The following is a 49,503-nucleotide window of genomic DNA, read 5'->3' on the forward strand; positions in this document are numbered from 1 at the left end:
TGGTGTGAAATCAGCTCTATTACATAGCAGACCCGTGATAGAAGGGTTTACCACTGTTGAGAGTGTTAATTTTTGCCATTCAGCCCCGTTCCAATACACATATCCCGGTGTATCTAAACCGCCATTTCCGGTATTGTACACTAAAAGCCCTGTGGTGGGATTTAAAACAGTAGTTATATCTGTTTTTGATGCTAAGCTGATTTTTGGGAATAAAACTCCTTTGTCTGTACTTTCAATCTGAAGTATAGCAGATGGATGAGGACTTATTGTACCAATCCCAACACCTTTTTGAGCATATGTGAAGTTTATCGCATGAATGCAAAAGAATAGTAAAATGAGTTTTTTACTGTTCATGATTTGTTTTTTGTTAATTCAATACCCAATTTTTTGCAGCTATGATACAAATGTTGTCTTTTGTATTATAGCAGTTCTTCATCAATTATAACAAAAAGTAGAAAAAAAAGATTTACAGAATACAGAGAAAAGACAGGTAGGATATGATCTGAATATTCTTATGCTAAATGAGTATATTTATATCTGAAGACGTGATATAGGTATAGTCATAGTATAATTCGTATGTATATCTATAAATCGAATTTGTTATTATGCTACTTTTATTTGGTAAAGATAGCTTTTAAAGGACGAGGAAATGTGGGATTAATTCGTTTTAAGGTTTTATGTACCAAATTAACAGTTGTAGTGTTTTTTATTTTAAGATTTGGAAATTATTTATTTATCATATCTTATAAAACATAAAACAGCCTATCCTATTCTCTCCACCCAAAAATGGGTAAAGAAAGCACTTTAGGGCTATTTGGACTTAAATATAAAATATGTCGCCAGCATTCCTTTTATTTGTGTGATTGAAATTATTTATATAGGATACTTTTTTCTTATAGCGATTCCAGGAAATTATCGAAGTAACGGGTAATATGCTCATGTAGGTGTACACGGTCGTGCCCCGTCATATTATGCCCATGCCCCGGGTAAATAAACAAATCGGGGTGGGTGCCATTTTTGATAGCTGATTTCATAAATTGAAGATTATGTTGCAATACAACAGTAGGGTCTTCGTCTCCGTGAATAAGTAAAAGTCTGCCCTTCAAGTCTCCTGCACGATCGACCATACTGGTTTTAGAATAGCCTTCAGGGTTCTCTTTAGGAGAGTCCATATAACGCTCTCCGTACATTATTTCATAATATTTCCAGTCTGTAACAGGACCTCCGGCTACACCCACTTTAAATGTTTCGGGATGGCGAAGCATTAGGTTTAAAGTCATAAATCCTCCATAGCTCCAGCCATGAACACCTATTCTGTCAGAGTCAACATAAGGTAATGATTTAAGGAAATTGACTCCGGTCATTTGATCCTCAGTTTCTATTATTCCCAATTGGCGGTGTGTGATGTTTTCAAAATCTATTCCTCTGTTTGATGTTCCCCTGTTGTCGATTGTAAATACTACATATCCTTTTTCAGCCATATAAATATCCCATCCGCGGGCTTGTCCCATCCATGAATTATCTACCAGTTGTGAGTGAGGACCTCCATATACATATATCACGGTTGGATATTTCTTTGCAGGATCATAATTAAGCGGCTTTATCAAGCGATAATACAGATCGGTTTTATCATCATTTGCTTTTATAAATCCTATCTCTATTTCGGGCATGTTTATTTTACTGTATGGGTCTTTGGCTTCGAAGAAAGTATAGCTTTTATTGGTTTTTGTTTCTGTAATGGAAACTTTTCCCGGATTATGTTGTGATGTGTAACGATCTGCAATATATTTTCCGGATGAACTTAACTGAGCAGAATGTGCTCCTTCCTCTTTCGACAATTGAGTTCTTTTTCCGTTTTTCAGATTGAGTTGATATATATGCTTCTCTATCGGAGATATTTCTGTTGAGATATAATAGAGGTTGTTTCCCGCTTCGTCGAAACCTAAAATTTCAATAATATCCCAGTTTCCGGTCGTTAGTTGTTTCTTTAGATTTCCATTTAGATCATATTGATACAAATGATTGTGCCCATCTTTCTTACTCTGCCATATAAAAGACTGGGGATCACTCTTTAGAAATAGTACCGGATTTTCGGGTTCCACATATTTCGGATGTGTTTCGGTGAATAATGTAGCGTCCAGTTTTCCGGATGCTACTTCATATCGGTTCAATTTACAAGTATCTTGTCCTCTGTTTAATTCTGCCAGATAGATGTATTTTTCATCGGGGCTCCATGCAATATTTGTAAGGTATTTTTCTTTGGGTGTCCCTGTTTTTAAGAATACGGTTTGTTGTGTTTCGGGATTGAAAATTCCAACTGTTACATGATGGCTTTTCATTCCTGCCATCGGGTACTTGATATTTTTTAATTCTGCGACCCGTTCCGAAATATTTACCAGAGGATAGTCGGTTACCATTGTTTCGTCCATTCTGTAAAATGCAAGTTGTTTTCCTGAAGGAGACCAGAAGGTTCCTTTCTTTATACCAAATTCATTGCGATGAACCGACTGTCCGTTTACGATACCTTTGTCAGTATCGGTAGTAACAGCTACTTCCTGCCCGGATGGTGATATTATATATAGATTATTATCCTTAGTATAGGCAAAAGTTTTACTTTTCTCGGAAAAATCCTGATTGGTTCCATCTTTAGACAAAGTATAATCAGTTATAACTTTATTCGATTCGAAATTATATAGATAAGTTTCATCTCCATTGGTGAGCATCACTATCTTTTCGTCTGCATATGGGAAACTTACCGAAAGTAAAGATTTTATGGTTTTCTTATTACTGGCTTCCAAACCTGCATTAATAGTCTTTTTGTCAATTATCAAGTTGTCTGTTTGTTCTTTAGATTTTGCAACAGACAGTATGGAATCTCCTTTGATATATGTGAGGTTATCTCCCCACCATTGTAGCTTCTGGGGAAATGATATTCTATATTTAGCGTACGAATTACCTCCCGGAATAAGATCTTCTAATCCGAGCTGAATGGATGTGTCTTGTGCCATTGAAATAAACGATGATAAAGTAAAAATAGAAAGGAAACAGGTTTTCAGGATCTTCATAGTTATACTATTTAAATAAGAAAGTAAAGATACTTATTCTGATTAGAATGCTAAGCATGAAGAAAAGAACTTTTTTGATGAACAAATTTGATAAATTATTGTTAAAAATAATGAAAATATGCAAGAATGGATTAAACGTAAATACTATCTTTGTGTCAGATTTGCTATAAATAGCATTTTATATAAATTAGGTATAATATTTGTACATGTCAATTGTACTAAAAAATCAAGAAATTGAAAACTTTGAAAATCTCTACCGTGATGATAAGAGGACTGATTATATTCAGTCTGATTATATTCAGCGTAATAAGTTGCACCAATACTTCGGATACGAATTTTACGGTCGAAGGCAAACTGGAAAATCTTTCAGTCTCTGAAATTTATGCTGTAAAAGAACTGACCAAGGATTCGATATCCATTGATACTATTACTGTAGACAAAGGAGGAAAGTTCACATATAAAGGAAAGGTAGAGTCTCAGGCTTTAGTTTCTCTATTTATGGGAGAAGGCTTAAAACCTCTCCGTTTCTTTCTTGAACCCGATTATAAGGTTAGTATTACAGGTGATGCCTTAGAAGGAGACCTTGTGGAGATAAGAGGTGGTAGAGTCAATAATGATCTGGCTGAATTCAAGAAAAAGAATGCTAATATATTACAGTCGCGATATAGAGTATTGGCAAAAAATGAAAATCTGGATGTATCAGAATTAAAGAATATTAATTATCAATTGGCACGCTGTGTTCGTGAATGTGTGGAAAGCGATCCTGCCAAAATATCGGCAGTGATTTTGATGAATGATTTTTCAATCAATAATATTTCACTCGATTTGTTAGGTAACGATATTGAATTATTGAAGGGCGAAGCTGCCAATTTTTACCTGACCACTTCCTTAAAGGAATATTATGACAGAGTCAAAATCTCAATGGTGGGTTCTGTTGCTCCCGATTTTACCCTGCAGAGTACACGTGGAAAATCGGTAAGCTTAAAAGATTTTAAAGGGAAACCTGTTTTGTTGATCTTTGATCTCAAAGACGCTCCGGCTAATGAGGCTTACTTCACTTTGATGAAAGAGACTCAGGCGAAATTAAAAGATAAGGTTCAGTTTGTAGCCATTGTAATTGATGAAGATGATAAGTCGCCCGACCCTAAAATTATAGAAATTGCTAATTCGTTAGATTGGACAGTACTATTAGATGGTCGTAAATGGAATTCGCAAACTGTAAAAAAATATAATGTGACAGAAGTCCCTTATATGATTCTTATTTCTAAAGATGGAATAATTGAGGATAGAGATGTATCCTTTGAGGCTTTGTTAGAGTTATATAAGAATAAATAAAGAGAAGAGTTATTTTATCTATCTGTTGGCAGTTAACCGTTAACCATCAGCAGTTATCAAAGTATAGTTAGAAACTGCTTTACCCGAATTAATCGCTATTAACACAACGAACAATTATCAATGAAAAGTAAACAAAAAAACAAGAGTAGAGAAAGCCTGTAAAAAGTGTCACTTTTGTTACTTTTGTCACTTTTTAATTTTCTGATGGCTGGTATTCAGCTGATTGTGTAAATTTAAAAAGTAACACTCAATAGTCACTTTCGTCACTTTATAGATTGCTTTTTGTCACTTTTGTAACGAATGTCACCTTATTAGAAGTTTGATGCGTTTACTCTTGGGATTTAACTAAATCTCTCTTTTTTTCTTTTATATTTGCCATTGCAGATACAAGTTCGGATGAAGGTTTCATCTCTCTTTTTTTATTACTTATAACACAAAAGGATGCTAGTAAAAGTTTTTGGCGCAGCCGTACAAGGAATTAACGCAACACAAATAACAATAGAAGTTAACTGTTCGAAAGGTATTAAATTTATGCTGGTCGGACTTCCTGATGCTTCAGTAAAAGAAAGCCATGAGCGTATTATCTCGGCTTTACAAGTCAATGGATATAAGTTTCCACGCCAACAAATTGTTATCAATATGTCTCCTGCCGATATTAAAAAAGAAGGATCAGCATATGATCTTCCTCTAGCTGTGGGAATAATGTCTGCTTCAGATAGTTTAAAAACGGATAAATTAGAAGACTATATGATGATGGGAGAATTATCTCTCGACGGATCTATTCTTCCCATTAAAGGGGCTTTGTCTATCGCGATTAAAGCGAGAGAGCTTGGATTTAAAGGCTTGATAGTTCCTAAAAAAAATGCTAAAGAAGCAGGAGTGGTTAATAACTTAGAGGTGTATGGAGTCGAAAATATAGCTGAGGTGGTCGATTTCTTTAATGGCGATTTAGAATTGGAGCGTGTTATAATAGATACAAGAGCTGAGTTTCTTAATAATCAGCAGAATTTTGAATTTAATTTTTCAGATGTCAAAGGGCAGGAAAATGTAAAGCGGGCAATAGAAGTAGCCGCTGCCGGTGGGCATAATATCATAATGATAGGTCCTCCCGGAGCAGGTAAATCTATGATGGCAAAGCGTATTCCTTCTATTCTTCCTCCTTTTACGCTGCATGAAGCCTTGGAGACAACCAAAATACACAGTGTGGCAGGAAAGATAGGAGGCGATACGTCGCTGATGTGTATACGCCCTTTTCGCTCTCCACACCATACTATTTCTGATGTAGCAATGGTGGGTGGAGGAATTTATCCTCAACCCGGAGAAATTAGCCTGGCTCACAATGGAGTGCTTTTTTTGGATGAATTACCCGAATTTAACAGGAGTGTGCTTGAAGTCTTAAGGCAACCTTTAGAAGATCGTTCTATATCAATCTCGCGATCGAAGTTCGCTGTAGAATATCCGGCTAGTTTTATGTTGGTGTCATCTATGAATCCATGTCCCTGCGGGTATTTTAATCATCCTGAAAAGCAGTGTGTTTGTTCTCAAGGAATTGTACAAAGATATCTGAATAAAATATCGGGGCCTCTGTTAGACCGAATCGATATTCAGATTGAAATCGTGCCTGTCCCTTTCGAAAAGATCTCTAATTCGGGAATGGCAGAAGATAGTTCTGAAATAAGACAAAGAGTTATAAAAGCCAGAGAGATTCAGGATGAACGATTTAAAGATCATCCTGCGATTCATAGTAATGCTCAGATGACCTCCAAGTTGATGCGTAAATATGCAACGCCCGATCAGGAAGGGCTACAGCTGTTGAAGGCAGCAATGGATCGATTCAATCTTTCGGCAAGAGCCTATGATCGGATTCTTAAAGTTTCGAGGACTATTGCCGATCTCGATAGTTCGGAGAAAGTCCTGTCTAAACATTTGGCAGAAGCAATTAACTATAGAAATCTCGATAGGGAAAATTGGGCAACTAAATAATTTTTGATTTGACGTATATCTATTTTTCTATTTCATCGGAATAACTCTGTTAAATATAGAAAAAATATCTATATTTGTGTAGATATTGGTTGGAGGTATTTTTGTTTAGCATATATTGTTCTTTTGCAGTACGTGTGAGAACTTAAGGTGCCTTTTTTTGTTTTAAATTATTTATTAATTCTTTTGCTAAAATTATTGATATGAAATTTACGAGCTTGTGTAATTCGATCTTTGATCAGACTATTAAAGATTATCATACAACAGATAATGTTGATACAGCTATATCTAACCCTTATGAACTGAAAACGATAGAATACTATCTGTATTTAAAAAATTGGATAGATACAGTTCAATGGCATTTTGAAGATATAATAAGAGATCCTAACATTGATCCGGTGGCTGCGCTGGAACTTAAGCGTCGTATCGATAAATCAAATCAGGATCGTACCGATTTAGTGGAATTAATAGACAGCTATTTTCTTGATAAATATAAAGATATACAGCCCAAAGCAGATGCTAAGATAAATACCGAAAGTCCGGCTTGGGCAGTAGATCGTTTATCGATATTAGCGTTGAAATTATATCACATGCAACAAGAAGTGGATCGTAAAGAAGTGGATGCTGAGCATCATGAGCAGTGTTCAAAGAAACTTGCCATCCTTCTTGAACAACGCAAGGATCTTTCTACAGCAATTAATGAATTGCTTGAAGATATTGAAGCAGGATCGAAGTATATGAAAGTATACAAACAGATGAAGATGTATAATGATCCTGATTTAAACCCAGTTCTTTACGAAAAGAAAAATAAGTAAATTCAGTTATAACGAATAATTGTTGTTTTATTTAATAACAACAAGAAAAAGGTCTTAGACGTTAATATATTTAAATCTACAATGGCGAGAGTTTTAATTACTCGAATATCTTCGTTTGGCGATGTTGCAATGCTGGTTCCTGTCGTGTTTTCTGTGGCAGCACGATATCCTCAGGACCGTTTTGTAGTGTTGACCCGTAAAGCTTTTGCCCCGTTATTCGAAAATTTGGGATTCAACATAAATGCAGTAACAATTGATGTAAAGAAGCAGCACAAGGGATTTTGGGGAATATTCAGATTGCTGCGGAGTGTTACCCGGTATAAATACACTCATGTAGCAGATGTTCATGATGTGCTGAGAACAAAGATTATTCGCTTTTACATGTCTGTTTTAGGTAAGCATGTAGCTCATATAGATAAAGGGCGTGCCGAGAAGAGGCAAATGATTGAGAGCAAGAAAGTAAATCCGCCTTTAATGCCTACTATAGAGCGTTATATGGAAGTTTTTGAAGATCTCGGATTTCCGGCGGAAATGGTTTTTACAAACTATTTTGAACTAAAAGAGCGTTCTTTATATCCTCTAAGAACTATCGTTAAAGAAAAGAAAGGGCGTTGGATTGGTGTTGCTCCTTTCTCGAAGCATGCTGAAAAAGTATATCCTCTTGATAAAATGGAGAATGTTGTCGCAAAGCTTTCTCAGCAACTTGATACTACTCTCTTTTTATTTGGATCAGGACCTGAAGAGCGTGCTCTTATGGAAAAATGGGCAGACACGTATTCTAATATAATCACTGTATCAGGTAAGCTAAATCTGGAGAATGAGATTCTTTTAATGTCTTATCTGGATATAATGATTTCTATGGATTCTGCTAATATGCATCTGGCATCGTTGGTTGAGGTTCCTGTTGTGTCAATCTGGGGTGCAACGCATCCAAATTTAGGTTTCTATGGTTTTGGACAAGATCCTGATAATGCCATACAAGCAGATATAGAGTGCAATCCTTGCTCTGTGTTTGGCGAAATACCCTGTTACAGGAAAGATATTGCTTGTTTGAATAGTATTACTGAAGAAATGATACTTAAAAAGGTAGATCGAGTTCTTTATAAGAAAAAACATATAGATCAGACAGACGAAGTTGAACAATGAAAATAGCTATTCTATCACCATTCTATCCTTACAGGGGAGGAATTGCTTCCTTTAGCAACCGACTCTATCAAGAGCTGGAAGAGACGGAAAGTATAGAAGTATCGGCGTTTTCTTTTTCTTTATTATATCCATCCTTTCTTTTTCCCGGAAAAACCCAATACGTAGAGGGAGAAGATTTCGCTTCGTCTATTCAATCGGAACGAATCCTTAATAGTGTAAATCCTTTCTCGTGGCTATCTACAGCTGAGGCTATAAACAAATATAATCCGGATGTTGTAATTATTGCTTATTGGATGCCATTTGTCGCACCTGCTTTGGGAACAGTATGCCATTTGTTGGATAATAAGATAAAGATTGTTTCTCTTATTCATAATGCAATACCTCACGAAAAGCGTTTTTTTGATAAAGTATTCGCAAAATATTTCTTCAAGAAATGCGACAGTTTCATTGTATTGAGTGAGCCTGTTAAAGATGATTTAGGAAATCTTATTTCTCAGCCTAAAGTTATGGTAACTCCGCATCCTATTTATGACCACTATAAGGAGCGAATAGACAAATCGGAAGCATGCAAACTCTTACATGTAGATGCAGATAAAAAGAACCTCCTTTTCTTCGGACTTATCCGTGACTATAAAGGTCTGGATTTGTTGATAGAATCGATGTCTTATTTAGATGACAGCTATCAGCTAATCATAGCAGGAGAGTGTTATGGTGATTTTCAAAAATATCAGCAACTAATAGATCAATCACCTTTTAAGGAGAATATTAAGGTTTTCGAACAGTATATTCCCGATGATATGGTGACTACATTATTTTCTGCTGCCGATGTGTTAGTCCTGCCTTATCGGGATGCTACACAAAGTGGTGTTGTTGCTGTTGCTTATCAGATGGAACTGCCGATGATAGCTACTAATGTAGGTGCATTGGGTGAAACTATTTTATCTTCTGCTACCGGTATTGTAGTTGAAGTCTCTCCAAAAGCTATTTCGGAGGGTATTAAGTCCTATTTCGAAAATGGTAAACAAGCCTATTTAAATAATGTACGGACTGAGAAAAAACGTTTGTCATGGTCAAAATTTGTAGAACATTTAGTTAAATTTAATTTTGACTTGGATTAAGGTTTTGATCAGATATTTTGACCGCTTTTTAATATGATTTTTTCAGTTTAAAAATATAATATTCTGTTAAGTAGGCTATTGTGTCTGATTTTAGATTCATATCAGACAAAGAGCCGAAAGAACTGTTCTCATGGAAGAACTCTTCAAAACGAGCCTTTTCATAATATCTCCAATAACCGTAATGACCCACATGAGGATATAAATTATGTCCTTCTTCCCTTCCACGATAATTGATATAATAGAAAGCTCGGTTCATCACAAAAGTAGAGTCATCTGTTATTCTTCCGAAATATTCAAAGGTGTTATTTTGATCTTTTCTGATGGTATCTTCACTTATGCGTATTTTTATAGCGTGGGTAGATCGATTATCTTTTAGGAAGATGCTGTCATTTTGTTTGTTGATGATCAATGTGTCATATGAAGCAATACCCAGTAGAGAATACTCTCCCCAAAAGTTTTTTGCAAAACCTTCTTCTACATTAATTTTCTCACCTTTTGGTCCGGCATATACATTAAAATCTTCGATAAAATGTTTGCCGCTGTAAACATATTTAAATACAGAGGGATCTTGTTTTGTTTCAGGTTCAGCCGGAAAATCGTCACTATTGCACGAGGATAATAGTCCGCAGATTCCTAACCATATAATTAAAAGGTTAATGTTTTTCATATGTTTATATATTATTTGCCTGATACAATTTTCTTGATATCACTTAATTTATTCAAAGCTTCCATAGGTGTAAGGTTATTTACATCTAATGAGTGAATCTCATCACGAACCTGACTGAGTACAGGGTCGTCCAACTGGAAGAAACTAAGTTGATAGCCTTCTCTTTTCTCATTAATTTCGGCAATAGGTTTAGCAATACCTTGCTTGCGATTATCGATCTCCAGCTGCTTAAGAATAGTATCTGCACGTTTCACAATACTTTGAGGCATACCTGCCATTTTTGCCACATGTATACCGAAGCTGTGCTCGCTGCCTCCTTTTACTAACTTACGGAGGAATATTATCTTATTGTCGGCTTCTTTTACCGATACATTAAAATTCTTGATTCTTTTAAACGATTTAGCCATCTCATTCAACTCGTGGTAGTGAGTTGCAAATAAAGTCTTGGCTCTGGCCTTAGGATGCTCATGTATGTATTCCACAATAGCCCAAGCAATAGATATACCGTCGTAAGTACTTGTCCCACGCCCTAATTCATCAAATAAAACCAAACTGCGATCCGATAAGTTATTTAGAATATCCGATGCTTCGTTCATTTCCACCATAAAGGTCGATTCGCCTAACGAAATATTATCGGAAGCTCCTACACGAGTGAAAATCTTATCTACAATACCTATCTGAGCCGATTCGGCAGGCACATAACTTCCTGCCTGAGCCATTAATGTAATTAAGGCAGTCTGGCGTAGTAAAGCCGACTTACCCGCCATGTTGGGTCCTGTGATGATAATAATCTGTTGAGAATTACTATCCAGAAATACATCATTTGCAATATATGACTCGCCAAGAGGTAATTGTTTTTCGATTACGGGGTGCCTTCCGTTCTTTATATTGAGGACATCAGAGTCCTCTATATTAGGACGGATGTATTTGTTTTCCTGTGCTGTTTTTGCAAACGAAAGCAAGCAGTCGGTACGGGCAATCAGATTTGCATTTACCTGAATAGTCGGTATATATTCGATCAGGCTTGCTACGAGATTATTATAGATGGTAGTTTCAAGAGCAAAGATTTTTTCTTCCGCACCAAGTATCTGTTCTTCGTACTCTTTTAATTCCTGAGTGATATATCGCTCTGCATTTACAAGTGTTTGCTTACGAATCCACTCAGCAGGCACTTTGTCTTTGTGCGAATTACGAACCTCGATATAATAACCAAAAACATTATTAAAGCTGATTTTTAGCGATGTAATACCTGTAGCTTCTATCTCCCGTTGCTGTATCTGTAAAAGATAGTCTTTGCCGGAATAGGCAATAGCTCGTAGTTTATCCAGTTCTTCGTTTACTCCTTTGTTGATTACATTTCCTTTGTTGAGAAGTGCAGGAGGATCGTTTTGTATCTCTTTATCTATCTTATCACTAATGATGGGGCAGGGATTAAGCCGCTCACCTATTTCCTTTAAACTGGGCTCATCGGAAGCCAGAAACAAATCCCTGATAGGCTGAATAGCTTTCAAAGCGACTTTAAGTTGAACTACCTCGCGAGGAGTAACACGTCCTACCGCTACCTTGGATATAATACGTTCCAAGTCGCCGATAAGAGCAAGCTTTTCTTCGAGTATTTGTTTTAAACCGGGATCACGGAAAAAATATTCAATAACCGCTAAACGGTCATTTATTGGTTTTACTTCTTTCAGAGGGAAAACCAGCCAACGGCGAAGCATACGTGCACCCATTGGAGATATCGTTTTATCGACAATATCAAGCAACGATTTTCCACCCTCATTCATCGTTGAGATAACCTCCAGGCTGCGTACTGTAAACTTATCAAGACGGACGTATCTGTCCTCTTCTATCCTCGATAGAGAAGATATATGGCTTATCTGCGTGTGATGAGTTGAATCCAGATAATGAAGTACGGTTCCGGCAGAGATTATTCCGTCCGACAGATGTTCAACACCAAACCCTTTGAGGTTTTTAGTTTCGAAGTGTTTTAACAGACGGTCTTTTGCAGCGTCTTGTGTAAAAATCCAGTCATCCAATTCGAATGTAAAGAAGCGGGCACCGAAATATTCTTCGAACAGTTTCTTTTTGCTGCGCTCGATTAACACTTCTTTAGGTGAAAAATTAGCAAGTAACTTGTCGATATATTCTTTTGTACCTTCTGCAATCAAAAATTCTCCTGTAGATATATCAAGAAACGAAATCCCGAAGTTCTTCTTTGCAAAATGGATGGCACAAAGGAAATTATTCTCTTTATGGTTAAGTATATGATCGTTAATTGATACCCCCGGAGTAACCAGTTCAGTAACACCTCTTTTTACCAGTTTGGTAGTTTGTTTCGGGTCTTCAAGCTGATCGCATATAGCAACACGTCTCCCGGCACGAACAAGTTTCGGTAAATAAGTATCTAATGCATGATGAGGGAAACCTGCCAACTCTACAAACTGGGCAGCTCCATTGGCTCTTCGGGTGAGAGTAATACCTACAATCTCGGCAGTATCGATAGCATCTTGTGAGAATGTTTCGTAAAAATCACCCACCCGAAATAAAAGTATTGCATCAGGATGTTTACTCTTGATCTCAAAATATTGTTTCATTAAGGGCGTTTCGGCTATTTTTTTCGACACAATTGTATAGTTTTTGTTATTTAGAACTATTCTATTTACTTGAATAAACAAAGTTAAAAAAAATCTGTAGATTATAGAAGCGTTCCTCTAAAGTAATAGGGCAAACACATCCAATTTCTAATCAGGTGACATCCGTTACAAAGGTTACGTAAAGTAATCAATAAAGTGACAAAAGTGGCTATTGAGTGTTACTTTTCTGTTTTTAATAACTTGCTGTATATCAATATTAAGTAATTGAAAAGGTGACAAAAGTAACAAAAGTAACACTTTTTACCGCCTTATTTTTCTTATCCATTCTTGTTACTTTAGTGATTGCATTAAGGTCTCATACATACTCCTTCCCGGAAGGAAAGGGGTTGGGGTGAGGTCTTAATATATCCTTACATGGATAGATAAAATAATTCAATTACTGATTAAAATTTCTTTTTAGAGAGTGATTCCTCTTTTGTATAAATATATGGCTTTTGTCTTTTAATTCAAATCAATAATCAAAATTAAAAGCCTTTAAAAGAGTTTTAGTGTAGAAAAAAATTAGATTTATTTAAGTTTTATTTTTGTCTTGTTTTTGCTTTATTTTCCTTTAATCGCTTACATACAATCTTTTATGAATAAAAACACTAATGTGTCAAGTAAACGCAAATTGAGAAAAAAAATACATTATTCACAAATGGAGATGAGAATTATATGATATTATTTCATAACATTGTGCCAGATAAACTCAAAAGAGATATTTATGGAACTTTTATTTAAAGAAATAAAGCAAATTATCACTCCGGAATTTATTGCAGAATCGTCTCGTCGATTTGCAATGGATGAAACTAAATTGACAAATTTATCTGACTCTATTGTGGCAGGTACATTGGCAGGTCTTTTGGCGAATGGAGATAATTCAGCATCAGAAGAGATATTGATCAGTTTTGTATCTCGGTTCAATGATATTGAAGAGATAAAAATTTCTCCTATAGAAGATCAAATAGATTCTAAGACAATAGATGCAGTAATCGCATGGGAAAATAAAGCTTTCATGGGAAAACGATTGGAATTTGTTTCTCTGTTAGCTCAAACGTCAGGTGTCGGTGAAGTTTATGTAGATAAACTGATGCTGAGTATTAGTTATGTTGCCGCTTTATATTTGGGTAGAAAGCTGATGACTAAAGAGTATACCACAACGGGGCTCTTAGGGCAGATGCACGCCGAGCGTAATTTTTACTTGGGATATGTTCCTTTTGGTTTGACTTCATTGCTTGGATTACCCTCTTTATTGGCACTCGGGCAGAATCTTACGTCTGACGCTAAAGTGGTTAGCGATACTGTGTACTATGAGATTATGCATGCTAACACGCCTGTGCAGGAAAATAAGAACAGTTGGAGGAAGTGGTTTTTTTCAAAAGCGGCTTTGTAAATACACTATTCATGCGAATGAGTAATTGAATTATACAAAACGTTCTTTTAATATATTTATAAGCTACGCACAATCAAAGATTATTTACGTCCGTCAGACTTTCCGACCTTGCCGGTTGCACGGGGTACCCGATGTGGGAAGAAAGCGTAAAAACAAAAAGAAATCGGAGTTTAACGCTTTTTTTTGTTTTCGCTTTCAAGCACGAATCGGGTCGGGCAAAGAGGCACAGTCTTGATCTTTTGTTTCGTTTTGCATCAAGGCAAAATGAAAGACAAACCTCGGCAGAGGTGCGTCAGTAAAAAAGAAAAGAGCGGTTATTACTGACAATTCAACTACTGATTGGCATTATATATTATACAAGATAAACCCCAATAGAAATCAATCTATTGGGGTTTATTCTATATAAATTTATGAGTTATATCAAGCAGGGACTTTCTCCTCTTTGCAAATATTCTGCATAACTAATCCTGCCAAAGTAAAGCCGAATATAGCAGTAGCATGTGCTAAAGTTCCATTGATCTGAGCTTTGGTGCTGCACCATTCGTGGTTAGCCAGATCGGGATTCCCCGGAGCCATTTTTGATTTTGGGCATAAACATTTCTCGGTTCCGCAAGATTCGTTTGCACCTCTGTTCTCCAAAACCTCTTCGCTATATACACAAAGAAATTTACGGGAAGGTTTTTCGCTTTTCTTGAATTTACGGCGTAGAGCTGCTGCCAAAGGACACCCTTTTACCTGCCAGAATTCAGCTACCTTTATTTTAGTAGGATCCATTTTCAAGGCAGCACCCATTGACGATAGTAGCACGGCTTTTGTTTTTGTAGCAGTACGTATCAAGTCCATCTTATTGGTAAGGCTGTCTATTGCATCAATGATATAGTCGTACTCTTCAAGATGAAACGATTCCGAAGTTTCAGGGCTGTATATTTGTTGAAGAGCATTGATCTCGGCTTTCGGGTTTATCTCCAATAAACGCTCTTTTAGAACATCCACTTTTACCTGACCTACTGTTTTGGTCGTAGCCAGTAATTGTCTGTTTATATTGGTAATACAAACACGATCGGAGTCAACAATAGTTATATTTCTGATTCCTGAGCGTACCAAGCTTTCGGCACACCAACTGCCGACACCTCCTACACCGAATATAATAATTCGTTGCGAAGCTATTTTATCCATAAGCGTATCACCCAACAAGAGTTCCGTACGCTTGAATATCCCTTTTTCTATACCCATTAAGTAACATTAAATATTTAATACGATTTTTTTCGGCATAACTGTCTTTAGTTGTTATGCACGGTCAAAGCAATAAAGAGGTCTGCGGCCTTAGTCTTTCTGACCGTAAGCTAAATCTCCTGCATCTCCCAATCCCGGAACAATGTATGCCTGCTCGTTAAGAAAAGGATCTATATCGGCTGCCCAGATGGTTGTAGTTGCATCCGGAAATTTTGCTTTGCAATAATCAATTGCCTCTTGACTGGCAATAACTGTTGCTATATGCACATGTTTAGGTGAGCCTTTAGTGAGAAGTGCATGATATGATAGTTCCATACTTCCACCTGTTGCAAGCATCGGATCGGTAAGTATAAGTACCTTATCATCCAAACGAGGCGAAGCAATATATTCTATACTGACATGAAAGCTTTCGTGATTTTCGCGATATTTACGATATGCCGAAACAAAAGAGTTTTCCGCATTATCGAAATAATTAAGGAATCCGTGATGAAAACCTAGTCCGGCACGCAAAATTGTACCCAATACAATTTTATCCTGATATAAATTGGCCGGAGCACTACCCAAAGGTGTTTGTACCTCTTGAGTCTCATAAGACAGATTTTTGCTTATTTCGTAAGCGATGATTTCTCCGATACGCTCCAGGTTACGGCGAAAGCGCATACTGTCTTGTTGTATGTTTACATCTCGAATTTCGCTGACAAAACGATTCAGAATCGAATTTTGCTCAGACAAGTTTATTACTTTCATTTCTCTGATTTTGGCGACAAAGATATATCGAAAAAATGAAAATATGTTTCCGGGAAACTTTTTTTAAGGGTATATGCCTAATTTATTGTTGAGGTAAGTAAATGAAAGTATTTAATGATATACTTTCGAATTATAACAGACTATTGCTGTTATGCTTACCAAAGCAATAAAAAGGTCTTAGACCTTAAGTTGCCTATTCAAAAATAGTTGGACTTATTTACTCTATATTTTCGGTAATATCGTAAGCCTGTTTTACCCTGTCGGCTATACCGATGCCATTGCGAAGATTACCTGCAATGATTAAACCGGGATACTTAGCCTCTATTTTTTCAACGGTTTCGAATCTTTTTCCGCTTGACTTTTCGTACTGTGGGATAGCGTAAGGATGGCGGAATATCTTTATAAATTGAATAGCAGAAGTTGGAATTTTAAATAAACTATCCAGATCTTCCTTTACAATCTGTTCTATATTTGAATCGTCTAAATCGAATATTTCCGGATTTCTGATACCTCCCATGTAAATAGCCAATGTAGCGTATCCTTCAGGGGCACGATTCTCAAAACAAAATGAGGGGAATAAGACTCCCAGTATTCTTTGTTTTTCCTTTTCGGGAATCAATCCTCCGAATGAGATGTATTTATTGTCGATAGCTTCTTTATCTACACCCACCGCTACTTGTATAACTCTGGCATAAGTGAGAGTTGAAATGTCTAGCATATCGGCTTTCTCTACAAAGGGTAGTATCTCGGGTAGGGCATGAGCTCCGACTGTCGATATGGCTTTGTCTGTAGTTAATGAGGTTAGGTCTCCGTCTTTGACGAAACTAACTTCGTATTGATTTCCGTTCGGTATTATTTGTATTCTTTCGGCAGAGCAGATGATATTTTCTTCTCCGATTTTCTCAACCAGCTTTTCTACAAGTGAACTAAAACCACCTTGTCCTGAGAATACTTTCCGCGAGGCTTTCTTATCCCTATCGGTCTTTACTTCTTTGCTTTTCTTATAGGCTCCACCAATGAAGCTGCCATATTTCTGCTCCAAATTATAGAGTTTGGGTAAAGCATATTTAGTAACCAGTTTAGTAGGATCTCCTGCGTATATTCCTGATATGAAGGGATTAACTGCATAATCGACAAAAGACCGACCAATTCGTCTGGAGGCTAGTGATGCAACCGATTCTTCGGGGTCGGTTCCTTTCTTGCGGAAAGGCTCAAAAGCAATTTTAATTTTGTCAGAGAACGAAAACAGAGGTGTTTTCAGAAAACTCACAGCGCCGCAAGGTAGAGGATGCCATGTATTATTTTTTAAGATCAAACGTTTTTCGGCATCACTATTGGCAGTCTCAGGTTGTATTCCCAGAAGCTCAAAAAGTTCAGCAATTTCAGGATTACCAATTACTCCTGTGTTAGGACCTTCTTCGAATACAAAGCCGTTTTCGTTGTGCGAACGGATAGCTCCTCCGGCACGCTTTTCTTTTTCGAGGATAAGGATATTGAGTCCTTTTCTTTTCAGATAAAAAGCAGTACTAAGTCCGGTAAGTCCCGCACCAATTATGATTGCATCGTATTTCATTCGATAGTTTCTTTGATCTTTACGTAACGTTAAATCTTTACCGGACATTCGCCACAGTAGTGATTTTAGGCTGTTATGCCAACCTGAGTAATAAAAAGCTCTCAGACCTTCAAAACAATATGATTGTTAAAAGCGTTAGTAAAAGTAATCAAATAAAGAGAATGGAGCAATCACCAGATATAGTGATTGCCGATCATTTGTCTTTTTGATACATTCCGATGTTTTAAAGATCAATTTTCCTCCTACTTATTAGTCTCGATTTAAGGGAAAATAAGAAAGAAAATTTAACTTTGTGTGATTGTGTTTAAGCCAATTGAAAAATTGCAGTTTAATCTAAGCAGCGTTAAATATTTAATGCGATAATTTATCAGCATAACTATCTCTGATTTTTATGCCCGACCAAAGTAATAAAAAGGTCTGCGACCTTAAAGAAAAAGAAAGTATATAAAACATGAAAAAAATCTTATTCCTCCAATATCCAAAATGCAGTACTTGCCAGAAAGCCGCAAAATGGCTCAAAGAAAATAATATAGATGTAGAAAGCAGGCATATAGCAGAAAATAATCCTACAGTAGACGAACTGACTAGTTGGATAGAAAGGAGTAAACTTCCTGTTACTAAATTTTTTAATACTTCGGGAAATGTTTATAAAGAACAAAATCTGAAAGAAAAGGTCAAAACAGAATCTGATGAAGAACTAGTTAAAATTCTGGCAACTAACGGGATGGTTGTAAAACGCCCTCTTATTGTTGCAGATGATTTTGTGCTTGTCGGGTTTAAAGAAGATGAGTGGGTTACCCAATTGAAATAAGGCTGTTTTGCGGTATCACTCGGTTATAACAAACTTTGGTGAGATGTATTTACCAAAGAAAAATTAGGTCTGAGACCTTAAAATATGGATAAAGAACACAAAGAGACGGAAACGAATAAACCTCCTAAAAGAAAGAATTATATAAAGAAAACGTTTAAGGTTTTGACTTATATAATACTGAGCTTTATTGCGTTAATCATAATCTTATACGGTGTTCTATCTATCCCTGCGGTACAGCGTAAATTGGTCGATTTTGCTCTTGGAGAGTTACGGACAATTTTAAAAACCGAGGTTCGGATAGATGGGGTTAGTTTAAGGCTTTTCAATCATGTAAACCTAAAAGGTGTATATGTAGAAGATCAGGCAAAGGATACCCTCATTTATGCAGGAAATCTGGATGTGCATATAAGCCCGTGGTCTTTATTGAGAAATAAATTATTGATCAATGAAATAGAGCTGGAAGATGTTACTGCTAATTTGTCTCAGCAAACGTCCCGGTCCGATTTCAACTTTCAGTTTATAATAGATGCGTTCTCGAGTAGTGACACTACTGCTGTTGATACTACAAAAAGCAGTTTAATTATAGATATTGTGGATGTTACCCTTAAGAATGCAAGGCTTAGGTACGACATTCTTTCGGATACTATCACGCCCGGTGTATTCAACTCGTCACATATAAACATCTCGGATCTGAATGCTAATCTGAAACTACCTTCTATAGATCCCGAGAATCTTAATATCACATTGGTATCGCTGGCTCTTAAAGAGCAAACAGGTTTGGAAATTAAAGAATTAAAAGCACATCTTACTTCTGATAAAACAATCTATTATTTGGCGGACGCTTCACTGAATCTTCCGAATTCGGTCTTGAAAATTCCTTCCGCACATTATAATATGTCGACTAATGATGTCGCTCTTATTACAGAACAGTCGAAGCTATCTCCTTTGGATTTAGTCCCTTTTATGCCCGGTCTGAAATATCTTCAACATGATATTATGCTGGAAACTTCTATAAAAGGAAAACTACCTTTGGTGAATATTGAAAATCTGCTTTTAAGTTATGGAGACGAAACGAATATAAAAGCGAATGGTTCCATTTCAAATTACGAACGATACGATTTGGCAGACTTAAGTCTGGATATAACCAATTTTCTTATTACACCTGATGCTATAGTTGACTTTGCCAAATTGGGTGATTCTACTTTTGTAGCTCCCGATATGCTGAAAACTCTCGGTAATATAAGGCTTAACGGAAATCTTAACGGAAAATTAAGCAATCTCAATATAAAAGCAGAGGCATGGGCAAGGCAAGGCTCTATTCAGATGCTTGCAACCGGCTCGGTTGATACTACTTTCCAGAACTATAATGTCAGGGCAAGATTACAGACTCAGAACTTTAATCTGGGTTCGTTATTGGCAAATCCCGAACTTGGACGTTTATCTATGAACCTCAATCTGAATGCCTCACAAACTCCCAGACAAGCTTTGCGTGCCGATGTAAGAGGGCAGGTTAATGGTTTACAATATCACAGGCAGAATTACAGTAACATTCCATTTACAGCCTATTATAATTCGGCAAAGATGGGAGCGTGGATTAAGGCCGATCTTCCTGCCGGAAAATTGGAGGCTAAAGCCGATATGACCCAAACCAAGATTCCTACAATTGATATTGATATGAGTGTTGAAAAGCTTCAGGTCGATCGGTTTATAGACAGCCTGCAATGGAAAAACCCTTTGCTGTCGTTTCATCTGAAAGGTAATATTATAGGACTAGACCCTGCTAAAATTCAGGGAGATGTAGTTGTTGAGGATTTTGTGTTTTCACGTGATAGCTTGTCTTTTATTCCCGGTAGAATAGAATTGAAAGCCGGATTTAGGGATGAATCTAAGAAATTCATAACGCTGCATACTTCTTTGTTGAATGCCGATATTGAAGGAGAATACAACTTTATGACATTGTCGGACGAGATTGCCATTCTTATGAATCAGTATTTGCCGGGAATATTTCCTCAGCCAAAATATAAGCGGCAAAAAAGCATGCAGAACAATTTCACTTTCAGTCTTGCCTTGGATAATACCGAAAACCTGAGTGAAACTTTCGATCTTCCGGCGAATGTTATAAAGCCAATGATTATTAGTGGCGTGGTCAACACTAAAGAAAACAAATTCAAAGCTATAGCAGATATCCCATTGGTTGAGTATGGAACATTAAGCATTCAGAATACACGGATCGATATGGCAAATACCGATACATTGATGAATCTGTTGGCTAATACAATTATATCTACCGGCTCGGAGAAAGTAAAGTTCGGGCTAACAACAAATATTGAATCAGACACCATAAATGCGCTCTTAACGGCTAAAACAGATAGTGGAAGCATTAGCATCGACGGCAGTATAAAAGCGTTGGCAAATCTGAGGACTTCAGAGACCGGAGAGATGATCTCATATGTTCGCTTATCTCCTACCGATATGAATGTGGGCAAGCTTAAAATGACTCTTATGCCGGCTGAAATTACCAACGAAGGCACAAGAACTACTATATCTAATTTTGGTTTTACTGTAGGTAATAACAGGATGCTGAGCCGATTTTTTGGTGTGGATGGTGTTATATCCGATCAGCCGACGGATACTTTGAATGTATCATTCTTTAATGCACATTTGGGCGATATATTTCAGGCTTTCGACATAAATAATGTAAGTACAATTGCCGACGGCAATATAAAGGTTATGAATGTTTTAAGTACTCCTGAGCTGTATACAAATAATATGACCCTCTCGAATATTATCGTATTTAATGATACCCTTGGTGATCTGACGATAAAAAGCCGCTGGAGTGAAGAGGCGGGAGCGATTGCTCTTCAGGCAAAACTACAGAAAGTAAATTCGCAAAGCGAATTGGCAGGCTGGGTATATCCCGACAGGGATTCTTTGAGGCTAAAACTGAATATAGATAAATTGGATATTGCCTGGATACAACCCTTTGTTCCCGATATGCTGAATCGTGCTTCAGGTAGTATCAGCACCGGCTTGAATGTAACAGGGCGGATTTCGGCTCCTTTAGTACATGGATGGGTGGGAGTTAACGATGCGTATCTGGGTATTGATTACACCAATGTAACCTATCATATCTCCGATACCATATCGATAGAACCTGATAAAATCGGATTTGATAATCTGATCGTAGAGGATAGTTATAAGAATAAAGCAACCATAAGTGCTCTGGTGACTCATACTAATTTTGAGGATATGAAGTATACCTTAGACATGAAACTCAATAATTTGCTGGTCTTGAATACTGCCAATCGAACCGACAGCTTATTTTATGGAAAGGTATTCGCCAGTGGAACGGTAAATGTCAAAGGATCGGATGATCTGATAGATATGAAAATGAAAATAACAAACGGGAGGAACTCGACCCTTAATGTGCAGATACCCCAGACCTCTCAGGCATCTGTTTTCCAGAGTATCGTCTATATAAATGTACCGGAACAAAATACGATTGACCAAATTACGGCAGAAATTCAAAAGACATTACCGCTTCGCTTATCTGTGGATTTGACTGTTACCCCCGATTTTCAGATGGGTGTCGTAATTAATCCTGTAACAGGAGATGCCATGCAGGTAAAAGGATCGGGCTTGATTAAATTCTCATATGATATGCAATCTGAGGCTATGAATGCCTTTGGGGATTATACCGTATCAGATGGTTCCGTGAGGTTAAGATTACAAAATATAAAGACGATCGAATTTAGAATCAGAGAGGGAAGTAAGCTGGTATTTAACGGAGACCCTTTGAAAACAAATTTTGATATTACAGCATTCCGAAGAGTTACCAGAGCCGATCTTACTGTTCTTGACCGTAGCTTTGGGGACGATCCTAATAATTCGCCCAGGGTAGATGTCGATGCCGAACTGATGATTAAAGGAAATATGGATAAGATGGATCTCAAATACGATATAACTTTGCCCAATGGCACTGATGAGCAAAGGCAGCGGGTAAGGAGTTTAATAGCCACCGATGAACAGAAAATAACACAATTTGCGTTTCTGGTGGCTACCGGTTCGTTTCATTCCAATCAGACTTCTGTCGGGGGAAATGTAGCTGACGGGCTATTGACCAGTGTTGCTTCAAGTGCTCTTTCGAGCGGGTTAAATTCATTGTTGGGAAATACTCTGGGAGATAAATGGGCTGTAGGGGCCAACATAGCTTCCAATGACGGATCGTTCTCGGATATGGATATGACAGTAAGCTTATCCCGTAAATTCATGGAAGATAAACTGGAATTTAACAGTAATCTTGGTTATAGAACGGATCAATCGACTGCCGATAATTCATTCATAGGAGACTTCGATATTTCTTATGCTTTGAGCCGTAATATAAAAGTGAAAGTATTTAATCAAACAAATGAGCGGCTTTACAGGCAAGCTCCTACAACACAAGGTGTAGGTCTTGTATATACGAAAGAGGCAAAGAGAATAAAAGAGCTTTTCCAAGCGTTCAAGAAGCGTAGAAAGCGTCCTGCTAAGGAAGTAACAGAAAGCACCAAATAATATTTTAGTTGTGATAGAGGTTTGTAATATATCGAAAAGTTATGGAAAGCTTGAGGTACTTCATGATATAAGTTTTACACTGCATAAAGGCGAAGTAGCAGCCTTTCTCGGGCCTAATGGAGCAGGGAAAAGTACCACAATGAATATCATTGCAGGAGTTATCTCGGCAACTAAAGGACAGGTATTGATCAATGGTGAAGATATACAGGAAAATCCGCAAAAGATAAAGCAAAATATCGGTTATCTTCCCGAATACAATCCTTTGTACGAAGACATGTATGTAAGGGAATATCTGGAGTATGCGGCACGCATTTATTTACCAAAGTCAGAGATAAAGCAGCGTGTCGATAAAATGATACAAACCGTAAATATCGAATCGGAATATCGTAAAAAAATACACTCTTTGTCCAATGGTAATAAGCAGCGTGTAGGATTGGCTCAGGCTCTTATCCATGACCCTCATATTCTTATTTTAGATGAGCTTTCCAATGGCTTAGACCCCAATCAGCATGCTAAGATGATGGAGCTTATTATTGATCTGGGTAAATCTAAAATAGTCCTGTACTCGTCTCACCGATTTGATGATGTGTCGGAAATTGCCTCTCATTATTTGATTTTGAATAAAGGTAGTCTGGTTTTTGATGGTAAAGCCGATGACGTGCCTTCCGTCAAAGATTTATTCTATACGTACTGTAAATAATTATAGTAACATCTAAATAATAACAAGCTTTGGTGGTTAAACCTGCCAAAGTAATAACAATGTATAAAACCTTAGTTTAAAGAAATGAAAATAGTAGCAGACAAAAATATACCTTTCTTAAGAGGAGTAGCAGAAGCATATGGTGAAGTAACTTATCTGGCAGGAGCAGACTTCTCTAAAGAAGCCATTAAAGATGCAGATGCTCTAATTGTACGTACGGTTACCCATTTTGGAAAGGAGTTGCTAGAAGGCTCTACGGTGAAACTGATCTGTACAGCTACCATCGGTTATGATCATATTGATACAGACTATTGTGATGCACATGGTATCAAGTGGACAAATGCTCCGGGATGTAACTCAGGCTCTGTCGAACAATATATTGCTTCCGCATTGGTTGTAATAGCTCAGCAAAACAATTTCTTATTGAAAGGTAAAACGATAGGAATAGTAGGTGTTGGTAATGTCGGGAAGAAAGTTGCTCTGGTATGCGAAGCTCTCGGGATGCGTGTATTGAAGAATGATCCTCCCCGTCAGGAGGCAGAAGGAAGTGACGAATTTGTGAGTCTCGATACTATTAAAAAAGAGGCGGATATAATTACATTTCATACACCTCTCGTTCGTGAAGGGAAATATGCCACTTATCATTTAGCTGATTTTGCTTTCTTTGGTAGTTTAGCAAAGAATCCCATTATAATAAATGCTGCTCGTGGCGGTATTATCGATACATCAGCAATAAAAAAGGCATTAATCGAAAAACAAATCTCAGGAGCCATTATTGATTGTTGGGAAAAAGAACCGGTTATCGATCTTGAGTATATGAAGCTCGTAGATATTGCTACCCCTCATATTGCAGGTTATTCTGCGGATGGAAAAGGCAATGCAACCCGAATGTCTTTAGAGGCTATTGCCGATTTTTGGTCTTTGTCAAAAGAACCTATCGGAAAGGTTGTAATACCTCAGGTTGAGAATCCGGTTATAGACTGGAGTATTCTAAACGGTGATAAGTTGGAACAGGCTATTCTGATGACCTACAATCCTACGGAAGATCATAAGCGGTTAGTAAGTAATCCTGCCGATTTTAGTTCCTTACGGGGCAACTATCCTCTTCGCCGTGAATATTTAAGTTATACAGTTGAAAATGTAGATAATGCGGCAGATAAAGCCGTATTGCAGAAAATAGGCTTTATCATAAAATAGAAGCACAGAAAGATTCAGTTGAGAGTATTTACTTAGCCTAGCTTTTTAAGAATCTCCAATCCTTCCTGCCATTCTCCGTAACCCGATTCAGCATTTATATGTCCGGCGTCTCCTATACTAATAAGTTTGCTACCCCAACTTTCGGCAAAGAGTTCTGCTCTTTTCGTGGATACCCAAGGGTCATTGGTGCTTGAAACAATAATAGTATCAAAGTTAATTTTCTCCAAACATATAGGAGTAAATCCGCTGGAAGTAAATGTATATAATGGAGATTCTATATCGCTTGGTGCTACAAGTAAAGCTCCTTTTATTTTCTTCCCGAATTGTTTCGCCCAATGTGCAATAGTTATACAGCCTAAACTATGCCCGATAAGGATTACTGTTGATGGGTCATAATTGCTTACTGTTTCATCTATGTTTTTTATCCATTCGTGGCAATTTGGAGCATCCCAATCTTGTTGATTTATTCGTATAAAATTATCACCGGACTTTTCAAAGAAAGTTTGCCAGTGCTCTGGTCCTGAGTTTCCGAGTCCCGGTATGATGAAATAGTTATTCATAAAAGTAAGAGTCTATTTAAATTTTATTGGCATCCTTCTTCGTGTTATTTTGAGATAGATTTTTTGCTTTTTACTAGTAGGTTTAGCGGGCTAAACCAAGAGGAAAAAGTAAAAAATATGCTCAAAAGAACCGAAAAGAGGGTGTCAAAGATATTGGTAGCTTCTATAAAAAAAGTAATTTCGGTGAAATTTAAACAGACTCTAAGTGCTTAATGAAACGATTAAAGTCTCTAACTAATTCTAAATTTTCCACTTCCCGAGTTTTTAGATAAAGTCTTAAGACCTTATCTAATCAAATTGATAAACTCTTCACGTGTTTTTGCTGTATTGAATACACCTGTAAAGTCTGATGTGGTAGTAGTCGAATTTTGTTTCTCGACACCACGCATTTGCATACACATGTGCTGTGCTTCTATAACGACCATTACTCCCATCGGATTAAGTGTTTTCTGGATACAGTCTTTGATCTGAGTAGTTAACCTTTCCTGTACCTGTAATCGTCTTGCAAAGACTTCTACTACACGAGGTATCTTGCTCAAACCTGTAATATATCCGTTAGGAATATAAGCGACATGAGCTTTGCCCCAGAAAGGCAGCATGTGGTGCTCACACAATGAATAAAAATCGATATCCTTTACAATAACCATCTGGCTGTAATCCTCTTTGAAAAGAGCTTTTCTAAGAATCTCTTCGGGATTTTCGTTGTAACCTTTCGTCAGGAATGTCATTGCTTTAGCTACTCTCTTCGGAGTATCAAGTAAACCTTCTCTGCCGGCATCTTCGCCCAATAGGTCGATGACCGCTTTGTAATGATTGGCTAACGATGTTATGTTGTTTTCTTCGTTATTTATTGAAGACATTTTTTTTCTTATTTATTATAATGAAAATATGGTTATGATTTCAAATCATAATCAACTCCGGCTATTGTATTTCTGCCAAAGCAATAAAAAAGTCTGAGACCTTAGTCTACAGGAATTTTAATTACATCATCTACGATGCGCATTTCTCTCCCAAATCCCGGAAACTTGGCTTTCATTTCACTTAGAGCCTGACTTGCCTGCTCCTGTGTTTTAAAATTTCCGGCTCTTACACGCCATACGGGAGAATTGTAAGAAACAGTCACTTCCATATTTGGGAATGACGATTGTATAGCTCCTTTTCTCGAATTAGCTTCGTTTCTGGCAACCTTTTGGTCGCTGCCCGAGTATACCTGAATACGATATCCTTTAGCTCTGATAAAATTCTTAGGAGCATCTGTTGTTGCCTCTCCGTCGGTGGAAGTGGCTAGCTGATTGGAAACAGTGTTCGTATTGGATGCTATACTGCTTATCATATTGGCTCCAACAAGATTCTTGAGACCTTCGTCCTGATATATGACAATTTTTCCTTGTCCTGCCTTTGGAGTATTCAGGTCATCAACTATAGACCTGCTTTGTGCATTGGCATAAAGACAGAAAGAAAAAAGACAAAGGAATATGTAAAATGATTTTCTCATAATGTGTTGTAATATATATAAATGTCTAGCCATGTGTAATTTAATAATCCATACGATTCTTGTCCTGTTGATTTTAACTAAAGTCCTCTCATGGAAAATTACTTATAAGTAAGTTAGAATATTTACAGCTATTATATACTTACCAAAGAAATAAAAAGGTCTGCGACCTTAACTGAAAAACACGGAGGAGATTAAAATATCTCCCCGTGTGATATTTATCTGATAATTAGAGTCAAATCAAAAAGCTTCGATAATTGGCATAAATTTGTCTACTTCAAGAGAAGCACCACCGATAAGCCCACCGTCTACATCAGGATTTGAGAAAAGTTCTTTAGCGTTCGATGCATTACAGCTTCCTCCGTAAAGGATAGATGTATTATCAGCAACTTCTTTGCCATATTTATCAGCAAGAGTTTTACGGATAAATGCGTGTATTTCCTGAGCTTGAGCCGAAGTTGCAGTTTTACCTGTTCCGATAGCCCATACAGGTTCGTAAGCTAATACAAGTTTAGAGAAATCAGCAGCAGAAAGATCGAAAAGAGCATTTTCGATTTGAGCTTTTACTACAGCCTCTTGTTTGTTAGCTTCTCTTTCTTCCAATACTTCTCCGATACAGAAAATAGGAGTAAGTCCGTTAGCAAGAGCTAATACAACTTTTTCTTTCAAAGTAGCATCAGTTTCGCCATAATAAGCACGACGTTCCGAGTGACCTAATATTACATATTTTGCACCGGTAGAGGCTACCATAGCAGCAGATATTTCGCCTGTATATGCACCCGAAGCTTTGTCTGCACAGTTTTGTGCAGCAATTCCGATTTTGCTGTCACCAATAGCATCAGTAGCACAAGCCAAATGGATAAATGGAGTACCAAGTATTACATCACAATTGATTGTTTTACCCGCTAATGCTGTTTTAAGAGCATCAACAATAGCCAAACCTTCTTGAAGAGTTTTGTTCATTTTCCAGTTTCCTGCAACAATGTTCTTTCTCATAATGAAATGATATTATTTAGTTTAAAAAAATTACTATTTAAGTAATGTAAAATAATTATTTAATACTTTTCATGACTTTAACAATTTCTAGTTATTATGTCAACCCAAAGCCGTAAAAAGGTCTGTGACCTTATTTTATTTCTTCTTTATATTATCCGTCACACTCTTTCTATGATATATAAGTGCATCCAATAGCTTAATTACAATTAATGGTGTAAACAATATCAAAGCAAGCATATATAGATGCCTGTCGCTTTCCTTCTTAGTATCGGGCATATTGCCAAAGGAAAGTTGTTCTATCGGTTTGTTCAACTGAGTTTCACTCGGAACATTCCTGTCTGACCATTTATTTATGATAACTCCATTCTTCATCAGGATTAAACCTGGATTGGAGCGCACAATGGTTTTCAAACTTCGCTCGTCCGACAGACAAAAATCAAAGTTAGTAATATTTTCTTTTTCGAGTTGTAAAATAACGTCACGAGGTGATGAGGTTAGACAGTAAAACTTATACTGATGATCTCCGGCGTAATTATTAACATCTTCAAAAGAACTAAGATAATCTTGACTCATATCTGATAGTGAATATGCTATCATTAAAAATGTATAGCTGCTATCGCTTAAAACTTCTGAGGTTATATCTTCCTCTGCTTCTATTTCGGTCTTATCTTGAGTAAGGTATAGGCGATTAATAGAGAAATCTCGAATCAAAGGTTCTTCACCTGCTTTTATCAGTTTGCTTTGTCGGTCTACAAATACCCAAGTAGAATCTTCCCAAGGGTAATTATCTTCTGTGAACTCTTTCTTTATACCATCCTTTTCGTAGATGAAAATATTCTCGAATACAGGAGCTTTATCTTCTTCTACGGTCATGAGCTGAGGTATGTCAGCACCTACTTTGTAAGGTCGAAAATCGATGATAGGTTCATTTTTGCTACTGTAAATGCAGAAGGCGATGCTGCATACAATAATGTAAAGGCTTACAAACCAGTAAAATTTTCCGGTAAATAGATTTGTTATTTTCTCATGCCAGATAAGCACGACTATTGAGCAAGCTAATAGAACGATATTCTTAAAGAAGGTTTGCCAATTGGTTATTATAAGTGCATCACCAAAACATCCGCAATCTTGTACAGGGTTAGCTATTGCGAGATACAGGGTGAGAGGTGTCATGAAAAGCATCACGAGAAACAAAAGGCGAGATGTCCATTTTCGGTAAAGCCCGAACAGCATGAATATTCCAAGGCAAAATTCGCCGGCACATAACACGATTGACATCGGCAGTGCTATATCATGCAAACTTACTAATCCGAATGATGTAAGATAATCTTGTATTTTGTAGGTCGTTCCGAGTGGATCTATGGCCTTTACAAAACCCGAAAAAACAAATGTAATTCCGAGTAAAATACGCGAAATTTCAACAATTGTTTTTAATATAATGTTTTTTGTTTTTCCCATCGTTTTATTGGTAGAAGTTACTCTTTGTCTGCCGGAAATTCGAGTTTGATTAATCCGAAAATAGAATAATTAATCATATCCATGTAATTGGCATCAATACCTTCCGATACCAATGTTTGCCCTTCGTTGTTCTCTATTTGTTTGGTTCTGTATAGTTTTACCAATATTAAATCTGTAAACGAACTTATGCGCATACTGCGCCAGGCTTCGCCGTAGTCGTGATTTTTAGCAAACATAAGATTGGTAGTTTCATCTATAAATTTATCATATAGAACCATTGCTTCCTTTGTGTTAAGATCAACGTTGTCAGTGTGTTGAAGGTGTAATTGGATGAGACCTATAACACCATAATTAACGATACCTATAAATTCGGAATTTATGCCTTCATCTATTTTGCTTATGCCTTTTTCTTCAAGGCTGCGTATCCTTTTAGCTTTTATAAGAATCTGATCGGTTACTGACTCGGGACGTAATATACGCCACGACGCACCATAGTCGGTCAGTTTCTTTTCAAACAGGCTTCTGCAAATAGATATAATATGTTTGAACTGTTGTTCTGTATTTGGCATTTCTGTCATTATCGGAAGTTCTTTTTCGGGTCAGAGACCTTTTTATTGCTTTTGTTAAGTAGAAAACCAATAGCTAGTTATAGCTTATAACAAGGGTTGAATACTTATCTTGAATTACTATATACAAAGGTATGAAAAAAAACAAAAGCATAAGGTAAACCCCTATGCTTTTCTATATATTAAGGTCTGAGCCTTTTTATTCTTCAACCGAATATGAAAACGATTGGTAGTTACGCCTTTTGAATTACGATAACTAAGATACTCTCAGACTTTTACCAAGTCTTAAAGTTTCTCTGGTAGACATATTGTTTAGCTTACACAATTTCTGAACGGTTACACCGTGTATTTTAGCGATATGGCCTAAAGTATCTCCTTTTTTGATTCGGTAATACGATACAGTGCCTGTTGCATATTTATTGGTGCTTTTTTCGGATGATCTGCTTGATGTATTGGCTAGAGATCTGGCTGCTCGTCCCGGTGTTCCTAATGTACTTGTTTGTACGGTATAGATATCACGGTGACAAACTTTATTTTCGAAATCGATAATGTCAATCGGGTTGATTGATCTTCCTAAGAAACGAGTCTCGAAGTGTAGATGAGAGCCTGTAGATCTTCCGGTGTTTCCTCCAAGGGCTATAGGGTCTCCCGATTTTACCACATCATTGTCAGATACCAGGAATCTGGACAGGTGACCGTAAACAGTTTCAAGCCCGTTAGGATGGCGTATTACTACATAATATCCGTATCCTCTTCTTTCGTATTCGCAAACTCGGATTTTTCCATCGAATGCGGCATATATGGTGTCACCCACTTGTACTTTCAGGTCAATTCCGTGATGAGTACGTCTGCCCCGGCGTCCATAATTGGAGGTGGTGTGTCCCATAGTTGGCATTGTGAAATTGGATAAGTCGACCTTAAATGTTTCTGGCACGCTTTCTACCGAGCCATAAACATTTACATAACGGTTATTCCATACTCCACCATACAGCTCATCTTGTGGGATTTCATCCATATCCATAATACGCTCTTCCTGAGCTTCTTTGATAAGGGATAAGTCTCTTTTGATTTTTATACCATCGGCATACAGGTCGTTTGCCGGTTTGCTGTGTCTTTGCTTGTAATTGAGCTCGACACGGTCGTTTTTGTCGTCTTGCGGCGTTTGGGCAAAGGCACACAAGGGTAGAAATAAGAGCGTAGCTAACGAGTACGCTTTAATCGTTTTTAAATTCACGTTCAATAACTTTTTGATTTGTAACTGAATTATATCTCATCATTCGCATACAAATTAGGTAAGACCCAGAGTTTGTAATCGAATAGTTCGTTCTCTTTGAAGAACCGCGAAAGTTCAATTTGAGCTGACTCTGCGGAATCGGATGCATGTACAATATTTTCCTGAGAACTGATTGATAAATCTCCTCTGATGGTTCCCGCTGCAGCTTCGCGTCCATTAGTTGCTCCGGTAATATTCCTAACAACTTTTACAGCGTCCACACCTTCCCAGCATTGAACAACTACGGGGCATACCATCATTGAATTCTTAACCCGTTGAAAAAACGGTTTGTCTTTTAAGTTAGCATAATGCTCGCTTAGGATAGTGTCATCCAATTGAATCATTTTCATCCCTGCTAATCGTAAACCTTTGCGTTCGAATCGAGAAATAACGTCTCCTATAAGTCCTCGCTGAATTGCTGAAGGTTTTAGTATAACAAGGGTTTTTTCCATAATTAAAAATGATAAAATTGAATGATTAATACACTCTGTTTTTGGAAGTGCATTTTTCAAAGATAACATAATTATTTTGTTAATAACAAATCAAAAGTGGTTTACTTTCATGTATTTAACAGAACGTTAAAATTGAATATCGATTTAATCTATTGATAAATAGTTAGATACGGAAAGGGTGGATTTGACAATTAAACAAAAGGTTGAGAACCTTAACTATTTTTAGAAATCTATTGTGTCAAATCGTTTATAAAGTATGGATAAAACGGGGTCTTTTTATGTTGTAAAACATTGTTTATTAATATATTATTGACGTTTGGCAGTTGGGGTATAAAATCTCATTTTTCACTTTATGATGTATTCAAGAGCATATATTTCGAGACTTTTCCTACTTTTGTAAATCATCTATTTAGATATTGATAATGAGAAACCTGATCATCGCAGATACGCAAGATATAACACGTGTAGGTATTAAATCTATGGTGAGAGATATTAAAGATATTTCTCAAGTATATGAAGTTGGCGATAAATCGGATTTGATACATGTATTGTCGGAAAATATAGATGGATTAATTATTCTGGATTACACTCTTTTTGACTTTGAGTCTATAAATGATTTGCAGATACTGAGTGAGCGTTACCCGAAATCTGACTGGATTCTTTTCTCTGATGAATTGAGTGATAGTTTCCTTAAGCAGGTACAATCCAATAATCTACCTTTTAGCATTGTTCTTAAATCATGTCCTTTACCGGAAATAGATGCCACTATTCGCTCTGCCCTTTTCGGTGAAAGTTTTTATTGTAAAAGGGTTGATAATCATATGAAAACATTGAGCCGTTCTTTAGACTCTGCCTCCGATCATAATCTAACCCAGACAGAAAAAGAAATTCTCAAAGAAATAGCTTTAGGGCATACTACCAAAGAGATTGCTGCCGAGCGTCATTTGAGCTTTCATACCGTTATAACTCACCGTAAAAACATATTCAGAAAGCTGGAAGTCAACAATGTGCATGAGGCTACAAAGTATGCAATGAAGGCAGGGATTGTGGATGTGTCGGAGTATTATATCTAGCTCCTTTGACTCCAGCTCGGAGGGGGTGTCAAAAGAAATTCAGCACACAGAATACACGGATATAACAGATTTTAGCACCTCACCCCAACCCTCTCCTACTGAGACGGAGTAGAAAGAAATTGTGTCTTTGCAACTTTGCGTTTAATATAAAATTCTGTATTTTCTGTTATCTCTGTGTATTCTGTGTTCTATTTAGTCTTTTGAGACTGCTTTTTGATATGATGTGAGAGCTTTAAAATTTCTCATTATCCCCGAATATTTGGCTCTCTTTACTGCCGATCCTTTAAATATTCGTTGATAATCTTCTACTGTCATATTGGCGATACTTTGGTGATCCATCGATAAGAATTCTTCTCGAGGTATAAATTCCTCCGTTGTATGAGGGCGTGCATACCTGTTCCAGGGACATATTTGTTGGCAGATATCGCATCCGTACATTCTGTTGTTAAGGAGCGGTACTATGGCTTGGTCTATCTCCCCTTTATTCTCTATTGTTTGATAAGAGATGCATTTTTTTGCATTTAACAGATGGGGTTGTTCTATGGCTCCTGTGGGGCATGCCTGTAAACATCGTGTACATTTTCCGCAAGATAAGCCGAGTGGCTTATCATAGGATAACTCAGCGTCGATAATAACTTCCCCCAGAAAGAAATAAGATCCTCGTTTGGGTATTATTAATAAAGTGTTTTTCCCTATAAAACCTACTCCCGCTTTAGCAGCCCAGTAACGTTCCAGAACCGGTGCAGTATCACAGAATACCCGTCCGTTAACATTTGAAAGCAGGGTTTGGATATAGTCGAAAAGTTGTTGTAGTTTTGCCTTCATTACATCATGATAATCTTTACCATATGCATAATATGCAAATTGAGGCACTGCTTCGGATTGCTTTTCGTGCGGATAGTAATTCAATGCAAGGCTGATGATCGACTTTGCATTATCGACAAGCAGGGTGGGGTCGCATCTCTTATCTATATTGCGAGCCATATAATCCATGTCGGCATGGTATCCCTTGTCGATCCACTCCTGATAATGATTACTTTCTATAATTTCAATTTTCTCAGCTTCGCATATGCCGCAAGCATCGAATCCGATGGACAGGGCATATTCTTTGATTTGCTGAGAAATTGAAATTAAATCTGGCATTGCCGATATTTTTACTTCTTGGTAATGCGTTCTATACCAAAACGATCATATGCAGTAGGATCGATAGCGATTTCCTTCTTGGTTATTTTGTTTCTGAATATCACAAAGTCGTGATCTTTGAAACTTTTATTTTTAAACTGAGAGTGCATATCTACACCAAATAGATATAGTTTTCCTTTTACGGGTTTGGCTTCCCATACTTCATCAAGTTTGTACTTTTCGATGAGGTAATTACCTACGCTTGCCGCGAAGGCTGCATATCCGACACAATTGGCTTGACGAAGTAATACTGTCTTATTCGGATCGTTTTCTTTTCCTTCCAGTGAAAATGTCAGAGCCAAATCGGTAATTTTCTGAGATAGATCGATAATAGATTCGATATCGCCTGCCTGATTACTCTTTATGTTATCCTCAATAAAAATAGCCAGATTCTTATCTTTAACCTTATAGTTTTTTCGGCTGCCATCTTCTTTGTAAGTAACAGCCGTACGATATATAGTACCTCTGAAAATAAATAGTGCTCCTAAAACAAGAACAAGAATAAAAAATATCTTAGCGAAACGATTGGTTGATTTTTTCTTTTTCATAAATAGAATGATATAGTTAGACCTTTATGAATTATTGGTGTTGACTGTTGACTGATCACTGTCTCGTGAAAAAAGTAAGCCTTTGGTTACATTCCTTCTGAATTGCAATAACCGTATTCCTTTTTGAGGCGAAAGTGCAATAATATATCCGATACATAAGATAAGAGAAGCTACCCATTTGATGCATTCATCAAAGAGTCTTCGTCGATATTCATTCTTTGAAACGGATAGCGTGCGTATACGTTCACTTCGCCCGATAGAGTATGTTAACTTGTGGAAAAACTGATCGGTCAGCTTTTCCTTTGGGATATGATGATAGATAGGAATATCGGGAAAGTAATAACATTCTATATTGTTTTTCTTCAAACGATTAAACATATCCTTGTCCTCAGCTCCTATTAGTGAACCCGCTTTACGTCCCAATTGGGTATTGTAATAGCCATATTTCTCGTAGAGTTCTTTTTTGATGATGGTGTGCCCTGTGCCCGGATAGTTTTTTGCATCCAATTTTTTCGAATGCTTTCCCTGATCGAAATAACCTCCTATCAACCGTTGGGTGAAATGTGACATCCATTTGGGCTGTGCTTCTTCATAAACAGGGATTACGGGAGATCCTGCAAGAACTGCATCCGGATAATTATTCAGATGTTTACTTAGACGTTCCAGATGTTCGGGGACGATGGTTTCGTCATCATCCACAAAGATGATATACTCTCCTTTGGCTTCTTTTATGCCTCTGTTAAGAGCAAAAGAAAACCCTTGGTTAGTCTCTTTGAAATATCGAAACTTCCGATTTGGATATTTCTGTATGAACTCTTCACATATCGTTGCAGTAGAATCGGTACTGTTATTGTCTACAACAATTATTTCATAATCGAGAGGGTCATATGTTTGTTCACAAACAGCCTTAAGCGTTTGGGCAATATATTTATCCCGATTATATGTGCAGGTTATGAACGAGAATTTCATGCTTTTGACTGCTTATCTTTCCTTTTGTAAAAGAGAGAGCCTATACCTCCAATAAGTAAGAGGATCAAAAGCCCACTACTTGCCGAAGCTATAGCACGTGCAGTATTATATGCATGAGGTTCGAATTTGAATTCTATCTCGTGTTGTCCTGCCGGAATACGTATTGCGCGCAAAGTCCAGTCTGCACGGAAATGTGTAGCGGGTTTACCATCTATATAAGCTTCCCATCCATTCGGATAATACATTTCGGACATGATTGCCAATTGCTCGCTTTGAGCAGACGATTTGTATTTAAGTGCATTCGGTTTGTATTCGGTCAGCTCGATTGTTGCAGTAGAATCGGGAACGACTGTAAAGCCTGATAACTGATCTTCGAATCTTTTATCTACAACAGCAGTTGTGGTTATATCAAGAGTATTTAATGCGGCAATTTCTTTGTCTGCATTCTCTGTAAAGATATAATTGTTCACAAACCAGACATTACCCATTGCATATGGATTCTGCAAAGGTGCTTGTTCGGGATGAAATATAATATACTTGGCATTCAGCATATTCAATGCTGTATTCTTTTGAAGAGAGCCGATTATACTGTCTATATTCTGAGAATCGAAAGATTTGATGATTGAGTTGATTTCACCTTGCAGGCGATAATCGATCAATTCCTGATAACGTTTCAACTTAGCCGCATGGTATCCTCCTATCGATTTATGGTAGTAAGATGTCTTAGTTTCATTAAATGGATTATTCAAATTTAAGACCCGATACGATGGGTGCTTATCCTGCAGTATAGCTTTATCGGCTTCCGTTTGAGGGAACGGGCGATTTGCATCGTACGACAGTTTACTTTGGAATTTATCATTGTTCAAATAACGTTTGTCCACACCCCATAAATCAATAACTACCAAAAGTATTAATACTACAGAGCAATATACTGTTATCTTGTTTCTGTCACCTTTTAGTTTGAGAGCAGCATATAATGTTCCTGCCGCCAGAATAATATAAATCAATGAACGTAGAGCATCGGAAGATAAAAGATCTTTACGGTCTGCAACAAGTGCCGAATAATACCAATCGGGAACTTGAGATATCCACTGGCTATCGGTGGCAGAAGTGAAGTCGAACCCGAAAATTCCGGGAGCTAGCCATAGCAGGAAGCTTATTCCTCCGGTAATTCCGGCAGATATATAAAGTGATCTCTTCAGTTTCTCGTCTTTAATCTCTCCGCTGAAAAAGGCCTTCATTCCCCATGCTGCAACAATAAGCATGGTAAGGGCAGGTATCACCAAAGCTGTAGATACGGCTCTGAATTTATTATACATCGGGAAGTGATAGAAGAACCAATCGTTGAACAGTTCGAAATTATGTCCCCATGATAAAAAGATGAAAAATGTAGTTGCAACGAGTAACACCCATTTCATAGGATGTCTTATAACGAATATTCCTAATACAAACAGGAAACAAATAATTGCCCCAAAATAAACAGGACCTGAGGTGAAAGGTTGATCTCCCCAGTAAGTCTGAGCTTGTATCCCTGCAGAGTCAACTTGTGCCTGAGGTGCATTTGTTCTGATTGCTTTGTATAGGTTAGACGATGGAGATAATATTCCTCCCGAAGCTCCGCCGTGTATATCGGGAATCAAAAGCGATAGGGTTTCCATTTTGCCGTAGCTCCATGCGAAGGCGTATTCTTTATCAAGACCCGATGATTGCTTTTCCGATTGGGTAGGTTGAGTCAGTTCCGATTGTCCGCGTGTGCTTTCTTTCGACATTTCGTAATTGGCATATATATTCCCAAAATTACAAAGTACAGCAATTGCAACTCCAACAACTAAAGCTGCTGTCGCTTTGAATAATCCGGAGAAATTCTTCTTTGGAATCTCATTAATTAATAATCCAAGGTATATAAATACGCATAATAATCCGGTATAATAGGTAACCTGCAAGTGGTTATTCTTAATTTGTAATGCTAAGCCGAGTGCCATAAAAAGCCCTGCCATAAGATACTTTCGCCTGAAAGCTGCTGCCAATCCGGCTACTATGAGAGGCATATAGGCTATTGCCCACGCTTTGGTAACGTGTCCGGCATCAATAATTATAATATTATAAGAAGATAAAGAGTAAGCTATTGCTCCTAATACGGCAGGGAAAAAACCAACACCCATGACACAAAATAGGATATAAGCCATCAGCATACCTGCGAATACAGGTCCCGAGGTGCTATTCCCCAGAGCCTTTAGAGGTGCTTCGAGATAATCGAGAAAATTAGGAGCTCCTCCCCATATTCCGATCTGATAGGCAGGCATTCCCGAAAACATGGAGCCTGTCCATGCCGAAGATTGGCCTTCTTTTTCATAATACTGAGCCAATTCGCGCGACATTCCTTTGTATTGTTGAACGTCACTTTGCTGAAGTACTTTGCCGTCCAAAACGGGGCTGAAGTATACGAGTGTGACGGCTAAGAAGCAAACGATAGCTATAACGTGCTGGAGTAATTTCTTAAGTACTGACTTTTCCTCTTGTATCATATTGTGTATGTATTTAAACGTCTGAGACCTTATTTCTTCTTAAGTATATAAATAATAGAGCTGCATCTGCGTGTATTAAAAAGGCTTTGAATGAAAAACAAAGACCCTTTGAACAGACCTGCGAGGCTTGCTGTAGAAGTTCCTTTGTTTTTCTCACTCAGCATGGCTATATAAAACGGATCGAAATACATCGGTTTCATTTTTTCGATCTTAAAGTTATGCTTTTCTGCAAATTGTTTAAAATCATCAGGTGAAAAATGCCACAAGTGACGAGGTACATCGTATGCTGCCCAATGTTCTTTATAGGCAATCGCATCTGCCGATTTTTTGTTGGGTAGGGCCACAAACAGAACGCCGTCGTCTTTTAATATCCGATGGAGGTTTGCCATTGTATCATTCAGTTTCTCTATATGTTCGAGTACGTGCCACATAGTCACCACGTCTTTTGTTCTGTCGGGCATTTTAAATAAGTATTCTGAATCCTGAATATTGAGCCCGAATTTTTTGTGGGCGTACTCCCTTGTTGTTTCCGATTTTTCGATGCCTGTAACAATCCATTTTTTTCGACGCATGGCATTCAGAAAATAACCTGTCCCCGAACCTATGTCAAGCAGGGTTTCGGCAGTCTCGGACGAATACTTCGATGCCATTTTGGTCTTTGACTTCAAAGATATCTTTCGGGCTTGGTGGTATAATGAGTTTATGAATCCCTGATGAGTATCGGAATGAGAAATGTACTCAGGAGCATCGTAATACTTGCCTATTTCTTCTTCGCAAGGAAAATTCTGAGTAAAGGCAAAATTACATTTAGAGCATCGATGTACTGAAAACAGTTCGCCTGTAACCAAATGATCTTTACAAATAAGGGTCTCCGGACAATTGTTATTGGCACAGACGGGACATAAATCTATGTGTACTGTATTCATCATAAATAAGTAATATGCTCTTGTATCTTGAGTTCGTATATGCTTGGATCAGAAATCCTCCGCATGATTGGCAAAGGTACTAAAAATGTTATATGTTGCTTATTTCAAAGTGGAGAATTGGAAATGAAAGGGTCATAAAAAAACAGAATTCTTTTGAGGAATACCCTATGTCGAATCAGAATATAGGGTATTAATGTTACACTGTTTTATGCATTATTCTATATATGTCAAACCTAATATGTATAGGTTTCCGTGTTTTTCTATACACGTAAGACTTAATATGTATAGGTTTCTATGTTTTTCTATACACGTTGTCTTTGACAGGTATAGTTTTTAGAAGTTGTTGAATCAATTGTTTATTGACTCTATCTGCTCAACGTGCGGTGATTGGGTTTCGCCACTAGTACTCATTAGTAAGTCTATTAAGGGCATATTTAGATAATAATTATACTTGCCTAGCTTAATCTTAGTTAATAGTTTTGCTTTTACCAATTTCTCTAAATATCCGGTTGCCGTTATCCGGGTCACATTTAAATCTCTAACTACAAATTCAATCTTAGTATATGGGTGATTGAATAAATTATTCAACAATTCGTGATTATAAGCTTTCCCTAATAATGGGCGCATCTCTTGTTTGTATTGCGTCATTAACAAAGAAATACCTTTTACCAACTGTATAGTTTGAGTTGCTGTTTGCTCTACCCCTTTTAATACGTAAAGTACCCACTCTTCCCATTGGTTAGTGTCTCTCACTTTCTGCAATAAAGTGTAATATTCAGCTTTAGTTCGAATAAAATAACGACTTAAATAAAGTATAGGTAAATCGAGTAGTCCTTTTGTTACAAGGTACAATATATTAATGATACGTCCTGTACGTCCATTCCCATCATAAAACGGATGGATGCTTTCAAACTGATGATGTATAATTGACATTTTTATAAGAGGGTCTACTTCCGATACAGAATCATCATTGATATAAATCTCTAAATTTGTCATATACCCTTCTATCTGCATTCTGTCTTGAGGAGGTGTGTAAACGACTTCTTTTAATTGATTCTTAAGAGTCGTGCCCGGAACTGTACGAAAACCGGCCTTGTTCTCTTCTAATATTTCCTGGATTTGTTTGATATGAGAGTTTGTTAATAGAAGGCTTTTTCTTACCAGACTAAATCCAGACCTTAAGGCTAGTGCATAATTAAGAACTTCTTTTGTTGCTTCTGATACCATGTATGCCTTTTGCTCAATATCTAACTCACCTTTAAATAGTTCATCATTAGTAGTTACAATATTTTCTATTGCTGAACTATCTTTTGCTTCCTGAAGAGAAAGAGTGTTAATCAAAATATTTTCATTTGGAATAGTAAGGGCGACACCTTTTAGTTCAGCTAATTTTTTATTTGCTGCATTTAATTGTTTCAAGATGGCTTTAGTTTCAACATCAACATTTAATGGTAGCTTTGGTATAATATAACCCATTTCTTCTATTAGATTAATTTACTATTTCTATTAAAATATCCGATTGCTTTTCTTTACTTTTAGGGTAGCGAATGATTCATAGAATATTTGATTACCGAAGATACATATTTTTTTAGTGTAAGACTATTTTACCTTTTTTATAATCTGTATTTGTCTGAATTATTACATGGAAACATAGTCTATGCCGAATCAAAATCCGGTAAATAACACTAGAAAAGTGTAAAAGTTTATCTTTTTCATCCTATTTATTCATAAGGAATAGATAATAAGGTTAGATTTTCGTTTTTTTAGCTTTTCCTTTTTTATTAAATGCTTAGTTTTGCAGTTTGAATTATCAGGTCGAATCCGTTTTGATGAAGAAGACTCATTTCTGTATATACACTTTCCTGTTTGTGTTGTTCTCTTCTCCTTTTTGGGGAGCACAATTATATCAACAAGCGGAGAAAAACTCAAATATCTCGTTTTTGCAGGATTCGGTAACATCTGATCGTGCTTTAACGACGGATAGTCTGCGTCCTCAAGTCCCCGATACAATAGCCCAAGATACCACTAAGAGCAAAAAAAATTCACTGGATGCACCTGTAGATTATTCGGCAAATGATTCTATTGTTTTTACTTCCGACAATAGGGGTTTCCTGTATGGCGATAGTAAAGTCAATTATCAGACAATGGGTATTCAGGCCGAAAATATATCCATGAATATGGATAGCAGCATTGTACATGCTACATATGGTTTGGATTCGATCGGAAAGGAGTTTGGTCGTCCTGTATTTACCGATAATGGAGCCGAGTATGAGATGAAATCGGTAAGCTATAATTTCAAAAGCAGAAAAGGGTATATGACAACTATTATTACCCAACAGGGAGAAGGGTATATAGTAGCCGATAAAGCAAAGAAAAATGCTGATGATACATTCTTTATGTGTGACGGGAAATATACGACCTGCGATAATCACGATCATCCTCACTTCTACATGATGCTAACCAAGGCTAAAGTCCGCCCTAAGAAAAATGTAGTAACAGGGCCTGCTTATTTAGTGATTGAAGGGCTGCCATTGCCTTTAGCAATACCTTTTGGCTTTTTCCCATTCAGTGAAAAATATTCTTCGGGAATTATTATGCCATCCTACGGGGATGATATGGATCGTGGTTTTAACTTGCGTGATGGTGGATATTACTTTGCCATCAATGACAATATTGATTTGGCTCTGACCGGAGAAATATATACAAAAGGCTCATGGGGGCTTTCCGCCAGATCAACATACAAAAAACGTTATAGATACAGTGGTTCATTCAATGTTAACTACCTGTATACGAAGAGGGGAGATCGTGATATTCCCGAGACATTCAGTGAATCGAAAGATATGTCGATAGACTGGCAGCATAGTCAGGATCCGAAAGCAAATATGTTCAGGACACTCGCCGCCAGTGTCAATTATCGATCGTCTACTTATAACAGGAATAGTCTAAATGTTGCTTTTACTCAGTCGGGAACCGACAATACGAGAAGTTCAACAGTAACTCTTACTCAACGTTTTCCCAATTCGCCATTTACAATGACAGCCAATGCAACGGCTAACCAGATTACGAGAGATACCACTATATCTTTGACATTGCCCAACCTTACAGTTACTATGAGTCGTATTTTTCCGTTTAAGAGAAAAGAGGCGGTTGGTTCAGCCAAGTGGTACGAAAAGGTTTCTTTAAATTATACAGGTGATTTAAGAAATAGTATCACAACGAAAGACAACTTGCTATTCAAATCAAATCTGGTGAAGGACTGGAGTAATGGTGTACAACATAGGGTTCAGACAGCAGGAACTTTCAGCGTGTTGAATTATTTGAATGTAACCCCTAGCTTTAGCTATAACGAGAGATGGTATAGCCGTTCGATCAGTCAGAAATGGGATCCCGTACAAAATGCTCATGTACTTGCAGATACCACTTATTCGTTTTTCCGCTCTTATGATTTTAATTATAATGTAAGTTTTCAGACACGGCTATATGGTTTCTATGAACCGATCTTTAAAATAGGTAAATTGCAAAAGATACGGCATGTATTTACCCCCTCTATTAGCTTTGGTGGTAATCCCGACTTTACCGATCCCCGCTTTGGCTCTTATAAGAAGTATTCCTATTATGATGCGAACGGAGAGTTGCAAACACATTTATATTCACCTTTCCAAAATGAAATATTTCGCCCTTCGAGTGCAGGGAGACAAGGGAATATAAATTTTAGTTTCGAAAATAATATTGAAATGAAAGTTGGTACTGAAAATGACTCTACTAAGATTATCAGTTTGATCGATAATTTAGGGATAAATTTCAGTTACAATATGATGGCGGATGAGTTCAAATGGAGTAATATCGGAACTAATATGCGGTTGAAATTGAGCAAAAGCTTAACAGTCAATCTTAACGGAGTGTGGGACCCATATATGTATGATAATAAAGGACAGCGGATAGACCGTTTACTTATTGGAAACGGGGGTATAGCGCGACTGGTGAGCACAGGATATACCATATCGCCTTCAATAAATCAGGATACATTCAAAAAATGGTTTGGCAAGGGAGGAGATTCTACGTCAAAAGATGATAAGAGCAGAGATAATCCGGAAGCCGATTTGTCGGATGAAGATGGGGATATTCCTGAAGATGGAGGACCTCGCCAGAGCCTTTTTGATAAAAAGGAAGCAGCAGGAGAGTTCGATCAGGATGGATTCCTGAAGAGTGACATCAAATGGAATTTGTCAATTAATTATAACATGAGTTATAATTCAGTATTCGATTTAAACAAAGAACGGTTTAAAGGAGTTATTACTCATAACCTCAGTTTTAATGGCTCGATCCAACCGACCAAAAACTGGAACCTATCTTTTAATGCCAGTTATGATGTTCCGGGGCAGAGGATTTCGTGGTTGACGTGTAATCTGTCGAGAAACTTACACTGTTGGAATATTACCGCCAGTTTTAATCCGATAGGTCCATATGCGACCTATTATATATCTCTGCGAGTCAATTCATCGATGTTGCAGGATCTTAAGTATGAGCAACGTGGTCGGGCAACAAGTTATGATCCGGCTTGGAATTAATGCTAAATTTTTTATCTGTCAGTTATCAGTAAACCGGTCGGTCGACAGTAAACAAGGAAAAATAAAAACAGTGAAAAAAGTGTTACTTTTGTTACCTTTGTAACCTTTTGGATTGTTATTTGTTTAAATACAGACACTTAGGTGAATCACGAAAGTGACACTTATTGGCTATTTATCGGTTACTTTTGTCACTTATTTTGTTTACTTTTTGTAACTAAGGTTGCTTTGGCAGGCTTAACGACCAGAGATGGTTATGGTGATAAAATATCGCATTAAATATTCGCTTTACTTAATAAAGATCAACAATAAATAAGTCAGAGAACTTACTATTTATAAATGAAAATACTGTTACTGGGAGATTATAGCGGGTTACACCTTACATTGTCTGAAGGATTAAAGATTCTCGGACATGATGTAACAGTTGCATCCGATGGTGATGGCTTCAAAAATTATCATCGGGATATAGATCTTAAACGCGAAAGCTCTAGTTTAAAAGATACTTTAGCTAACTTGTTAACTATATCTTCTAATCTCCGGAATTTTAAAGGATACGATATTGTTCAGATAACCAATCCTTGCTTTACAACACAGAATATAAGAGTCAATATTGAGTTATACCGGTATTTGAGACGACACAATAAGAAAATCTTTCTGGGAGCCTTTGGCGATGATTATTTCTGGATAAAGGCTTGCCTCAGCCAGAAATATAAATACTCTGAATTCTATATCGGGGATATCAAAAATGCAAGAACAAAAAGTGACTTCTTAATAGAAAATTGGATCGGAACAAAACGGGAGGATGCCAATATCGAAATTGCAGAATCATGTAATGGCATAATAGCCTGTTTGTACGAATACTATGAAGCTTATAAAGATTTTTACAGTGAAAAGTTGAAGTATATCCCTTTACCTGTTAATACAGGCAAAGTGTTATTGACAGAACTTCCTCCTACAGAAAGGATTAATTTTTTTATTGGAATCAATAAGGCTCGGAACGAATTTAAAGGTACTGATCTTCTTTATGAGGTTATACAGCAGATTACACAGTCGTATCCTAACGACTCCAAAGTTACCAAAGTCGAATCGGTCATGTATTCCGAATATCTTAGCCGGATCAAAGATGCTCATGTTGTTTTAGACCAATTGTATTCGTATTCCCCCGCTATGAATGGCTTGCTTACAATGGCTTTAGGAAAAGTCCTTGTAGGAGGCGGAGAGCCTGCTATGTATGAGCTGCTCCACGAACAAGAACTTCGCCCGATTGTAAATGTATACCCCGATCAACAAGATATCTACAAAAAACTGGAGGATCTTATTTTGCATAAGAACACGATCGGCGAACGAGCCGGAGAGGGGCGATTGTTTGTTGAAAGGCATCACGATTATATGAAGGTTGCTCGGCAATATCTCGATTTCTGGAATAGTAAATAAGGTCTCAGACCTATTTGTTACTTTGGTAAGTGTAATAGCAAGAGATAGTTGTAATTGTAAAATGTAATAATAAATATTTACTGTTACTTACTTTACCGGCTCTACGGTATAACCCATTTTCTTAAGTTGCCAGAGCAAACCATCTTCTCCTGCAATATGCATACAGCCTACAGCAATAAAACTTGCTCTCTCAGCCATTATTGAAGGCAGCTTTAACAGCCATTTATCATTCCGGTCTTTATTTACTTGGGCCTTCTCTTCCTGAGTGTCGGGACAAGGGTCATTTTCATCATTCATGAATTTGAGAATAGAGTTTAAATCTCCTTTGCTATAACAATCGTCCAGCTCACCTATAACTTTCGATGTATATTCGCTATTCGATGTCTGGCATAATAAATCCAGAATTTGCTTTTCAATAGGAGTTGAGTAGTACAATAGTTGCATCTGATCTTCGATGGTTTCCAGCCCGATTATAGGTTTATTATTCTCTTTGGCTATTTGCTGGAAATATAAATCCATAGGCTCCGATTGCATATCCTTGCCATATATTTTAAATAGATATAAAAAACTTATTGTTACAGGCTTCAGCTTCGAAAGTTTATCCAATCCAACATGTAATACAGCCTTAAGGTTAGAATCCAGTACAGCATAATCATGCTCAGACAAAAATTGGTTATATGTGATACTATCAGGCATTATAACGGCATTTTGCATAAAACTGCTTTTGGAAGCTATCTCATCCATGTCGATTTCACCTACAACCTGATCCGTATTACTCAAAGCTTCATCTATCCCCTTAAAATCATCGAGTATCTCTTTTTTTATGATATGATGTGTACCTAGGATATAGGACGGAGCTGTAAGCCCATTACCCGATATTTTCCATAGAATAGAACCTGTGGGGATCTTTTCCTCAGCGGATATTCCTGAAATGGTTATCAGAAATACAATAAAGGCAAGAATTAGTTTTTTTGCATTCATAAACAATAGGGTTAATCAGCCATTTTCCATTTCCCGGGCTTCTCTTAGTGATGCCTCAATGAACTTGATACGCTTATAATAAGCTAATTTATAATAAAATAATAGAATAGAGCAAGCAAGTACGAATAATATTATATTGAATATACAGAATTTTAATTTTTCCTGTTCGCCATGCACCAAATCTGTGTAAGAGTAAGCAAATGAAAAAATAAAAATAAGGATGAATAATACTCCTACTATTCTCTCTCTGTTTATAGATAGTTTATACTCTGACATATATATCGAGCATCTTGCAATAGTTGTATGGCTTATATTTATTTTCTTAAGAAGCTTATATTTATATATCTGCCAAATGAATCCCACAATACATGTCGCAAAATAAAAATATTTAGTGAAAACCGGATATGGCATCTGAGGAAAAGCAATGCCATGAAGATAAGGGAGAAGAAGTAGAGGGATCAATATCAAGCATCCAAATATCTCAAAAAATACAAGTTTATCGAGAGCTGTTTTTGCTCTTTTATTGATTATGTTGTGTATCTTATCCTCAGATAATGCCGGGAGGACATTATTCTCGTTCCAAGATTTTTTTATATTATCTAAGTCCATAACAGGTAACTTTACTCATTAGACATTTTCTTTAGTTTCTCTTTGATCCTACTTATTTTAGTAGATACATTTGTGACGGTCAGACCTGTAATTTCGGCAATTTCTTTGTATGATTTCTCATCCAGATATAAAAGAACCAGTGCTCTTTCTATTTTTCCTAACTGATTGACTAACCTATAGAGTTCTACAATTTCCTCATTATTATCAGGTGTGTCGGGGATATCAATAACTAAATCCACATAAGTAGGCTTTCGTTTATTTCGACGAAAAAATGTAATGCAGGTATTTAATGCTATCCTGTATATCCATGTCGATAACTTGCTGTCTCCTCTAAATGACGGATATGCCTTCCAAAGGCTGAGGATAACTTCCTGATATAGATCATTAATACTTTGATCTATATCTGCATAGAAAGATGCGACCTTATAGATGATACGCTCATGAAGCTGTACCATATTCATAAAATCTTTTTCTAAATCTTTATTCTGCATTCTTATAGAAGTTATTTTATTGGTCGCTAAAATATGTATTTAATCACAGATGCAACCTAAAAATGCAGACAAAGAGCTTTTTTAGGACATAAATCAATATTTAATAAATAAATTGTTTTACTTTTGTACCACCAAATAAAAGACTCCGTAGCTCAGTTGGTAGAGCAATTGACTCTTAATCAATGGGTCGAGGGTTCGAGCCCCTCCGGGGTCACTTAGAAATGAAGCAGTTACAGAGATGTAATTGCTTTTTCTATTTTTTATTGCACACATTTTGCACACACCCTTGGTTTTAAGACGCACATGAATGTAAGCATTTGTAATATAGAGAATTTACGTAAATAAATCAAATCTATCTTTTCCTTTAATATCTGATTAGAAACTCTCTTTGCAGACGCTATCTTATGAGATAAAACACCTAAATAAATACCTAGTTTAGAGTCATCTCAGTCAATCTATACTATCGATTAGAACTTTGTTTAAATTATTGCAATATAGCTTCACTTAGTTCACTTGCTTCACTATTTTAGAAAAATGTGTCATAGTCGTCAACGACGAAAGATGATATAGATCACTATGTCTAAAGTGAAGCAAGTGAAGCAGATTCTCATAAATATTATATTTTTTCTATCCGAAATACCCATTGTCTCCAATTTTTGTACAGTTCCCAAAATAGCCCGATTTATAGTTTTTATTTTTAAGCCATTATATAGGAATTTTACCTCAAAATCAGGCTATTTGGGGATCATTTTCAAGAAATCGAGCAATTATGAGCAAAGAGAAACTAAATCTATGCTAAAATAGTGCTAATATTAGTATCTGCTAAGCTAAAACCCTCTTTTTTAGTATAAACTCACAGTTTAAAATATTGCATCTCCCTAGAGATCATTTTCCCCAATACCGTAAGATTTAATTTACAATTGAGAGGTCTTTTTCAATAAGGAATTGAATAGGATTTCAATCGAAAACTGTACTTATTCTCCTGAAATTCCCTAACTCTTTATATTTTTTTTTATTTGAGGATATATAGCATAAATCAAAAAATAGGAGATTTATGTACAATTACAGAAGGGACGGCATTACCATAGCCGCAGTACTGGACAACAGAACCAAGAGAGCAGACGGTAATTATCCGGTCAGAATACGTGTCAATCACAACCGTGTCCGAAAGTATCTTCCAACAGGAAAGAACTTAACACAGGAAGAATGGGATAACCTTTCCAATACACGTAACAGAACATTATCCGATATCCGAAAAAGTATCGAAGAATCATTTTATGTTGTCAAAGAAAATATAGATGCCCTTTGCCAGAAAGGAGATTTTTCTTTTTCCTCACTCGATACACGTTTGGGAAATGGTTCGGGCGAAAGTGTGAATAAAGTGCTGGAAGCCAAAATAAAACAACTCGACGCAGAAGGTCGGATTGGTACAAAAGATCTGAATCAAAATACCCTTTTTATTTTAGAAGAATTTGGAGGACGAAATATCCCCTTTGATATTATTACTGTTGCATGGCTGAAACGTTGTGAAGCCTTTTGGACTAAAACTAAAAATACTACTTCAATAGGCATGCACATGCGTAACCTGAGGGCAATCATGAATGAAGCCAAACGCACAGGAGTTATCAAAGATAGCCAGTATCCGTTCGGTAGAGGCAAGTATGAGATAAAGACAGGTGACTCCATCAAGAAAGCATTATCCATAGACCATATAAAACAAATCTATCATTTTACACATTTCAGTGAAACCCTGCTTAAATATCGTGATTTATGGTTGTTTATCTATTTCTGTAACGGATTGAATGTAGCCGATATGGTTAAACTCAAATACTCTGATATTATAGATGATGAGATATGCTTTGTCAGGCAAAAGACCTGTAGAACAACCAAGAACATAAAACGTATCAGAGTTCCTTTAAATGATGATCTTCAAAATGTGATCTCTAAGTGGGGCAATCCACCTTCTGTAAACTCCTACATATTTCCTTATCTGAATGGTATTGAAACTCCCAACCAGCAGAAAGTCAGGACAAGAGATATAATTAAAAGAATCAATAAATACATGAATCTGGTTGCACGTGAACTGGGTATCAAGGATAACATAACCACCTATACAGCCCGTCACAGCTATGCAACCACCCTAAAGAGAAGCGGGGCAAACATAGCCTATATAAGTGAATCCCTAGGACACAACGATCTGAGTACCACAGAGCACTATCTGGCCAGTTTTGAGAGAGAAGAGCGAGAGAAAAACGCACAGCTTCTGACTCAGTTTTTATAGGATTTTGCCTATAAAACACACAAATACGGGATATATACTATACAGATAAACGAATTATTAATGCGAATCAGTATTTAAAAAATTAGATAAATAAATGCGATTGCAATTTTACCCATCGTATGTACTAGTAGTCCGGATGTTGATCTGACTTTCTG

At 37.0% G+C, this 49,503-nt stretch carries 38 protein-coding genes and 1 tRNA gene (1 of these 39 cut by a window edge); 15 read left to right on the forward strand and 24 right to left on the reverse strand.

Annotated elements, in window-relative coordinates:
• Window positions 1-354, reverse strand: partial view of a hypothetical protein gene (locus CLV62_RS13170; protein ID WP_110311246.1) — the 5' portion only. Its footprint begins 753 nt before the window's first position; the window shows 354 of its 1,107 coding nt (coding positions 1-354); the start codon lies at window positions 352-354; the stop codon falls past the left edge of the window.
• Between the two features lie 539 nt (window positions 355-893).
• Window positions 894-3,065: a S9 family peptidase gene (locus CLV62_RS13175; RefSeq protein WP_110311247.1), complete on the reverse strand. Its 2,172-nt coding sequence runs from the start codon at window positions 3,063-3,065 to the stop codon at window positions 894-896.
• 234 nt (window positions 3,066-3,299) lie between these two features.
• Between CLV62_RS13175 and CLV62_RS13180 the strand changes: the two genes are divergently transcribed.
• From CLV62_RS13180 to CLV62_RS13200, 5 genes are all read left to right on the forward strand, one after another.
• Window positions 3,300-4,400 (forward strand): DUF4369 domain-containing protein, encoded by a 1,101-nt coding sequence (locus CLV62_RS13180; RefSeq protein WP_146212744.1) that lies wholly within the window; start codon window positions 3,300-3,302, stop codon window positions 4,398-4,400.
• Window positions 4,401-4,841: 441 nt separating this feature from the next.
• On the forward strand, window positions 4,842-6,383 hold the full coding sequence (locus CLV62_RS13185; protein WP_110311249.1) for a YifB family Mg chelatase-like AAA ATPase: 1,542 nt from the start codon (window positions 4,842-4,844) through the stop codon (window positions 6,381-6,383).
• Between the two features lie 200 nt (window positions 6,384-6,583).
• Window positions 6,584-7,195, forward strand: a complete 612-nt coding sequence (locus tag CLV62_RS13190; RefSeq protein WP_110311250.1) for a DUF4254 domain-containing protein — start codon at window positions 6,584-6,586, stop codon at window positions 7,193-7,195.
• Window positions 7,196-7,276: 81 nt separating this feature from the next.
• The gene (locus CLV62_RS13195) at window positions 7,277-8,341 is read left to right on the forward strand and encodes a glycosyltransferase family 9 protein (RefSeq protein WP_110311251.1); all 1,065 of its coding nucleotides are present in this window, start codon (window positions 7,277-7,279) and stop codon (window positions 8,339-8,341) included.
• Complete coding sequence (locus CLV62_RS13200) at window positions 8,338-9,459, forward strand: glycosyltransferase (protein ID WP_110311252.1); 1,122 nt, start codon at window positions 8,338-8,340, stop codon at window positions 9,457-9,459. The genes CLV62_RS13195 and CLV62_RS13200 overlap by 4 nt, the downstream gene beginning before the upstream one ends.
• Before the next feature lie 28 nt (window positions 9,460-9,487).
• On the opposite strand, the gene CLV62_RS13205 is transcribed toward CLV62_RS13200, so the two are convergent.
• Both CLV62_RS13205 and mutS read right to left on the reverse strand, forming a co-directional pair.
• Window positions 9,488-10,126 (reverse strand): hypothetical protein, encoded by a 639-nt coding sequence (locus CLV62_RS13205; protein WP_110311253.1) that lies wholly within the window; start codon window positions 10,124-10,126, stop codon window positions 9,488-9,490.
• A gap of 11 nt (window positions 10,127-10,137) precedes the next feature.
• On the reverse strand, window positions 10,138-12,720 hold the full coding sequence (gene mutS, locus CLV62_RS13210; protein WP_170120058.1) for a DNA mismatch repair protein MutS: 2,583 nt from the start codon (window positions 12,718-12,720) through the stop codon (window positions 10,138-10,140).
• 763 nt (window positions 12,721-13,483) lie between these two features.
• Between mutS and CLV62_RS13215 the strand changes: the two genes are divergently transcribed.
• Window positions 13,484-14,152 carry a hypothetical protein gene (locus CLV62_RS13215; protein ID WP_110311255.1) on the forward strand — a complete coding sequence of 223 codons (669 nt, stop codon included), beginning with the start codon at window positions 13,484-13,486 and terminating at the stop codon, window positions 14,150-14,152.
• A 420-nt stretch (window positions 14,153-14,572) separates the two neighbouring features.
• Here CLV62_RS13215 and CLV62_RS13220 read toward each other — a convergent pair whose 3' ends face one another.
• From CLV62_RS13220 to hemG, 3 genes are all read right to left on the reverse strand, one after another.
• The gene (locus tag CLV62_RS13220; RefSeq protein WP_110311256.1) at window positions 14,573-15,385 is read right to left on the reverse strand and encodes a tRNA threonylcarbamoyladenosine dehydratase; all 813 of its coding nucleotides are present in this window, start codon (window positions 15,383-15,385) and stop codon (window positions 14,573-14,575) included.
• A gap of 90 nt (window positions 15,386-15,475) precedes the next feature.
• Complete coding sequence (upp, locus tag CLV62_RS13225) at window positions 15,476-16,132, reverse strand: uracil phosphoribosyltransferase (RefSeq protein WP_110311257.1); 657 nt, start codon at window positions 16,130-16,132, stop codon at window positions 15,476-15,478.
• Window positions 16,133-16,349: 217 nt separating this feature from the next.
• On the reverse strand, window positions 16,350-17,705 hold the full coding sequence (hemG, locus tag CLV62_RS13230) for a protoporphyrinogen oxidase (protein WP_110311284.1): 1,356 nt from the start codon (window positions 17,703-17,705) through the stop codon (window positions 16,350-16,352).
• A gap of 451 nt (window positions 17,706-18,156) precedes the next feature.
• Here hemG and CLV62_RS13235 point away from each other — a divergent pair, with 451 nt between their 5' ends.
• From CLV62_RS13235 to pdxB, 4 genes are all read left to right on the forward strand, one after another.
• Window positions 18,157-18,516, forward strand: coding sequence for an arsenate reductase family protein (locus CLV62_RS13235; RefSeq protein ID WP_110311258.1), 360 nt, complete (start codon window positions 18,157-18,159; stop codon window positions 18,514-18,516).
• Between the two features lie 84 nt (window positions 18,517-18,600).
• A complete protein-coding gene (locus CLV62_RS13240; RefSeq protein ID WP_110311259.1) occupies window positions 18,601-23,070 on the forward strand; it encodes a translocation/assembly module TamB domain-containing protein in 4,470 nt (1,489 codons plus the stop codon).
• A 10-nt stretch (window positions 23,071-23,080) separates the two neighbouring features.
• Entirely contained in the window at window positions 23,081-23,770 is a 690-nt protein-coding gene (locus CLV62_RS13245; RefSeq protein WP_110311260.1) for an ABC transporter ATP-binding protein, read from the forward strand.
• Window positions 23,771-23,854: 84 nt separating this feature from the next.
• Window positions 23,855-24,967, forward strand: a complete 1,113-nt coding sequence (gene pdxB / locus CLV62_RS13250) for a 4-phosphoerythronate dehydrogenase PdxB (protein WP_110311261.1) — start codon at window positions 23,855-23,857, stop codon at window positions 24,965-24,967.
• Between the two features lie 32 nt (window positions 24,968-24,999).
• On the opposite strand, the gene CLV62_RS13255 is transcribed toward pdxB, so the two are convergent.
• From CLV62_RS13255 to ndk, 8 genes are all read right to left on the reverse strand, one after another.
• Window positions 25,000-25,527 carry an RBBP9/YdeN family alpha/beta hydrolase gene (locus tag CLV62_RS13255; protein WP_110311262.1) on the reverse strand — a complete coding sequence of 176 codons (528 nt, stop codon included), beginning with the start codon at window positions 25,525-25,527 and terminating at the stop codon, window positions 25,000-25,002.
• 284 nt (window positions 25,528-25,811) lie between these two features.
• Window positions 25,812-26,387, reverse strand: a complete 576-nt coding sequence (folE, locus tag CLV62_RS13260) for a GTP cyclohydrolase I FolE (RefSeq protein WP_110311263.1) — start codon at window positions 26,385-26,387, stop codon at window positions 25,812-25,814.
• A gap of 101 nt (window positions 26,388-26,488) precedes the next feature.
• The gene (locus CLV62_RS13265) at window positions 26,489-27,022 is read right to left on the reverse strand and encodes an SPOR domain-containing protein (RefSeq protein ID WP_170120057.1); all 534 of its coding nucleotides are present in this window, start codon (window positions 27,020-27,022) and stop codon (window positions 26,489-26,491) included.
• A 237-nt stretch (window positions 27,023-27,259) separates the two neighbouring features.
• Window positions 27,260-28,015, reverse strand: a complete 756-nt coding sequence (gene tpiA, locus CLV62_RS13270; RefSeq protein ID WP_110311265.1) for a triose-phosphate isomerase — start codon at window positions 28,013-28,015, stop codon at window positions 27,260-27,262.
• Window positions 28,016-28,150: 135 nt separating this feature from the next.
• On the reverse strand, window positions 28,151-29,473 hold the full coding sequence (locus tag CLV62_RS13275; protein ID WP_110311266.1) for a BT_3928 family protein: 1,323 nt from the start codon (window positions 29,471-29,473) through the stop codon (window positions 28,151-28,153).
• Window positions 29,474-29,490: 17 nt separating this feature from the next.
• Window positions 29,491-30,042: a DUF1599 domain-containing protein gene (locus tag CLV62_RS13280; RefSeq protein ID WP_110311285.1), complete on the reverse strand. Its 552-nt coding sequence runs from the start codon at window positions 30,040-30,042 to the stop codon at window positions 29,491-29,493.
• Between the two features lie 253 nt (window positions 30,043-30,295).
• Window positions 30,296-31,273, reverse strand: a complete 978-nt coding sequence (locus CLV62_RS13285) for a M23 family metallopeptidase (protein WP_245904093.1) — start codon at window positions 31,271-31,273, stop codon at window positions 30,296-30,298.
• A 29-nt stretch (window positions 31,274-31,302) separates the two neighbouring features.
• Window positions 31,303-31,764, reverse strand: coding sequence for a nucleoside-diphosphate kinase (gene ndk, locus CLV62_RS13290; RefSeq protein WP_110311286.1), 462 nt, complete (start codon window positions 31,762-31,764; stop codon window positions 31,303-31,305).
• Between the two features lie 422 nt (window positions 31,765-32,186).
• On the opposite strand from ndk, the gene CLV62_RS13295 reads away from it, so the two are divergent.
• Complete coding sequence (locus CLV62_RS13295) at window positions 32,187-32,837, forward strand: helix-turn-helix transcriptional regulator (protein ID WP_110311268.1); 651 nt, start codon at window positions 32,187-32,189, stop codon at window positions 32,835-32,837.
• A gap of 192 nt (window positions 32,838-33,029) precedes the next feature.
• Here CLV62_RS13295 and queG read toward each other — a convergent pair whose 3' ends face one another.
• The 6 genes from queG to CLV62_RS13325 all read right to left on the reverse strand — a co-directional run bounded on the left by queG (window position 33,030) and on the right by CLV62_RS13325 (window position 40,463).
• Entirely contained in the window at window positions 33,030-33,980 is a 951-nt protein-coding gene (gene queG, locus CLV62_RS13300) for a tRNA epoxyqueuosine(34) reductase QueG (protein ID WP_110311269.1), read from the reverse strand.
• 11 nt (window positions 33,981-33,991) lie between these two features.
• Window positions 33,992-34,567, reverse strand: coding sequence for a hypothetical protein (locus CLV62_RS13305; protein WP_110311270.1), 576 nt, complete (start codon window positions 34,565-34,567; stop codon window positions 33,992-33,994).
• 24 nt (window positions 34,568-34,591) lie between these two features.
• A complete protein-coding gene (locus CLV62_RS13310) occupies window positions 34,592-35,536 on the reverse strand; it encodes a glycosyltransferase family 2 protein (RefSeq protein ID WP_110311271.1) in 945 nt (314 codons plus the stop codon).
• Entirely contained in the window at window positions 35,533-38,061 is a 2,529-nt protein-coding gene (locus CLV62_RS13315) for a YfhO family protein (protein WP_110311272.1), read from the reverse strand. The genes CLV62_RS13310 and CLV62_RS13315 overlap by 4 nt, the downstream gene beginning before the upstream one ends.
• Before the next feature lie 29 nt (window positions 38,062-38,090).
• On the reverse strand, window positions 38,091-38,990 hold the full coding sequence (locus CLV62_RS13320) for a class I SAM-dependent methyltransferase (RefSeq protein WP_245904094.1): 900 nt from the start codon (window positions 38,988-38,990) through the stop codon (window positions 38,091-38,093).
• A gap of 345 nt (window positions 38,991-39,335) precedes the next feature.
• Window positions 39,336-40,463, reverse strand: a complete 1,128-nt coding sequence (locus tag CLV62_RS13325; RefSeq protein WP_110311273.1) for a Fic family protein — start codon at window positions 40,461-40,463, stop codon at window positions 39,336-39,338.
• Between the two features lie 353 nt (window positions 40,464-40,816).
• Between CLV62_RS13325 and CLV62_RS13330 the strand changes: the two genes are divergently transcribed.
• A complete protein-coding gene (locus CLV62_RS13330; protein WP_110311274.1) occupies window positions 40,817-43,555 on the forward strand; it encodes a putative LPS assembly protein LptD in 2,739 nt (912 codons plus the stop codon).
• 336 nt (window positions 43,556-43,891) lie between these two features.
• Window positions 43,892-44,986 carry a glycosyltransferase gene (locus CLV62_RS13335; protein WP_110311275.1) on the forward strand — a complete coding sequence of 365 codons (1,095 nt, stop codon included), beginning with the start codon at window positions 43,892-43,894 and terminating at the stop codon, window positions 44,984-44,986.
• Between the two features lie 87 nt (window positions 44,987-45,073).
• Here CLV62_RS13335 and CLV62_RS13340 read toward each other — a convergent pair whose 3' ends face one another.
• From CLV62_RS13340 to CLV62_RS13350, 3 genes are read right to left on the reverse strand one after another with little or no spacing between them, the layout of a single operon-like run.
• The gene (locus CLV62_RS13340) at window positions 45,074-45,967 is read right to left on the reverse strand and encodes a TraB/GumN family protein (protein WP_110311276.1); all 894 of its coding nucleotides are present in this window, start codon (window positions 45,965-45,967) and stop codon (window positions 45,074-45,076) included.
• 15 nt (window positions 45,968-45,982) lie between these two features.
• Window positions 45,983-46,576: a hypothetical protein gene (locus tag CLV62_RS13345; RefSeq protein WP_110311277.1), complete on the reverse strand. Its 594-nt coding sequence runs from the start codon at window positions 46,574-46,576 to the stop codon at window positions 45,983-45,985.
• 11 nt (window positions 46,577-46,587) lie between these two features.
• Entirely contained in the window at window positions 46,588-47,067 is a 480-nt protein-coding gene (locus tag CLV62_RS13350; protein WP_110311278.1) for an RNA polymerase sigma factor, read from the reverse strand.
• Window positions 47,068-47,208: 141 nt separating this feature from the next.
• On the opposite strand from CLV62_RS13350, the gene CLV62_RS13355 reads away from it, so the two are divergent.
• Window positions 47,209-47,281: transfer RNA gene (locus tag CLV62_RS13355), tRNA-Lys, on the forward strand.
• 840 nt (window positions 47,282-48,121) lie between these two features.
• Window positions 48,122-49,348, forward strand: a complete 1,227-nt coding sequence (locus CLV62_RS13360; protein ID WP_110311279.1) for a site-specific integrase — start codon at window positions 48,122-48,124, stop codon at window positions 49,346-49,348.
• Window positions 49,349-49,503: the final 155 nt, after the last annotated feature.

This window comes from Indolivaga alginatilytica (assembly GCF_003201355.1).
Taxonomy (GTDB): Bacteria; Bacteroidota; Bacteroidia; order Bacteroidales; family Dysgonomonadaceae; genus Dysgonomonas_A; species Dysgonomonas_A alginatilytica.

What these genes read in the sequence shown, in the direction of transcription:
- CLV62_RS13175 (WP_110311247.1), bottom strand. Translation starts at nt 3,065, where the DNA reads ATGAAGATCCTGAAAACCTGTTTCCTTTCTATTTTTACTTTATCATCG.
- CLV62_RS13185 (WP_110311249.1), top strand. Translation starts at nt 4,842, where the DNA reads ATGCTAGTAAAAGTTTTTGGCGCAGCCGTACAAGGAATTAACGCAACA.
- CLV62_RS13190 (WP_110311250.1), top strand. Translation starts at nt 6,584, where the DNA reads ATGAAATTTACGAGCTTGTGTAATTCGATCTTTGATCAGACTATTAAA.
- CLV62_RS13195 (WP_110311251.1), top strand. Translation starts at nt 7,277, where the DNA reads ATGGCGAGAGTTTTAATTACTCGAATATCTTCGTTTGGCGATGTTGCA.
- CLV62_RS13200 (WP_110311252.1), top strand. Translation starts at nt 8,338, where the DNA reads ATGAAAATAGCTATTCTATCACCATTCTATCCTTACAGGGGAGGAATT.
- CLV62_RS13205 (WP_110311253.1), bottom strand. Translation starts at nt 10,126, where the DNA reads ATGAAAAACATTAACCTTTTAATTATATGGTTAGGAATCTGCGGACTA.
- mutS (WP_170120058.1), bottom strand. Translation starts at nt 12,720, where the DNA reads ATGAAACAATATTTTGAGATCAAGAGTAAACATCCTGATGCAATACTT.
- CLV62_RS13215 (WP_110311255.1), top strand. Translation starts at nt 13,484, where the DNA reads ATGGAACTTTTATTTAAAGAAATAAAGCAAATTATCACTCCGGAATTT.
- CLV62_RS13220 (WP_110311256.1), bottom strand. Translation starts at nt 15,385, where the DNA reads ATGGGTATAGAAAAAGGGATATTCAAGCGTACGGAACTCTTGTTGGGT.
- upp (WP_110311257.1), bottom strand. Translation starts at nt 16,132, where the DNA reads ATGAAAGTAATAAACTTGTCTGAGCAAAATTCGATTCTGAATCGTTTT.
- hemG (WP_110311284.1), bottom strand. Translation starts at nt 17,705, where the DNA reads ATGAAATACGATGCAATCATAATTGGTGCGGGACTTACCGGACTTAGT.
- CLV62_RS13235 (WP_110311258.1), top strand. Translation starts at nt 18,157, where the DNA reads ATGAAAAAAATCTTATTCCTCCAATATCCAAAATGCAGTACTTGCCAG.
- CLV62_RS13240 (WP_110311259.1), top strand. Translation starts at nt 18,601, where the DNA reads ATGGATAAAGAACACAAAGAGACGGAAACGAATAAACCTCCTAAAAGA.
- pdxB (WP_110311261.1), top strand. Translation starts at nt 23,855, where the DNA reads ATGAAAATAGTAGCAGACAAAAATATACCTTTCTTAAGAGGAGTAGCA.
- CLV62_RS13255 (WP_110311262.1), bottom strand. Translation starts at nt 25,527, where the DNA reads ATGAATAACTATTTCATCATACCGGGACTCGGAAACTCAGGACCAGAG.
- folE (WP_110311263.1), bottom strand. Translation starts at nt 26,387, where the DNA reads ATGTCTTCAATAAATAACGAAGAAAACAACATAACATCGTTAGCCAAT.
- CLV62_RS13265 (WP_170120057.1), bottom strand. Translation starts at nt 27,022, where the DNA reads ATGAGAAAATCATTTTACATATTCCTTTGTCTTTTTTCTTTCTGTCTT.
- tpiA (WP_110311265.1), bottom strand. Translation starts at nt 28,015, where the DNA reads ATGAGAAAGAACATTGTTGCAGGAAACTGGAAAATGAACAAAACTCTT.
- CLV62_RS13275 (WP_110311266.1), bottom strand. Translation starts at nt 29,473, where the DNA reads ATGGGAAAAACAAAAAACATTATATTAAAAACAATTGTTGAAATTTCG.
- CLV62_RS13280 (WP_110311285.1), bottom strand. Translation starts at nt 30,042, where the DNA reads ATGCCAAATACAGAACAACAGTTCAAACATATTATATCTATTTGCAGA.
- ndk (WP_110311286.1), bottom strand. Translation starts at nt 31,764, where the DNA reads ATGGAAAAAACCCTTGTTATACTAAAACCTTCAGCAATTCAGCGAGGA.
- CLV62_RS13295 (WP_110311268.1), top strand. Translation starts at nt 32,187, where the DNA reads ATGAGAAACCTGATCATCGCAGATACGCAAGATATAACACGTGTAGGT.
- queG (WP_110311269.1), bottom strand. Translation starts at nt 33,980, where the DNA reads ATGCCAGATTTAATTTCAATTTCTCAGCAAATCAAAGAATATGCCCTG.
- CLV62_RS13305 (WP_110311270.1), bottom strand. Translation starts at nt 34,567, where the DNA reads ATGAAAAAGAAAAAATCAACCAATCGTTTCGCTAAGATATTTTTTATT.
- CLV62_RS13310 (WP_110311271.1), bottom strand. Translation starts at nt 35,536, where the DNA reads ATGAAATTCTCGTTCATAACCTGCACATATAATCGGGATAAATATATT.
- CLV62_RS13315 (WP_110311272.1), bottom strand. Translation starts at nt 38,061, where the DNA reads ATGATACAAGAGGAAAAGTCAGTACTTAAGAAATTACTCCAGCACGTT.
- CLV62_RS13320 (WP_245904094.1), bottom strand. Translation starts at nt 38,990, where the DNA reads ATGATGAATACAGTACACATAGATTTATGTCCCGTCTGTGCCAATAAC.
- CLV62_RS13325 (WP_110311273.1), bottom strand. Translation starts at nt 40,463, where the DNA reads ATGGGTTATATTATACCAAAGCTACCATTAAATGTTGATGTTGAAACT.
- CLV62_RS13330 (WP_110311274.1), top strand. Translation starts at nt 40,817, where the DNA reads ATGAAGAAGACTCATTTCTGTATATACACTTTCCTGTTTGTGTTGTTC.
- CLV62_RS13335 (WP_110311275.1), top strand. Translation starts at nt 43,892, where the DNA reads ATGAAAATACTGTTACTGGGAGATTATAGCGGGTTACACCTTACATTG.
- CLV62_RS13340 (WP_110311276.1), bottom strand. Translation starts at nt 45,967, where the DNA reads ATGAATGCAAAAAAACTAATTCTTGCCTTTATTGTATTTCTGATAACC.
- CLV62_RS13345 (WP_110311277.1), bottom strand. Translation starts at nt 46,576, where the DNA reads ATGGACTTAGATAATATAAAAAAATCTTGGAACGAGAATAATGTCCTC.
- CLV62_RS13350 (WP_110311278.1), bottom strand. Translation starts at nt 47,067, where the DNA reads ATGCAGAATAAAGATTTAGAAAAAGATTTTATGAATATGGTACAGCTT.
- CLV62_RS13360 (WP_110311279.1), top strand. Translation starts at nt 48,122, where the DNA reads ATGTACAATTACAGAAGGGACGGCATTACCATAGCCGCAGTACTGGAC.